This window comes from Thiocystis violacea (genome assembly GCF_016583575.1).
GTDB classification, from domain to species: domain Bacteria; phylum Pseudomonadota; class Gammaproteobacteria; order Chromatiales; family Chromatiaceae; genus Thiocystis; species Thiocystis violacea.
The window spans coordinates 1-57,671 of sequence record NZ_NRRG01000030.1 but is presented as its reverse complement, the minus strand read 5'-3'; the positions used below and the strand labels follow the sequence as shown (position 1 = coordinate 57,671).

The window sequence follows — 57,671 nt, the reverse complement described above, 5'->3', positions numbered from 1 at the left end:
AGCACTCCAGCGGGGTAAGTGCCTGAAAAATCGTGAGGGCAGAAAATTAGAGGCGGTCGGGAGGCCCGAAACGACGGAGTTGGACCCCTCGCTAATTTCTGAGCACATCACAAGCCGTTGATTTTAAATGACCTAATGTCCGCTAAAAGGCTCTTTGGGATCTCAGTAGGTCGACGTAGTTATGAATTACATCATGTTACGGCTGACAGAAGGGCGTCATAGCGTCGCATACCAAGCCACATTAGCAGGCTCTGGAGCGATTCCTTGCTCTGCCGAAACTTCAAATCAATGACTTACGCTACTTTCAAGCGCTGTTATAGAGCCGTTTTCTTTTTTCCAGAACGCTCTATCATGCTGTTTTTAAAGAAATACGCCACCTACTGAATTCCCAGAGAGCCCGCTAAAAATGGCCAAAGTCGAGTCAACTGTTCCTTAATTATTTTCTATAACTGACCATAATTGCTTCTATGAGCAAGACTTACCGCATCAACGTCACGCGCACCCTGCACGCTGATGTCCCGCCTGAACTCACGCCGATCTGTCAGGCGATGGGCTATCTGCGCGGGGACATCTGGCGACGCTACGGTGCGCTCGGTAACGTCGGACGCTCCGCCCTGGACATCCGCAAGGACATCGTTGCTCGGAATCTGTACGGGCCGCTGCCGGTCGACGGGACGATTCGCAACGAAACGACCAAGGATGTCGTCAACGATATTCTGACCTACAAGGCCGCCGCCAAGCTCAAGGTTCGGCAGGCCATCGCCGCCCGCACGACCGACCCGATCGAGCGTAAGCGGCTCTACACCCGGCTCAAAAACGATCAATGGCTGGACGATCCCTTTCTGCACCGCCAGATGCGCGCGCACTTTCGACATGGCGTCAGTCACACCGCCAATCAGTTCATCGTGCGCTCCGACAAGCACGCGTCGGCGATCGTGGACGGGCGGCTGGTCATCACGATCCGGATCGCCAAACAGTACGGCATGGACATTCGCTTGATCACGACCAGCAACGGAAAACACGTCGATCTCACCGGCTGCAATCTGCGCATTTGCGTGAAGGACGGCTTCACCGAGATCCACTATGCCACCGACAAGGGCGCCGGGCGTCCGCACGGTGAGCAGGCGCTCGGGGTCGATAAGGGTTACACCGAGGCGTTCACCGATTCCGACGGCGAGGCGCATGGCACAGCCTTCGGCGCCGTGCTCACCGACTACAGCGACGCAGCCGCCAAGACCGGCAGGCCGCGCAACCAACTCCATGCGCTGGAGAAGAAGCACCGCGCCGCCGGGCGCATCGCCAAGGCCGACCGGATCCGCCGCGGCAACCTGGGGCGCAAAAAGATCGACGCGCGCCGGTCGCGCGCGAAAAAGCGCCTGCGCACGATCGCCTATCAATCCGCGCACTCCATCGTGGACAAGGCGGCGCTGGTGGTCTCCGAAGATTTAACCTCGCCCATGGCCAGCCAGGTGCCATGGAAGCGATACAACCGACGCATGAGTGGATGGGCGAAAGGCGTGTTAGCCGAAGCCCTCGACTCGGTGTGCGAGCAGCGTGACGCCAAGCATGTCTTGGTGAATGGTGCCTATACGTCGCAAATGGACTCGACCACCGGGTTGCTGCAAGGCAAGCGCGTTGGCGATAAGTTTTACCGGGTGACCGGGGACGTTCTTCAGGCGGACCACAACGCGGCTCTGAACGTGCTGGCGCGCCTCGCCGATCCCGAGATCAAACGATTCACGCCGTATCGGGACGTGAAGCGGCGGCTACTGGCACGTTCTCCGGCGCCACTGAGCGTCAAGAGGCTTGAGTTGGGCGATCCGTCGCGTCAACCAAGTGCGGATAAGTCCATTGAGCAAGTTTGCTCAAGATAAATGGAACAGCATTAAATGCCAAACACCATTCGTTTTTCGCGCACATTGATCCCACGCGCATCGATCGCCCGCGCACTGATCGCCGCGGCGACGGGCGCGGTCGTCCTGGCCGGCTGTTCGAGCATGCAGGCCACGCCCATGATGCCGACCTATCCGGCACAGATCGGCGGCCGGGGCGGAGTCTCGGTGGAGGGGGACAGCATCTGCCGTCAACAGGCCTATCAGGCGGCGGAAAAGGCCAAGCAGGATAACGTGAACAAGGAGATCGCTTTCACCGCGATCGGCACCATCGCCGGGGCCGTGATCGGCAATCAGGTGAGCGTTCCCAGCGGTGGCCCAAGGGGGCCGAGAGGTCCGGGTGGTCCTGGTGGTCCAGGTGGCCATCGTGGACCAGGCGGTCCCGGTGGTCCAGGCGGCCGGCCAGGCAGTCACGACCTGGCGGAGGCTGGCGCGCTCGCGGGCGCCGCCACGGGCGCGGCCATGAGTCAGAGCACGTTGCAGGATACTCAGCAGACCTTCGACATCTATTACAACAACTGCATCGAGCGTTATCGTTCCAACGGTTACTGATCGGAGGTTCCTGGCCGATCGTCCCGCCCCTGGTATCCCCGTGGCACCGCGCCTATCCGACGCGCGGGCCACGGGGATTTCGCTTCCAAGGTGGCGTTCGAGGATCATCAAGCCCAGGATGATTGGCTACCGGTTCGCGATAGGTGACGGCGCGCACGATTGATTCCGACCGATGGGCGGCACCCCCGCGCATCCTCGGCAAACGACTCCAGGCTCACGGCCGCGGATCGGGCGAGCCGGGCAACAGCGGTGGAACCTCGCACCATGGATAAGATCGATTCATTTCAAACCCAATTCGCCGACCCGGACAGCCTCTTTCTGGAGGTCAATGGCTTTCGGATCCATTACAAGCGTCGCGGATCCGGCCCGACCTTGATCCTCTTGCTGCACGGCAGCTTTCTGAGCCTCAAATCCTGGAGCCAGGTCGTCGAGGCGCTGGCAGGGCAAGCGACGGTCGTGGCCTTCGATCGGCCGGTGTGCGGTCTGACCTCGCGCCCGCTGTCCAGCGGGCGCGGTCCCTCGCCCTACAGCGCCGAGTCGCAGAGCGATCTGGTCGCCACGCTGATTCCCGCCCTGGGTTTCGAGCGCGCCGTCCTGGTCGGCCACTCGACCGGCGGGACCGTCTCGCTCATGACCGCCCTGCGTCATCCGGAGCGGGTGCAAGGGCTGGTTCTGGTCGGGGCGATGATCTATAGCGGCTATGCGACCAGCCAGGTGCCCGCGCCCATGCTGGCGGTGATGAAGGCCCTGAAACCGGCCTTCACACGCTTGATGGGATTCATGATCAAGCGGCTCTACGAGCCGGCCATTCGGAAGTTCTGGTATCGCCAGGAATGCCTCTCCGACGCGAAGATCGCCGAACTCAAGCGCGATTTCATGCACGGTCCCTGGGACAAGGCCTTTTTTGAACTGTTTCTCGCGTCCCACAAACTGGATCTGGACGGCCGTCTGGGCGGATTGAGCCTGCCCACGCTGGTCGTGACGGGCGAGCACGACCGGGCCGTCAAGCCCGAGGAGAGCCGGCGGCTGGCGCAAGCCATCCCTGGCGCCGCGTTGCGGGTCATCCCCGATGCCGGCCATCTGCCGCACGAAGAGAGACCCGAGGCGTTCCTGGCGGAGACGCGCGACTTCCTGAACCAGTTCGGACGAGGGCTCTGAAATGTCCGCGCGCGGTCAACCCCGGCGACCGGATTCGCGATGAAGCTGAGCCGTCTATCGGCCGTCTTCTCGGTCACCCTGCTCTTGATGCTGGGGGCCAACGGGGTTTTCACGCTGCTGGTGTGGAATTCGCACGTACTGCTGAACGCGGCCCAGGACCATCGCCAGCGCGCCTTGGTGCTGGTGCAGGCGCTCAGACAGGAGACCGAACTGCTCGGGCGCCTAGTCGGACTCTACGCCAACTCCGGCGAGCCTCGGTTCCTGCTCTACTACTACGACATCCTGGGCATCCGCGAGGGTGAGAAGCCGGCGCTCGCGCACCCCCACCCCACCATCTACTGGGAGCAGGTCATCGCGGGCGATGTCGAACATCGACTCGCGGACACGGGCCAGCGCCAATCGCTCCAGGAGCGGATGCGTTCGCTCGGATTCAAGGATGCCGAACTGGCGGCGCTCGAACGGGTGCTGGAGGCGAACGAGGCCCTGAAGGAGGTCGACCAGATCGCCTTCGCCGCGACCCAGGGACTCTATGACCCGACCAGCCAGGAGTTCGTCTCCGATGGCCGGCCCAACCGGGTCTACGCCAGGGAGCTGATCGACAGCCGCGATTACAACCGTCTGCGGTTGCGGCTGTCCGAGGCGATCGAGGAACCGCTGACCCTGGTCGACCAGCGCACCGGCGCCGAGCTGATGTCCGCGCGCGGGAGGCTGCAAGCCTGGATCTGGGCCTCCGCGCTGGGATTCCTGCTCATGGTCCTGCTGGTGGGCGTCGGCATCCGCGCCCTCGCCCGCAACGTCCTGCGTCCGGTGGAACGGCTGCGCTCCGCCGCTGGACTGCTGGCCGAGGGACGGTACGACGCCCGCGCCGGACGTCTGGATGGGGTGGAGGAACTGGAGGTATTGGGAGCCATCCTGGACGACATGGCGAAGGCCGTCGCGGCGGACATCGAGCAGCGGGAAGCGGTCCAGCGGGAGCTGGAACAGGCCCGTCAGAGGGCCGAGGCCGCGACGCTCGCCAAGAGCCGCTTCCTGGCCAACATGAGCCATGAGATCCGCACCCCCATGAACGCCGTGATCGGGATGATCCACCTGGCGCTCGACACCCAGCTCGACCGAGCGCGACGGGATTATCTCTCCAAGGCCCAGTCCGCCGCCCAGTCACTGCTCGGCATCCTCAACGACATCCTCGATTTCTCCAAGGTCGAGGCTGGCCGGATGGAGCTTGAACGGGTTCCGTTTCACCTGGAGCATGTTCTCGGCGAGGCCCTGCTGATGGTCCAGCAGCGCGCCCAGGAACAAGGCATCGAGTTGCTGTTCGACGCGCGCGGACTCGGGATGGCGGGCGATGGCGGTGAACTGCTCGGCGATTCGCTGCGTCTGCGCCAGATCCTCGTCAACCTGCTCTCGAACGCCGTTAAATTCACCCACGCCGGCCATGTCCGGCTGACGCTGGAGGTGGTCGAGGACTATGATCGGGAAACGCGACTGCGGTTCGCCGTGGAGGACACAGGGATCGGTATGAGCCAGGAGCAACTCGCCAGGCTCTTCGAGGAATTCTCCCAGGCGGATGGTTCCACGACCCGTAAATATGGCGGCACCGGGCTCGGGCTGGTCATCTCCAAGCGCCTGGTGGAGATCATGGGCGGCCGGCTCGAGGTCGTCAGCACGCCCGGCCAGGGTTCGATCTTCGCGTTCACGGTCGGCTTCGCGCGCGTTTCGGAGTCGAGCGGATCGGCTCGAATTCCGCCCGAGGTCGCGGAGCTGCGGGCGCTCGTGGTGGACGACTACCCACAGGCACGGTCGGTCGCGACGACACTGCTGCGGCATTGCGGCGTGCGCCGCGTCGATGAGGCCGAGGGCGGCGACGAGGCGCTTGAGCGGATCGTCGCGGCTTGGTCGACGGGTGACCCCTACGAGCTGCTGATCCTGGATTGGGTGATGCCTGGCCTGGACGCGGAAGCCGTGCTGAAAGCGCTGGGCGAGCGCCGGATTCCGGCGCCCCGGCACACCCTCATCGTCTCGGCCTACGACCTCGCGGCGATCGGCGAGCCGGCCGCGCGACTCGGAGCGACCGGGTTCATCGGCAAACCACTCATGCCGTGCCTCCTGCGCGAGCGACTGAGACATCTCGGCGAGGCGCCGGCGCTGGAGGCCACGAGACCGCTCGACAGGCCGGTGGGATTGCTGCGCGGCATGCGAATCCTGCTGGTGGAAGACAACCCGCTGAATCGGCAGATCGCCGTCGAGCTGCTCAGGAAACAGGGCGCGCTCATCGATGTCGCCGTCAATGGCGAGGAAGCCCTCGCCCGGCTCTCGGAGCATCCGGCGAACCATTACGCGGCCGTCCTCATGGATCTTCAGATGCCCGTGCTCGACGGCTACGAGGCGACCACCCGACTGCGCTCGCAAAACCGTTACGCGGACCTGCCGATCATCGCCATGACCGCGCACGCCATGGCCGAGGAGCGTCAGCGCGGGCTGGATATGGGCATGCAGGGTTATCTGGCCAAACCCTTCGAGCCGAGCGAACTCTTCGCCATGCTCGCCGCCTATCGCCCAACCGTCGCGGACGATGAGATCCCAGCCCCGGAATCCGCGCCCATCACCCAGGAGCCGCCCGACACGCTGCCGGACATCCCCGGCCTGGACATCCAGGAGGGCCTGATGCGCACGGGTGACGACCCGGTCTTCTATCGAACGCTGCTGGGCCAGTTCCATCGTCAATACCGGGATATCACGACGACACTCCAGGCCGCCCTGGACAGTGGCGACTGGCCAGGGACGCTTCGCCAGGCCCACACCCTCAAGGGCCTGGCGGGCACCCTGGGAATGGTCGAGATCGCCATTGCCGCCTGCGCGCTTGAAAAGGCCGCGAAATCACGCGATCCCGGAACATTTGGACGACTCACGACATTGATCGAGCATCTGAATCCGGTGCTGGACCGGCTGCCTGGTCTCGCCACCGCGCCGGCCCGTTCCGAATCGACGGACGTCCCCTCCCAGTCCGGCTCGCCCCCCGCCGATGTAGCGACGGAGTTCAAGCGCTTGATGGAGCTACTGGCGGAGGGCGATATCGAGGCGACGGATCTCTGGAGACAGCATGCCGAAAGCTTCAGCCGGGTTCTGTCATTCTCCACCCGGCAACGGGTCAAGCACGCCCTGGACGGCTTCGACTTCGACAGCGCGCTCGCGATGCTCGAGAACGAGGCGGACATCACGGTGAAACTGGCCGACGATTGAGACAATAACGATGCGGACAGCTCCGACACAGATGCGGTTATCGACGGCGAACCCGCTGTTCCGGCGGATCTTCCTCGCCGCCTGGCTGGTCCTGGGTCCGCTCGCGGCCAGCGCCGAGGTAGAGGTCTCGGGGTTTGGAACCCTGGGCGGGGCGCGCTCCGATCAGGATTTCATCTACCAGCGCTACATCCACGACGGAGGAACGCTGAACCGCGATTCGCTGGCCGGTCTCCAGTTGGATGCCCGTCTAACCGACGCCTGGCGCCTCACCCTACAGGCCAAGGTCGCCCCCTCGACCCATGACGACAATGCCTGGGAACCCACCCTCAGTTGGGCCTTTCTCTCCTGGCGCCCCAGCAATGATCTGCTGCTGCGCGCGGGCAAGCTGAGACTGCCGCTGATGCTTTACTCGGCCAACAGCGACGTGGGGACCACCTTCGACTTCGCGCGCCTCCCGAGCGAGGTTTACTCCCTGTTGCCGACGACGGACCTCAAGGGATTGTCGTTCGCGAGAACCTGGCTCGATGGCGAGCGTGAATGGATGCTGGAAGGCTATCTCGGCCGGGCCCATACCGACTGGCGCTACCATCTGCGAGAGGATATCGAGCCCCTGTTTTCCGCCGGAACCCTGTACCTTGGATACGACGTGGAAATGGTCGGAGCCGTTCTGTCGCTGCGCGATGAAGAGAATACCTGGCGTCTTGGCCTGCACCACGCCGATTTCGAGTGGGATCTTGGGCCGGTGCCGAGCCGCTTTCCTTACGTCTCCATCGCGCCTGGGCTCGGTTACTATCAGGTGTCGGAGGCCCTCCCTGGGCCTGGCCTCCCTAGCATCGACAGCTACGACATCTATGTGCTGACGCTTGGCGCCGAGATCGCGCTGCCTCGCGATTTCCGGCTGGTGGGCGAATATGGGCGGCGCCGATTCACCAATGCCACCACCGGGCCGGATACCAGCGCCGCTTATCTGGCGCTGCTGAGGCGCGTGGGGCGCTGGACCCCCTACATCTACTGCGCGGGCATCCGTTCGCATGACGAATCGCTGGATATGATCGACGATCTCAACGACACCAGGGTTCCCGCAATGATCCCCGGAGCCGCCTCGATCAATGCCGCCCAGCGCGTGGGTAGCGATCTGCTAAGCCCCTACGACCAGTATTCCCTGGCCATCGGAACCTCCTACAGCCTCTCGCCCACCAGCAAGCTCAAGGCCGAATGGACGCACACGCGCACCGGGCGCCTCTCGACGTTCGTCGATGCTCCCGCGAGCGAGGATAGTGGGGGGCGGCAGGTCAATGTCTTTTCCCTTTCCTACAATTTCACGTTCTGATGTAGAGAGATGGCCGGCCGGTCCCGCCGGCCTTTCGCGATCCAGTCCACCATCTGGGCGGAGCCCATCATCGCCCCCCCAGGGACGCAACCGCTGGACCAGACAATGGATGGTTAAACGATGTTGACACTACGGAATGAACGCCCGACCGTGCTGGTGGTCGACGACACGCCGGCCAACCTGAGTTTGCTTGCCCAGATGCTCAAGACCGACTATCGGGTCAAGACCGCCACCAGTGGCCAGCGGGCGCTGGACCTGGCGATGGCCGCGCCGCCCGACATGGTGCTCTGTGACGTCATGATGCCGGGCCTGAGCGGCTTCGACGTCTGTCGCCAGCTCAAGGCCCATCCAGCCACGGCCAGGGTTCCGGTCATCTTCGTCACCGCGGCCATGGACCTGGACGACGAGCGGCTCGGCTTCGAGGTCGGCGCCGTCGACTACATCCACAAACCGCTGACGCCTCCCATTGTGCTGGCCCGTATCAGGACACATCTGCAAATCAAGCGCTGGCAGGATTTCATGGAAGACCAGAGCACCTGGCTACAACAGGAGGTCGCCCGGCAAGTCGACCAGGTGCTCCAGCTTCAGGCCGCTTCCATCCACGTCATGGTGTCGCTGGCCGAGTTTCGCGACGAAGAGACCGGCAATCACATCCGCCGCACCCAGGAGTACGTTCGCCGACTCGGCGGATGGATGCTGCGCCAGGGATACCATCCCGGGATCCTGACCCCGGTCACGGTCGATCAGATCGCCCAGGCGGCCCCGCTGCACGACGTGGGCAAGATCGCCATCCCCGACCACATCCTGCTCAAACCCGGCCGACTGACGCCGGAGGAATTCGCTATCATGAAAACCCACTCGACGCGGGGTCATGAGATTCTGGAGCAGGCGCGTAAATCGATGGGACACAACAATCCACTCTTGAGCTTCGCCTCCGAAATCACCCGCTACCATCATGAGCGTTGGGACGGCAGCGGCTATCCCGATGGACTCGCCGGCGAATCCATCCCCCTGTCCGCGCGGCTCATGGCCGTGGCCGATGTCTACGACGCGGCGCGCTCCTCGCGACCCTACAAGGAACCCTTCACGCACGAGGCCTCGGTGGCGCTCATCGCCGAGGGGCGCGGGAGCCATTTCGATCCAGGCGTCGTTGATGCCTTCATGGCCTTGCGCGACGAATGCGCCGAGATCGCCTCGCGGCTGGCGGACGCCTGATGATATCCCTATGTCCGTCCCGCCAACCCGAACCATAGGATTCCCGATGCATCGGCGAGCTCGGACGCCCGATGACGGACCCTGTCCCATCGCGTTCCTGCGGCCTCACCTGTCGAGAAGCTGAGATGCGCATCCCGCCGGCCCTCTTGCTCCTTCTCATCGCCCAGCCGCCGAGCGCGGATCCCGTGATCATCGGCCACCCCGGGATTCCCCAACTGGACATGACGACCCTTCAGCGCATCTACACGGGCAAGATCGTGGAGGTGAACGGCACGCGGGTCAGTCCAGTCAACCTTGAGCCGGGCCACGCGCTGCGACTGCGTTTCCTGGATCTTTACATGAAGCAGGACGACGAGAAGTACATCGGCTACTGGACGGTGCGCCGCTATGTCGGCAAGGGCACGCCGCCTCGCGAGCTGACCAGCGCCGAGGAGGTGCTCCACTATGTCTCCGAGACCTCGGGCGCGATCGGCTATATCGACGCCAGCCAGGTCGGCCCTGGGGTGATGGTCGTCTTCACCCGGCCCTGACCGGCGCCCATCGAGGGCGTGCCTCGACTCCGAACGATCATGGGCACTGTGCTATGCTTCGCGCCCTTCGCCCGGAGCGGCGAACGGCTTCGACCCTCACGTCTCGCGGCTCCTTGACGCTTTCCATCACCGCCTCGGCCAATAAGATCCAACGGAGGAGTTCGGTCGTCATGTCTCAACGCCTGTTTATCCCCGCCTCCGCGCTGATCGGCGCGTCGGCCCTTCTGTTCGGCCTCGTCCTCGCCGAGGAACCCGTCACGCCCGACCTCGGCGCGACGCCGCCCAGCCTGCCGGAAACCCTACAGCCGCCACCCGGCGAAACACCGCGCTGGGCGACGGTGGAACGTCGCAATCTCGGCGGCAATACCACGGTCGGCGGCACCATCGTCCCGGTCGAGGAAATCACCTTCACCGCCCAGATGCCCGGCGGCGTGGAACTGATCGCCGGCAGCGAGGGAGATTTCTTCCGCAAGGGAACGGTGCTGGCGGTGCTCGATGACGCCGCGCTGGTCGCGCAGCGTCAGGCGGCCCTGGCCGCGATCGCCAACGCCCAGGCGGCGGTGCGCAACGCGGAGGTCCAGTACCAGCGCGAGCGCGCGGATCCCACGCCCCAGCAGGGCAACATGATGAGCCAGATGATGCCCATGCCGTTCTTCGGGGACAATAAGGGGACCGGGGTCTCCCGTTCCGCCAACCTGCATCAGTACGGCACCCAGATCGAACAGGCGCAGGGCGCCCTGGTGACCGCCCAGGCGCAACTGCGCGAGGTCGACGCCAAACTCGGCGACATCAAGAGCGTCGCGCCCTTCGATGGCTATATCACCCACAAGCACGTCAACGTGGGCGACACGGTCCAGCCGGGGCAGCCGCTCCTGGGGTTCGCCGACATGCAGCGGCTACAACTCCAGGCCGATGTCCCGACGCGACTCTCCGCGCCCCTGCAACCCGGCTTCATGACCAGGGTCAAGCTCGACGATCCAAGCCAAACGGTGGTGCCGGCACGGGTCGCCCAGGTCTTCCCCATGGCCGATCCGACCCGTCATACGATCCGGGTCAAGCTGGACCTTCAGGAAGGCGCCCCGGCCAAGGCCGGCATGTATGCCGAGGTACTGATCCCACAGCGCGAGTCCGAACTGGGCGCGGTGCCCGTGATCCCGGTCTCTGCCCTGATCTATCGGGGCGGACTGCCCATGGTCTACGTGCTCGACGAGCAGGACCGGCCACGCCTCCACCTCTTGCGGCTGGGCGAGCAATACGGGGATCAGGTCAGCGTCCTGACCGGCCTCCAGGGCGGCGAGCGTCTGCTGATCGATCCGCCGAAGGGCCACTGAGACGATTTCCGGGAAAGTCCGTATCCGACCGAGAACTCCGGAATGTCCATCTCTTCATGAACGGTCGGCGTATGGCGGCCGTATTAGAGACTCATCCATGTCACAGAACACCACCAGCCTGACCACCGATCCGACGCATAAGCTTGGTCTGGCGGGCCTGACCGCCCGGACCTTCATCCACTCGCCGCTCTCACCGCTGCTTTTCATGGCGATGCTCGCCATGGGCATCCTGGGTCTGATGTCGACCCCACGCCAGGAAGATCCGCAGATCTCGGTCCCCATGATCGATGTCTTCGTCCAATATCCCGGCGCCTCGACCGAGCAGGTCGGCAGCCTGGCCGTCGAGCCGCTGGAGCGGCTCTTTTCCGAGATCCCTGGCGTCAAGCACGTCTATTCGGCGAGCGAGCGCGAACAGGGCCTCATCACGGTGCGCTTCGAGGTCGGCGAGCAGATGGGACCGTCGCTGGTCAAGGTCCACGACAAGCTCCAGGCCAATCAGCAGATCATGCCGCCGGGCGCCCTGCCCCCGGTCGTGAAACCCAAGGGCATCGACGACGTACCGGCGGTCACGCTCACCCTCTGGTCGGACCTGCTCGACGACGCCGCCCTGCGCACCCTGGGCTCCAAGCTGCTGCAAAGCCTCGCGCAGATCCCGGACGTCGGTCAGGGCTTCCTGGTCGGCGGGCGGCACGAGGAGATCCGCGTCGAGGTCGAACCCCAGCGACTCGCCGGCTACGGGGTGACACTCGATCACATCGCCAACACCATCAAGACCGCCAACGCCGAGCGGCGCACCGGCAATGCCGAGTCGGACGAACGCCACCTCACGGTCTACACCGGCTCCTTCCTTCAGAGCGCCTCCGATGTCGAGCGACTGATGCTCGGCACCTACAACGGCGCGCCCATCTATGTCCGCGACGTCGCGCGCGTGAGCCTGGTCCCGGAGGACTACCGCCAGCAGGTCAACTATTACACCGGCCCCAGCTACCCCGAGGACGGCCAGGCCGATGGCCTGCCAGCCGTGACGGTCGCGCTGGCCAAGAAGGAAGGCAGCAATGGGGTCACGGTCGCCAACGCCATTCTGGACAAGGTCGAACAACTCAAGGGCCAGTTGATCCCGGACAACGTCCAGATCGAGGTCACGCGCAATTACGGCCAGACCGCCAACGACAAGGTCAACGAGCTGATCTTCAAGCTGTTCGTCGCCACCGGCGCCGTGACCCTGCTGGTGCTGGTGGCGCTCGGCGTCAAACCCGCCATCGTCGTGACCCTGGTGATTCCGGTCGTACTGCTGATGACGGTGTTCTCGGCCTGGATCCTGGGTTATACCATCGATCGGGTCAGTCTATTCGCGCTCATCTTCTCGATCGGCATCCTGGTGGACGACGCCATCGTGGTGGTCGAGAACATCTACCGCCGCTGGCTGATCAAGGGCGAGACCGACACCGAGACCGCCGTGGCGGCGGTGGCCGAGGTCGGCAATCCGACCATCATCGCCACCCTAACCGTGGTCGCGGCGCTGTTGCCGATGGGCTTCGTCTCCGGGCTGATGGGGCCTTACATGGAGCCGATTCCGGCCCTGGGCTCGGTCGCCATGCTCTTCTCGCTGTTCGCCGCCTTCGCCTTCACGCCCTGGCTGGCAATGCGCATCAAGCCCGGAATCGCCGCGCTGAAAAAGGCCGAGGAGCGCGAACACAAGACCGCCGCCGGCCTGGAGCGCTTCTTCCGCGGCCTGCTGGTTCCCCTGATCGAACGCAAGACGCTGGGCTATCTCTTTCTCATCGCGCTGATCGCGGCCTTCTTTCTCTCCTGCTGGCTGTTCTACGCCAAGGCCGTCGCCTTCAAGATGCTGCCCTACGACAACAAGCCCGAGTTCAGCGTGGTGCTCGACATGCCGGAGGGCACGGCGCTCGGCAAGACCGTCAACACCGCCCGAGAGTTCGCCGAGCGGGTGCGCGAGATCCCCGAGGTGGTCGCCATCCAGACCTATGCCGGCACCGCCAAGCCGTTCGACTTCAACGGCATGGTACGGCACTACTATCTGCGCCAGAAACCCTGGCAGGGCGAGATCCAGGTCCAGCTCACCGACAAGCACGCGCGCGATCGCAGCAGTCACGCGATCGCGCTCCAGGCCCGCGAGATGCTGACCCCATTGGCCCGCGAGTCGGGCGCGCGGATCACCGTGGTCGAGATGCCGCCCGGACCGCCGGTGCTGCAATCCGTGGTCGCCGAGATCCATGGCCCAGACGCCCAGACCCGGCGCCAGGTCGCCACCGACATGACGCGACTCTTCGAGGGCGTCGACAGCCTGGCCGACGTCGACAACTACATGCAGGAACCCTATGAGATCCTGCGCTTCGAGGTCGACGCCGAGAAGGCGGTGCGGCTCGGCATCTCGGTGGACACCGTGATCCGCAACCTCGACATGGCGCTCGGCGGCTTCAAGACCGGGGACGTGAAGCGCGGCAGCCAACTGGAACCGACCTTCATCACCATCGAGGTTCCGCTCGCGCTGCGTGCCAACCTGACGCGCCTCTCGGACCTGCCGATCCCGACCGGCAACGGCCAGTCGGTGCCCTTGGCGGAGCTGGGGAGCTTCGTCAAGAGCCCGCAGGATCCCATCGTCTATCACAAGGATCTGCGACCGCTGGAATACGTCGTCGGCGACGCGGTCGGCAAGCTGGGCGCCCCGCTCTATCCGATGCTGGAGGTCGAGAAACGGCTCGCGGACTACAAGACGCCGGACGGCGTGACCCTATCCGGCACGCTCTTCAGCGGCGCCCCGCCCGACAATGGAAAGTCGGGCTTCGAATGGGGCGGCGAATGGACCGTCACCTATGAAACCTTCCGCGACATGGGTCTCGCCTTCGGCGTGGCGCTGGTGTTGATCTACATGCTGGTGGTCGCCGAATTCGGCAATTTCGTCACCCCAGGCGTCATCATGGCCCCGATCCCACTGACCCTGCTCGGTATCATTCCGGGCCACTGGCTGATGGGCGCCGACTTCACCGCCACCTCCATGATCGGCTTCATCGCGCTCGCCGGCATCATCGTGCGTAACTCCATCCTGCTGGTCGACTGCTCGATCCAGGAAGTGGCCCAGGGCCGCTCCGTCACCGACGCCGTCATTAACGCCTGCAAGGCCCGCACCCGCCCCATCCTCATCACCGCGCTCGCCCTGGTCGCCGGCTCCAGCGTCATCCTCACCGACCCTATCTTCCAGGGCATGGCGATCTCGCTGCTGTTCGGCGTGCTGGTCTCGACGCTGCTGACGCTGGTGGTGATTCCGCTCGGCTGCGTTAGCGCGGGCCAGCATCTGGTTCGACGCTAAGGCGATTTCCGGGATTCAGGATCATGAGGAAGCCGGCGCACGCGCACCCTATCGGTGCCGAATGATCCCGCCGATCAGCTGGCCGGGCTATGCTTGGTGGATTGCCGAGAAACCCAATCGCGAGCCCTTCGCCTCACGGGCAAGGTCTCGCGCGGGCGCGGCGCCAAAGCCTCATCGCGATATGCTCAAACCCGACTATCAGGGCGGCGGTATCCTCAACCTCATGAGCAGCCTCATCCAGGCGCGCGGCGGTCGCGGCGATCATCCGCCGCTGGATGGACTGCCGATCGATGATCTGGCCCGGGCGACCAACCTGATCCTGCTGGTCATTGACGGGTTGGGGGCCGATTGGCTGGCTCGCCAGGCGCCCGACGGACTACTCGGCCGGGCGAATCGGGGCGCCATCAGCTCGGTGTTTCCGCCGACGACGGCCGCCGCTATCCCCACCTTCCTGACCGGTGTCGCGCCGCTCCAGCACGGCTTGACCGGCTGGTTCACCTACATGGGCGAGTTGGGCTGCGTGATGACGGTCCTTCCAGGCACGCCTCGCTATGGCGGCGTTTCCTACCGGGCCGCGGGGATCGACACGGGCCGGCTGTTCGGTAACACCTCGGTCTTCGACCGGATCGCGACGCGTGGAATCGCGGTCTCGCCCGCGTTCATCGCCTATTCCGACTTCAATCGAGCGCACATCGGACGAGGCGAGATTCTCACGTTCGAAACGCTCACCGGGATGTTTAAGCGGACATTGCAGGCTATTCGACCCAGTGCGCGATGGGGGCGACCCCCACGTCCGGTGGAGTCCAAATACCTCTATCTCTACTGGCCAGGGCTGGATTCGATCGGGCATGCGTTCGGGATGGAAAGCCAGGCGGCCATCCAGCATCTGGCCGAGATCGAGAAGGCCCTGGAGGCTTTTCTAAAAGCGGCGGCGGGCACGGATACGCAACTTCTGGTCTGCGCCGATCATGGTCAGATCGATATTCAACCGGCCGACATCATCGACATGGAGGATCATCCGGAGCTGACCGAATGCCTGATTCTGCCATTGTGCGGCGAGCCGCGAGCGGCCTATGCCTATGTTCGGCCAGAGCGCGCCAGCCGCTTCGAGTCCTACTGCCGGCGGGCGCTCGACGCGGAGGTCGAGCTGATCGCGAGTCGGCGACTGATCGAGGAAGGCTATTTCGGGCTTGGCGAGGCGCACCCTCGGATCCTGGAGCGCGTGGGCGACTACTGTCTCCTGCCACGCGATCGTCGGATCATTCGCCAGTTCCTGCCCTTCGAGCAGCCCCACCCCCAGATCGGCGTCCATGGGGGGCTGAGCGCGTCGGAGCTGATGGTGCCGCTGTGCCTCTTTCAGGTCTAGGCGGCGGGCGAGCCATCACATCAATCCAAGTTGCAATCGGGCCTCGTCGCTCATGGTGTCGGCGCTCCAGGGCGGATCCCAGACCAGTCGCACGTTGACCTCGCCCACGCCTTCCACCCGCGCGACAGCGCTCTTGACCATCAGCGGCATGATGCCCGCGACCGGACAGCCGGGCGCGGTCAGGGTCATGTCCACCGCCACGTCTCCGTTGGTGGCGATGTCGATTTGGTAGATGAGTCCCAGGTCGTAGATGTTGACGGGTATCTCCGGGTCATGGACGGTACGCAGCGACGCGATGATGGGCTCGCGCAGCTCCTCCGGATCCATGTGCTCGACGACGACATCGTGCAGGACGGCCGTCTCTTCCGCCTGCTCTTTATTGCGCTTACCGAAACCGGCGAAGCGGGCCAGTCTGTTCATGATCGACCTCTCGACAACACATCAATGGCCAGAGCGAAGCGCTCGCTGACGCGGCCAACCCCGAGACTCAAAGGCTCGATGACTCAACTCAATGACGTGGCTTCCAGCCGCCGACCGACCTGCTCCGAGATATGCTCGCGCAGCGCCTCGGAGCCCAGGGTCTCGATGATCTCGCCGGCGAACCCGAGGCAAACCATCCGCCGGGCGAGCGGCTCCGAGATCCCGCGTGAACGCAGATAGAAGAGCATTTCCGGATCGATCTGGCCGACCGTGGTCCCATGACTGCACTTGACATCATCGGCCTTGATCTCGAGCCGGGGCTTGGTGTCGACCTCCGCCTGCTCCGAGAGCATCAGGTTGCGGTTGGACATGGCCGCGTCGGTTTTCTGGGCATCCTTGGCGACCAGGACGCGCCCATCGAACACCGCCCGGCCCTTGCCATGGAGAATGCCCTTGAAGTTTTCCTGGCTGCGGCAATCCGGGACCGCGTGATCGACATCCAGGTGGTAGTCCAGGAGTTGGCCGTCCCCCGCCAGATAGAGGCCCCGCAGGACACATTCGGCATGCCGGCCGCGGAAGCGGGCATTGAGGTCGGTCCTCGCCCAACGGGCGCCCAATCCGATGTTCACGCCCATGTAGTGGCTATTCTCGTCCTGGACGAGATAGAGCCCGGTGAGATGGAAGGCGTTAGGACTCTCCATCTGCACGCGCTCGTGCCGCAGGATCGCGTCGCGCCCCAGCGACACCTCCACAACGCTGTTGGTGCAATAGACCGAGTTTCCGAGACTCACGTAGCGCTCCACCAGGGTGGCCTGGGCGGCCGCGTCGAGCCTGACGATATGACGCGGCTGGGCCACCCGCGGCTCGTCCAGGCCGACCGAGAGATGGATCAGCTCGATCGGTCGCTCGACGATGGCCCCAGGCCCCAGGAGCACGACCAGTCCGTCATCGAGTCCGGCCGTGTTGAGCGCTGAAAAGAAGGGCTGCGGCTCGTCCACCGTCGCGTTGATCCGCTCGCGCAGGGCGTCGGGATCGCTCTCCAGCAAGGCCCGGAGCCCGCCGACTCGAACACCCTCGGGCCAGTCGCCCGGCGCGGACAGTTCGGGTACGTAGCGACCGTTCACCAGCACCAGCCGATGCGTCTCGAAGCCGGGAACCAGAATCTCCTCCAGATCATCCGGTTGGAGCGCGGTCATGGTCTCGTCGGACTGGGCGAATCCCTGCTCCAGGAGACTCTTCACGCTGGTATAGCGCCAGGCCTCCTCCTTGGAATGGGGCAGGAGCCGCGCCCGAACGTCCTCCCTGGCGCCGCTCCGGAACGACTCCAGCCAGTCGGGCGCCGCCCCGGCGGACGGCTCGGCAAGCCAGCGCTCGAAACCGATCTGGGGGTCGCCGTTCATGCCGCCTCGACCTCCGCGTCGATCCAGCCGTAGCCCTTTTCCTCAAGCTCCAGCGCCAACTCCTTGCCGCCGGAGCGGATGATCCGACCCTTGGCCAGGACATGCACATAGTCCGGCTCGATGTAATCGAGCAGGCGCTGATAATGGGTGACCACGATCATGGATCGTTCGGGACCGCGCAGCGCATTGACGCCATCGGCGACGACCCGCAGGGCGTCGATGTCGAGACCCGAGTCGGTCTCGTCGAGGATGGCGAGCCTAGGCTCCAGGAGAGCCATCTGAAAGATCTCGTTGCGCTTCTTCTCACCGCCCGAAAAGCCGGCGTTGACGGCGCGCTTCAACAGTGAATCATCGAGATGCAGGATCTTCAGCCGCTCCTTGATGAGCCGCAGGAAGGAAACCGCGTCCAACTCCGACTCGCCGCGCGCCTTGCGGATGCTGTTGAGCGCCGCCTTGAGAAAATAGGTGTTGTTCACGCCCGGCAGTTCGACCGGGTACTGAAAGGCCAGAAAGAGCCCCAGCCGGGCACGCTCCTCCGGCTCCAGATCGAACAGATCCCGACCTTCGAAAATCGCGGAACCGGCGGTCACGCCGTAGCCCGCGCGGCCGGAGAGCACATGGGCGAAGGTGCTCTTGCCGGAGCCGTTCGGCCCCATGATGGCATGGACTTCACCGGGACCGACCTCCAGGTCCAATCCCCTCAAGATCTCTTTATCACCGACGTTGGCCCGCAGGCCCTTGACAGACAACATCATCTTCTCCAAATAGATTCAGACCGGCCGAGCGTCTCCCGCACTCAGTCCTCAGCCCCCGATCAGAAAAAACCGGTGAAACGCCGGCAACTGACAACCGACTAACCGACCGCCCCCTCCAGGCTGATGCTCAAAAGCTTCTGTGCCTCCACCGCGAACTCCATCGGGAGTTCGTTGAACACCTCCTTACAGAAGCCGTTGACGATCATGGAGACCGCGTCTTCCTCGTTGAGACCGCGGGAACGACAGTAGAAAAGCTGGTCGTCGCTGATCTTCGAGGTCGTCGCCTCGTGCTCCATCTGGGCCGAGGGGTGCTTGACCTCGATATAGGGGAAGGTGTTGGCGGTGCAGCGATCCCCGATCAGGAGCGAGTCGCACTGGGTGTGATTGCGCGCCCCCTCCGCCCGCGGGCCGATCCGCACCAGACCGCGATAGGTCTGCTGGCCCTCCCCCGCCGAAATGCCCTTGGAGACGATGGTCGAGCTGGTGTTCTTGCCGATGTGGATCATCTTGGTGCCGGTATCGGCCTGCTGACGACCCTTGGTGACGGCCACCGAGTAAAACTCCCCGACCGATCCCTCGCCACGCAGGATGCAGCTCGGGTACTTCCAGGTGATCGCCGAGCCGGTCTCGACCTGGGTCCAGGAGATCTTGGAGCGCGCGCCGCGACAGTCGCCGCGCTTGGTCACGAAGTTGTAGATGCCGCCCCGGCCCTGGGCGTCGCCCGGATACCAGTTCTGGACGGTCGAGTATTTGATCTCGGCGTCCTCCATCGCGATCAGTTCCACCACGGCGGCATGCAACTGGTTCTCGTCGCGCTGGGGGGCGGTGCAGCCTTCCAGATAGCTGACGTAGCTACCCGCCTCCGCGATGATGAGGGTCCGCTCGAACTGACCGGTGTTGCGCGCGTTGATACGGAAATAGGTGCTCAGCTCCATGGGACAGCGCACACCCTTGGGGACATAGACGAAGGTGCCGTCGCTGAAGACGGCGGCGTTGAGCCCCGCGTAATAGTTGTCCGTATGGGGCACGACCGAGCCCATGTACTGCTTCACCAGCTCCGGGTAGTCATGCAGCGCCTCGGAGATGGAGCAGAAGATGACGCCCGCCTCGGCCAGGGTCGCGCGGAAGGTCGTCGCCACCGAGACGCTGTCGAATACCGCGTCCACCGCGATCCCGGCCAGGGCCTTCTGCTCCTCGATCGGGATGCCGAGCTTGTTGTAGGTCTCCAGCAGCGCCGGGTCGATCTCGTCCAGGCTCTTGGGCATATCCTCGGGCCGCTTGGGCGCCGAGTAATAGGAGATCGACTGGAAATCGATCCTCGGATAGTGCACCGACGCCCACTCGGGCTCGCGCATCGTCAGCCAGTGCCGATACGCCTTGAGCCGCTGCTCGACCATGAATTCCGGTTCGCCCTTGCGCCTGGAGATGGCGCGCACGACGTCCTCGTCCAGACCGGGCGGCAAGGTATCGGACTCGATCTCGGTCGTGAAACCGTGCTCGTATTCCGACCTGACGATGTCTTCGACGGCTGGGGCTCCAGTCATGATGGCTCCTGGCTCCGCTTTCTTGAGTATTTCACTAGGTTTTTAATATACGCTCGCCAGGGTTCGAATCAACACCCTGGCAGGCAGAAAATTCTCGGGCGAACCGCCCGGAATCAATATCCGCATCTGGAAGCCTGGTTTCAAGGATATCCGGCTCAAGGCACCTGGATGAACATGTGATTATATTCCGACTCTTTCACTTTACTCAAAAACCGGCGCATGGCCTTCGCGATCTTCCGCTCTCCCGATGGCCGGAAGCCCTCCAGGCCACGGGATCGGGAGGAGCGCTCAACCGCGCTATGGTAGAGTGCGGGCATCGATTCATGGAGAATTCGCCAATGCTCAACACCTTCAACTGGCTCCTCGTCGCCCTGCTCTCCTCGGTCCTGCTGGTCGGTTGCGAATCCAACCCGTTCAAGCAACCGGCACCCACGCCCCTCGTCGAGCCGGGAAACGCCTGTGTCTCCAACTGCGAGCTGATGAAAACCCAGTGCGATCAGCGCCAGCAACTGCGCGAGCGGCTCTGCCAGGAATACGCCGCCCAACTCCAGACCGAGCAACGGGAGTGTCGCGACGGGACCGGCCCGCTGTGCGTCCAGCCCATCGAATGCCTGGGCGCCGACATGAAACTCTGCTCCGTGCAATATGACCAGTGCCTGATGGAATGCGGAAGCGAACGCGCGAGACCGGCCGACCCCGCCCCGGCGGAACCGGAGTCGCGCCCCGAGCCGGGCAAGGACTAGCCTTGGTCCACCCTGGCGAGGACAGGCACTTGGCTCACCGACATTAGTGGCGCACTGGATCGCGCTCGCAATCCCTATCCATGGCCTGGATCTATCTCCTCATCGCCGGAGTCTTCGAATGGGGCTGGCCGGTCGGACTCAAGCTCGGACTGACCGAGACGGGGTTTCGCTGGGGCTGGCTCCTGTTCGCCGGCGTCTGCATGGGCGCGAGCGGCGCCCTGCTGCTGCTGGCCCTGAAAAGCATCCCGATCGGGACCGCTTACGCCGTCTGGACCGGCATCGGCGCCACCGGAACTTTCGTGCTGGGGATCTTCCTCTTCGGCGAACCGGCCACGCTGGCCAGGTTCTTCTTCGTCGGACTCATCGTCGTCGGCATCCTGGGTCTCAAGCTGGTGTCGGTCCACTGACCGGGATGTCCCGACGGCTAGAGGCCCGATGGCGCGATGGCCGGAAGGCTCAGACGGCCTCCTCCGGGTTCTTCCTTCGCCTCGGCAGCACACGCTTCTCGCCAACATCGGCCTCGATCACCTGAAAGGCCCGATCCTCCGCCGCGAGCCGTCGCGCGGCGATGGTCTTCTCCTGGCGCACCCTGACGGTATAGCCAAGCGCGACCCCGCCAGCCGCGGTCAGGGTCACCAGACCCAGGGTCAGGAACTGGGCAAGCATCATCGCCACGCCGACCCCGACCGTTCCGCCAACCACCACGCCGGTCTTGAGACTGAGGCCAGCCGAGGCGCGTCGATTGGCCTTGGCCGCCAGCCGCTCGGTTTCGCGGGTCGACTTGAGGCGCTGCTGCTCGGCGCGCGCGCGGATCTTCTCCCGCTCCTTGGAATGACGCTCGCTGACCCGCGAGACCACGCGATGGCGATCCGCCGAAATGATGGTGTTGAACCAGAGGGCCACGACCAGCCCGATGGCGCCGGCCAACAGGACGAACAGTGGCCAGGTGACCGCCCAATCCGTATTGAGGGCGGTATAGACCAGGAGGCCCGTCACCCCCTGCAGGAGAAAGATCCCGATCAGGAAACGGATGAGACTGCCGACACTGTAAGGAATGATATTCATGGATGAAACCAATCGCCTCCTTCGGGCGGTGTATCGCTCGGCCCAGCCGAGCGAACGGCTCAGGACAGGGATGAACGGTCGGCGACCGGACGCGCGGCCATGGGGCCGAGCATGAAGACCCAGCTCTTGCCATCGGGGCTGGCGCCCCGCCGATCGGATGGGCTCACCGGAAGGCCCAGCAAACGCTTGCGGATCAGGGACAGACTCTCCGGCCGACCACTCGTCTCCGGCGGAATCGCGCGATCGAAGGCATCCACGACCCCGTAGATGTGCTCGGGACCGATACCGGACAGATCGGTCACCAGCCTGGGGGAGTCCGAACTCGACGGCAGCAGACGTGGCTCAAGGGCCGCCACCAGGAATGGGCCGGCACCCTTGTCGAGCCTGGCCGCCAGACGTTGATGGCCCTCGTGACGAAGGGCCCGACTGAAATGCCGCCGCATCAGATCCGACAGATCCGACGCCGACTGATCGATCAGGGGCGCCCCCGCGTCCCCCGGTTTGACCGGAACCAGGAAGACATGCGTCTCCGGATTCGGGACATCGGACGCTCCGTCGCCCGCCGAGACATAGGTCTCGATCGTCCTGAAGAGTTCGCCGTAGCTCGCCAGGTCATGACCGCTCGGGTTCTCGGAGGCCGAGCCCATGAGCACGAAGGTGTAGATTCCATAGCCAGGCAGGGCTTCCTCGTACAGCCGATTCAGCGCCACCGAGGTCACCAACTGACTGCTCGCGCCGACCGAGGGGAAGTAGAGCATCCCGTAGCCGGTCGGCTCATCGGGCCTGGCGTCGGACGTCACCTCGGACAGGTCGGCATGACGGGCGAGACCGGCGGCCACGGCGGAATCGAGCTGACGCGCCTGGCCGCCTTCCGGCCCCCGGCGCGACTGGCTCAGCACGGCCTCGAGACTGTCATCGCCACCCCGCGCCACCATTTCCTCGACGATCCCGGCGGGACTCCCGCAATCGCCATCCAACAGGGCCTTCGTCGCCATGCCAGGGGGGACTTCGGAGAAATAGAGATCGGCCACGAGCGTTCGCAGAAAACGCTCCGGCCCGCGCCCCTCCGCTCGGGCGCGGGCGCAGACCAGCGCCACCTCGCGCGCCAGCGGCTCCGGCTGCCGGCTATAGAGCGGCGAGCCCAAACCCGCAGGCGAGGCCACGCCCCCCGCTCGCTCCGATTCCTCGCGCCCCCTGGAGTCTCGCCATTCGGGCGTCGGTGGTTTCCCGACCAGGCCGCCCGCGCCGCGCTCGACCGCGCGCTCGGAGGCCGGCGGCATGGCGCCGCAGCCGATCAGCCCGAACGCGAGCGTCAGCGCGAGCCAAGGACGCGCACCCCGGATGATCGAGCTTGAATCGGCTGGCGAGTCAGTAGGCAAGGGTTTGTCCGGATGTGGTCGGTCAGTGAAGACCTGGAGGTGATTGTCGAGCCATGTGGAGACGCATGATAACGGATCGAACCCCTCCGCCCGATCCTCATTTTCGAGCGACCGGGGACCAGCCAAGGGTAGCGGCCTCGGCCGTTCGTCGATCCAGGATATCTACAGGTTCGGCGACTCCGCCACCACCTGGACAACCGCCTCGCACAAGACGCCAAGCTCCCGGTCGGAAACGATATAGGGTGGCATCAGATAGATGAGTCGGCCGAACGGACGGACCCAGACACCGCGCTCGACGAGACGACGCTGGGTCTCGCGCATCGGGACCGGGCGCTCCATCTCAACGACACCGATCCCGCCCAGCACCCGCACGTCCGCCACGCCGGGCCGGCCCCGGCAGGGTGCCAGTCCGCTCGACAGACCCGTCTCGATCCGACGGATATTGGCCGACCAGTCTCCAGACAGCAGCCGCTCGATACTGGCATTGGCGACGGCGCAGGCAAGCGGATTGCCCATGAAGGTCGGACCATGCATGAAGACGCCCGGTTCGCCCGAGGAGATCCCCTGGGCGACACGCCGACTGGACAGGACCGCCGCCAGGGTCAGGTAGCCGCCGGTCAGCGCCTTGCCGAGCGTCAGGATGTCCGGCGAGATCCCGGCATGTTCGCAGGCGAAGAGACGGCCGGTGCGACCGAAACCGGTGGCGATCTCGTCGGCGATCAGGAGGACATCGAAACGATCGCAGAGGGCGCGTACCTGTCCAAGATAGTCGGCACCGTAGAAACGCATGCCGCCGGCGCCTTGCACGATCGGCTCCAGGATCACGGCCGCCAGCTCGCCCCGGTGGCGCTCGATCAGCTCGGCGAAGGGGGCGATGTCCTCGGGCGAACAGGGCTCGCCGAAGCGACCGAGCGGAGCCGGGGCGAAGATCTGGCTGGGCAGAACCCGGCTGAACAGATGGTGCATCCCGGTCAGGGGATCGCACACCGACATGGCGTTGAAGGTGTCCCCGTGATAACCGGAGCGAATGGTCATGAGCCGATGCTTCTCCGGCCGCCCCCCGGAGATCCAGAACTGGAGGGCCATCTTGATCGCCACCTCCACCGCGACCGAGCCCGAGTCGCACAAAAAGACGTGCTGGAGCGGTTCCGGGGTCAGATCCACCAGCGAGCGCACCAGACGCATGGCCGGCTCGTGCGTCAGTCCGCCGAACATCACATGGGACATGCGATCGAGCTGATCGCGCGCGGCCTGATTGAGAACCGGATGGTTGTAGCCGTGGATCGCGCACCACCAGGAGGCCATGCCATCGATCAACTCCCGACCGTCCATCAGTTCCAAACGACAGCCATGCGCCGAGCGCACCGGATAGACCGGATCCCGATCGATGGTCGAGGTATAGGGATGCCAGGCATGGGCCTGGTCGATGGCGAGGATCTCGGCGCTATCCATCCGTTCGCTACTCCGACCTGGGATCCGCGTTTGGAACGTCTTGGAAATTCCAGGGACGGACGGCCCGCGGCCGGGTCCGGCGGCATGGATGGGAGGGATGGATAATTCCCATCGTCACGGTCTCGCCGAAGGTCTGGAGACCAATGGGGGTTTCTTGAGCGGGTCGCTCATCGCATCAGAGATCGCTGCGACTATCAATCTCGCTGAGCGAGACGCCGCGCAGGATCCCCTTGACGATCTCCCGACACTCCGCCTCGTGATCCGATTCCTTGCCCCGCCGGGCGGCGCTGAAGAAGCGGCCCAGCTCGCGCTGCCGAGCGGCGGTCAGCTCCTCGGTGAAGCCCTGTCGACGAACCTCCCGGTCGGGAACCTTGTCCGGATCCTGCTCGTCGGCGGCCTGACGGCCGTGCGCCCAGTTCATGGCGCGGGCGCTGTAGAGCACGAGGCGGTCGAGCAGCACGAAGGGAAAACGCGGATTGGAGACCGGGCCGATGGTGAAGACGTGGGTGTTGGGCGCCCGTTCGATATTGAGCTTCGCCAGCGCCTTGCCGCCAACCATCCCCAGGAAGCCGCCCGCCGCCGCGCCGAGCAGCGCGCCGGTTCCGAGCGAATGGCCAGCGGTCGCGAGATCGATGGTGACCCCCGACGCGGCGCCCGCGGCCATCCCGGCCATGGCGAGCTGACGTCTGGATAGCCCAAGCGCCTGGCCGACATCCTCCGACAGCAGATCCTGACCCAGGACGGAATCGGACGGGACGTTCCAGACGTTGTGACGGAAGTGAGAGCGGATCTGCTCCTGGGCGTCCACCTCCATCTTGCGCAAGCCATCCTCGAACTCGGCGATGATCTCGGTCTTGACCCGATCGCGACCGCTCTGGAAGACGATCCTGTTGTTCTTGACCGTTCGTGAGACCTTGTAGGTCAAGACCTGCCTGAGCAGATCGACGATGGTGGCCACGGCCTGGTCGGTCCGCCGCTCCCAATCGCGCGCGAAGGCGTCGATGGCCTCCTCGACCTGTGGCTCCCAGCGCTGGTCGATGCTCTTGAGCGCGCTCAAGAGCTTGATGCGCTCGGAGTAGGTGGCGCGATGGGCGTTGAATTCCCGAACCGAGTTGAACGCCTTGCTCAGGGCATCCTGCCACTGATTCATATAACGATTCTGCTTGGTCAGATTGTTCAGAATCGCCATGCGCGGACGCGCCGTGAGCCGCAGCAGCTCGATCTCGACGCGATCCTTTTCCTTGATCCGCTTGGATCCATCGACGACCAGGATGATGCCGGCCCCCTCGGCGACCGGCTCCAGCAGCGCGATATCATGAGCATAGAGCGGGTCGGATTTATGCGCGTTGACGAAGGCGCGCGCCAGATCCGGCTTGTCCTCGTTGGCCTGGAACCACTCCAGAATGGCGTTGGGATTCTGGAAGCCGGGCGTGTCGATGAACTCGATGATCTTGCGGCCATCAATGACCACGGGATAGAAATCGGACTTGGTGGTGGTGCCGGCCCGCTTATCGATCGCGATCCGGTCGTTCTCGGTCAGGGTCGCCACCACGGAGGATTTCCCCGCGTTGGGGTGTCCCATGATCGCCAGGCGAGGAATCTTTGCCGCCATCAGTCTTCTCCATCCTCGGTGGGCGGGGCCAGCATATCAAGGCGCAGATAGGGATCGGCCATCTGGTCGATCTTGCGCTGCCAATCGGTATGGTCGAACGCGCGTAACGGCGGCAGCCGGTCGTCGTCCTCGGGATCGCCCACCAGGGCCAGGAGCATCTGTGCCTGGGTTCCAGCGGCGGCCCGCAGTTCGCGCAGAAAGACGAGGTTCTCGGTGATCGGCGGTTGGGAGCCGTCCTGGATCACGGCGATCCTTGGCGGCGGTGCCCGCCAGTCACCCTCCTCCAGCAGGGCCAGGGCGCGCGCCGTCATGCTGCTGCCGGCACCGAAGGTCGCCTGGACGCCCACCTGCCAACCGCTGAGATCGCGCAGCAGTTGCTCCAGGCGCGGGCGGTCCTCGGGTTCGAGGACGTCATCGATGTCGACGTGGATGAGCAACAGACAGGCATCCGGCGCGTATCGCGGCGCTCCCGCGCGCGGCTCGGCGGGTGCCTGGGGCGCCGGCTCGACCGCGAGCCTCTCGCCGCCGGACTCCGTCGGCTCGGTCTCGAATGCCGTGGTTGGCGCGAAACCAGGAGGAACCAACTCCCGCGCGGTATTCGCCTCGGGTGGCTCCTCCTCGGGTTCGGGTTCAAACTCCTGGCGGTCTGTTTCCCTGGACTCAAGGATCGGCTCGGGCCACTCGGGCTCGGCCGCTTCAGGGATCGCCGCCGGGGGCTCGTCCGTTTCGGCACCCAGCGCGCTTTCCGACTGGAACTGTTCTGGTTCTGGCTCTGGCTCGACCGGTTCTACGGAAACCTCGGCCATCTGGACTGGCTCGGACAGCGACTCGGGCGAAGACGCCTCGGTCGGTTCCTCGGCCTCGACCAGCGTCTCGATCGCGGCCGGCACCTCCGGCTCCGGCTCCGGCTCCGGCTCGGGCTCGGGCTCGGGGATTGTCGGGATCGGCGCGATATCTTCCAACCGGATTTCGGCGGACGGAATATCCGTCGGTGTCGACTCCTGGGTGTTCTCCTCGACGGGCTCCGGGGCGGGCTCGGCTGTCGGCTCCGCGAGCGGAGTCGTGACTGGTTCCGGCTGGCGATCCGCCTCGGGCGCCTCGGGCTCGCGTGTCGCGGGGCCAACCGAAGGCACCTCGGCCTGGAAATCCGCGCGATCGACTTGAGGCGTGTCACGCCAGGGCCTTTTACCAACGATCGGGTGTTCAGCCTTCAAGGGTCCAACCAAACCCGAGCGGGGCGCCTTAGGCCGGATCTCGCCGGGGATGTGCATCTCGGAACCCTGGCCAGCCCCCGAGCCCTGGGTGTCCAGACGGGGTGTCAGCAGACGGGCATACAGGGCCTGAATCCGCCCGTGCGTGAATGGCAGCCTGGCCAGCGCGAGGCGCTGGGCCAGGATGGAGCCACCCAGTAGAATCAGGCGGGGCAAGAGCCCATAGGTGACGACCGCGAGCACCAGGAACCAGCGCCATGACCTGAGGTGCTCCGGATCCGGCTTGAAACCGGCTGCGGAAGAGGCCCACTGCTCCAGGTAGACGCGCGAGCCCTCGACCTGCTCGAGCGTCGGATAACCCACCCCCTCGCCGAACAGCCAGCTCCAGGGCGCGGCGATGAAGCGCACCAGATCATGAATCGTTTGCGGATGGGCCGTCAGCGAGGTTCCCCAACCAAAGGCAATATCCGTGAACCACTCGAGCACGATGGTGGTCAGGATGATGCCGAGATTGAAGGCGACCCCGGACACCTGGGCCGGGATCAGCAGGGTCAGAATGGAGAGTGGACCGTAAATGGCGAACTGGGAGCGCACCAGCCCCTGGGTCGCGAGCGCACGCTCCCGAACCTCGGCGGTGGCCTGTGCCAGATGCTGCTCCTGCAACCAGTGCGCCGCGCGCGCGAACAGGGGCTGGATCACATGGCTCAGGAGCCATGACTCCTCGATCGCCGCCCGCTCGCGCCGCGCGCCGCGACGCGCCCAGGTCAAGAGGGCTCCGACGACGAGCAGGAACTGAACCACGACCAGCAGAAAGACGAACCAGGGGACGCTGACCGGAAGATGGCCATCGTAGTTGAGCAGGGTCGAGGCCGCGCCAATGCCGAGCAGGAACCCCAGACCAGCCAGCAGCCAGGTACCCAGCCCATGCGCATGTGCAAAGGTGATACCGGGGAGAAGCGGGCGGAGACTCGGATCCTCGGCCTCGCGCCGGGCCTTCAGCCAGTGGCGGAGGCTGACGCGGCGATGCGTGGGCGTATGCGGCTTTTCACCACCAAGCTCCCCCTCGATGCGCTCCAGATAGAGCGCCCGATCACGCTCGGCGAGCGCCTTGCGGGAGGACGGTTTTTCACGCAACTCCCGCTCATCGGCATCGAGGTAATACTCGAAATCGATGAGGTCGGCGGCGGTCCAGTCCGCGACCTTGGCGGGCGCGCCCTCGGCAAGGCTCCAGTCGTCTGCTTGGTGTCGTGGATCCATGGCCAATGCTTGTTCTTCTAGGCGTCGGAATGCCGCGCGCCAGGAAGCGCGCGGTCGGGGATCGAATAATCCCACAGACGAGGTTTCAATTCACTCGGCATGACCGCCTGGAGCAGGGCTCGGCTCCCGACCTCGATGAGAGCGAGCGCCAGACGTCCGCGCCGCGCGATGGGGCGCGAACGAAGCAAGGAATGGGGCTGGATCGCGCGCGAGGATTCGCGCCGTCATAGACAGGATCAACAGGATTTCGCAGGATTGACAGGATTGACAGGATTGACAGGATTGACAGGATTTATAAAGCGCTGTTTTTGATCCTGTGAATCTTGAAGAATCCTGTTAATCCTGTCCATTTCCGGAGCTTGCAACCGGGTATGAACCGTCCTGGAAATCGCCTTAGACGTCGAACGGATGACGCCGGGTCAGGGTTTCGAGACGGTCCGGTCCGGTCGAGATCAGGTCGATCGGCAGACCGCTAAGTTGCTCGATGGTGTCGAGATAGCGGCGGGCATTGGCGGGGAGCTCGTCGAACGAGGCAACGCCCGCCGTGGACTGCGTCCAGCCGGGACAGTCGATGTATCTGGGCTCGCATCGGGCGAAGGCATCCGCCCCAACCGGTGGAACATCGAGTTCCTCGCCATCCATCAGGTAGCTGGTGCAGATCCGGACCGTCTCCATCCCGTCGAGAACATCCAGCTTGGTGATACAGATACCGGTCACGCTGTTGATGGCGAAAGAGCGCTTGAGCGCCACCATGTCGAGCCAGCCGCAGCGACGCTTGCGGCCCGTGGTGGCGCCGAACTCGTTGCCGCGACGGCCTAGCCAATCGCCGTCGGCGTCATGCAGCTCGGTCGGAAATGGACCCGCCCCAACGCGCGTCGTGTAAGCCTTGACGATACCCAGGATGTAATCCAGATCACGGGGTCCGACCCCACTGCCGCTGGCGGCTCCACCCGCCGTGGTGGTCGAGGAGGTGACGTAGGGATAGGTTCCATGATCGATATCGAGCAAGGCGCCCTGCGCGCCCTCGAACAGCAGGTCGCGGCCTTGCGCGCGCAGCCCATGCAGCAAACCCGGAACGTCCACCACCAGCGCACGCAGGGCCTCGGCCTGCCCCAGCGCCTCGTCGAGCACCATGGCCTGGTCGACCGCGTCGGCCTTGAAATAATGCACCAGCGTGAAGTTGTGATAGTCGAGCACCTCGCGCAGGCGCTCCTCGAAATGACGGGCGTCGAGCAACTCGCCGAGCCGGATGCCGCGCCGCGAGGTCTTGTCCTCGTAGGCCGGTCCGATGCCGCGTCCGGTGGTACCGATCGCCTTCGCGCCCCTCGCCCGCTCGCGCGCCTGGTCCAGGGCGATGTGATAAGGCAGGATCAGGGGGCAGGCGGCGCTGATGCCCAGTCGCTCGCGCGCCGGAACGCCGGCCTGCTCCAGCATGGCCAACTCCTCGAACAGGGCGCTGGGCGAGAGGACCACGCCGTTGCCGATCAGGCAACGGACGCCCTCGCGCAGAATCCCGGAGGGAACCAGGTGCAGAACGGTCTTGACGCCATCGATGACCAGGGTATGCCCGGCATTATGGCCACCCTGGAAGCGCACCACGGCGGCCGCGCGATCGGTCAGCAGGTCGACGACCTTGCCCTTGCCCTCATCGCCCCACTGGGCGCCAATTACAACGACGCTATTACCCATCTGTCAGGTTTCCCAGGAAATTATCGGAAGTATCGACGGCCTCTAGATCCCATCGCCCGTCGCGCGAAACCAGCCGCTGCCGGCAGCCGAGCTGACAAGGATCCTGTTCGAGTCCAGGCAGCGCGTGGATCACGCGTCGACCGGACATCCGCAATCCCTCGACGGCCTCCCGCAAGGCCGGATCGGCGGACCAGGGGGCATGGATCGGGGCCTCCAAGCGATGGCGTTCCTCAAGTCCGCGACCATGCCGCAAGAGGCCCTTGAGATCCGTGCTGAATCCAACCGCCGGACGTGCTCGGCCGAAGACCCGGCCGATGTCGTCATAACGCCCGCCGCGCGCGATCTCCAGCCCCCAGCCGGGAACGAAGGCCGCGAAGACGACGCCCGTCTTATAGCGATAGCCGCGCAGTTCGGCGAGATCGTAATGAATCGAGACCTCGGGAAGCCAGCGGTTGAGTTCCTCGGCCAGACGGCGCAGATAGTCGAGCGCCTCGCGCACCGGACGGTCGGCGGCGGCCAGAATGGCGTCGGCCCGAGACAGGGCGTCACCGCCGTTCAGTTCCGCCAGGGCCGCCAGCATGTCCGCCGGAGCGCCCGAGATCCCGAAGCCGCCGATCAGGGATTCGATCTCGGGGATGGCCTTGCGCTGCAAGGCGTCGAAGAGCGCATGCTCCTGCGCCGCGTCGAGACCGGCCTGACGGGCCAACCCACGATAGATACCCACATGACCGAGGTCCAGATAGCTCTCGGCGATCCCGGCGGTACGCAGCGTCAAGAGAACGAGCCGCAGGATTTCCGTGTCGCTCTCGATCCCGGAATGCCCATAGATCTCGGCGCCGAGTTGCAAGGGGCTGCGCGTACCGGCGAACCCATCGGGCAAGGTATGCAGGACCGTGCCCAGATAACAGAGGCGCGTGGGCGTATCGCGACGCAAATGATGGGCGTCCATGCGCGCGACCTGGGGTGTCATGTCGGCGCGCACACCCAGCAGGCGACCGCTGAGCTGGTCGGTAAGCTTGAAGGTTTGGAGATCGAGATCCTGGCCGGTTCCAGTCAGGAGCGAGTCCAGATAATCGATGAATGGGGGGATGACAAGCTCATAGCCCCAGGTCGCGTAGAGATCCAGCAGATCGCGCCGCAGGGACTCGATGACCTGGGCCTGGGGCGGGAGCACCTCTTCGATGCCGGCTGGTAGAAGCCACCGTTCCTCGTTCATAGGGCAATGATCGATTCGCTAGATTGGGATCAATTCACTAGATAGAGCAGACCAAGACCCGACAGCATGCTGACGAACCCCGCGATCCGCAACGGCTTATCACCCTCAAGGGCAAGCATCGCCAGAATCCGGCGAAAAGTGGCGGGGCTGAGAAACGGCCAGATGCCCTCGATGATCAGGACGAGGGACAGGGCGACCAGGATGTCATGCACGATGTGAAAGGATCCAGCGAGGTGAATGAATCGTCGCCAGGGAAACGATCCATGAGGCGACCAAGGGTCGCTATCTTTTCAAACGACCCGCGGTTTGTCCAACGCCGAAAGACCGCTCGCGGCGGTCTTTCGGTCGATCGGCGGCCCGATGGCCAGGATCGGCTTCAGGGTTGACCGCTCGCCTCGCGGAAAAAACGGAAGAACTCCGAGTCCGGCTCCAGAACCAACATGCTGCCGCCTTGCCCGAAGCTCTCGCGGTAAGCCGAGAGACTGCGATAGAAGGCGTAGAAATCAGGATCCTGGCCGAAGGCATTGGCATAGATCTCGGACGATTTCGCATCGCCCTCGCCACGGATCTCCTCGGATTCCTTATAGGCCTCGGCGATGGTCACGGTGCGCTGACGATCCGCGTCCGCGCGAATCCGCTCGGCGGCCTCGGCGCCCTTGGCCCTGAGATCCCGCGCCACCCGCTCGCGCTCGGCGCGCATCCGCTGGTAGACGGATTCGCTCACCTCGGGCGGCAGGTCGATCTTCTTGACCCGGATATCCACGACCTCGACGCCGAGGTCGGCCGCGTTCTCGTTCACATCACGCGTGAGGATATCCATCAGGGCGAGACGATCATCGGAGACCACTTCCTGGATGGTGCGCTTGCCGAATTCATCACGCAGACTGGTGTTGATCCGCTCCGAGAGCAGCCGACTGGTGCGCGCGCTGATACCGCCGGTCGACCGCAGGAATTGAGCTGGACGCGAGATACGCCACTTGGTGTAGGAATCGACGATCACGTCCTTCTTTTCAACGGTCAGAAAGCGCTCCGGCTGCGAATCGAGGGTCTGAATCCGCCGATCGAACTTCCGGATCTGATTGAGGATCGGAATCTTGAAATGGAGACCGGGCGCGTAATCGTCCGAAACGATCTCGCCCAGACGCAGCTTGAGCGCGACCTCGTACTCCCGCACCACGAAGGTGAAGGCGGAAAAGAACACCACCACGACCGCCAGGGCCGCCGGGAGCCAGGTTTTCATGGGAACGGATCGACTCATCAACGCACCCTCCGTTCGCGATCAACCACGCGCTGCGGTGGATCGGACTTTTCCGGCATGGCCATGGGGTTGCTGGACTCCTGGCTCGAGGCCGCGGGCGGCGTCTGGTTCTGTTGTTTCATGATCTGGTCGAGCGGCAGGTAAATGAGGCTGTTACCACCTTCGCGCACGTCCAGCATGACCTTGCCGTTCTTGCTCAACACGTCTTCCATGGTTTCCAGATAGAGTCGTTGACGAGTCACTTCCGGGGCCTTGCGGTACTCGTTGAGGACGGACGTGAAGCGCGAGCTTTCACCCTCGGAGGAGGCGACGACGCGATCCCGATAGGCCTTGGCGTCCGCGACCAGGCGCGCGGCGTTACCACGCGCGCTGGGCAGCACCTCGTTGGAGTAGGCCTCGGCCTGATTCTCCAGCCGCTCCTTATCCTCTCGTGCCTTGATGGCATCGTCGAAGGCGGCCTTGACCTGTTCCGGCGGCTTGGCCGGCTGCATGTTGACCGAGGTAACGACCAGCCCCGTCTTGTAGCGGTCCAGCAGTTGCTGAATCCGCTCCTTGATGGTGACAGCGACGGCTCCGCGGCCCTCGGTCATCACGAAGTCAAGCTTGCTCTGGCCAATCACCACCCGGACCACGGTCACGGTAGCGTCGTTCAGCGTTCGCTCGGGATCCTGATCCTGGAACAGGTAGTCCGCCGCGTCCTGGATGCGCGACTGGACGGTCAGCTCGACCTCGACGATATTCTCGTCCTGGGTCAGCATCGCGGCCTTGTGGGTGAGGGTCGAAACCTCGTCCACGTTGACCTTGACGACGGTTTCGATCGGCATGGGAATGTGCCAGTGCGGACCCGGACCGGTCGTATCGACGTAATGCCCGAACCGCATCACCACGCCTCGCTCGGCGGGCTCGATGATATAGATGCCGGTCGCGAGCCAGATGACGACCAGGACACCGGCGATGATGCCGATGACCTTGGTGCTGAGCTGACCGCCCGAACCGCCCAGGCGGCCACCACCCGATGAGCCGTCCCCCGGCGGCCGATTGCCTCCGAACAGACCGCCGAGACGCTCCTGGAGTTTGCGAACGACCTCGTCGAGGTCCGGTGGACCCTGATCGCCACCGCTCTTGCCGCTCCAGGGGTCCTTGTTACCGCCACCTGGCTCATTCCAGGCCATAACTTCTCCGTCTTTCTATAAGAATGTGCATCGATCGATGTCCTCGATTGTAAGGGACCGCCTGGATGACGGCAAACCAGGAGACGAAATCAAGCCATCCAGGCACTTGGCTCAGGGCCGGCTTTCGGTCACCAAACGGCGTCCGAGATCGGGATCGCGAATCAGGCGTCGCTCGAGATCGCTACGCGAGATACTGAACCGAACCTCCCAGCCTCCGGTTTCGATCGCCTCCTCCGCTAGAATCCGGGTGTGCTCGAAAAGCCAGGCGCGCAAGCGTCCATCGCCCGGACCCAGCCGAACCGAGCGGCTCAGGCGCTCCCCACCCGTCAGTTCGCTCAGGGCCTGGAGCAGCAGATCGATCCCGAGGCCGCTTTGCGCCGACAGCCAGACCCGGATCGGTCGACCATCCCCGTCACGCTCCAGACGCGGCGTCTCGGACTCCAGGCGGTCGATCTTGTTGAAGACCTCCAGACGAGGCAGATCGGCGCTGCCGATCTCCGTCAGCACCGCCTCCACATCCGCGATCAATCGGGAATGATTGAGAGCCGCCGCGTCCACCACATGGATCAACAGGGCCGCGCTCCGGGTCTCCTCAAGGGTCGAGCGGAAGGCCGCCACCAACTCATGGGGCAAATGACTGATGAAACCAACCGTGTCGGCCAGCAATACCCGATCGCCACTCGGCAGACCCAGACGCCGCAAGGTCGGGTCCAGGGTGGCGAACAACTGATCCGCCTCCAGGACGCCGGCCTCGGTCAAGGCATTGAAGAGCGTCGACTTACCAGCATTGGTGTAACCGACCAGCGAGACGACCGACAACTCCGCCCTGGCCCGCGCCTTGCGCCCCTGGGCGCGCTGACCCTCGATCCGCTGGAGCCGTCGCTCGAGCATGGCGACCCGCTTGGCCAGCAGGCGGCGATCGGTTTCCAGTTGGGTCTCGCCCGGACCGCGCAGGCCGATGCCGCCCTTCTGGCGCTCCAGATGGGTCCAGCCCCGCACCAGACGGGTCGACAGGTGCTTGAGTTGCGCGAGCTCGACTTGCAGCTTGCCCTCGAACGAGCGCGCCCGCTGCGCGAAGATGTCCAGGATCAGACCCGAGCGATCGACCACGCGGCATTGCAGCAGGCGCTCCAGGTTGCGCTCCTGGGCCGGGCTCAGCGGATGATTGAAGATGACCAGATCGGCCCCGGTCGTCTCCACCAGCGCCTTGAGATCCTCGGCCTTGCCGGTTCCAATGAAGAGTCGCCGGTCCGGCGTGGCGCGCGAGCCACCGATCGCGCCCACGACCTCGGCGCCCGCCGCCGCCGCCAGCAAGGCGAACTCCTCGCGCTCGTCGGCCTCGGTGGCATAACGCCCGATATCCAGGTCGACCAACAGAGCCCGTTCGCCCGCCTTAGGGCGCTCGAAGACCAGCGAGGGACCGACCGCGGTCGCCGACGATTCGGGCGGCGCCTGATTTCGTTCGTCGTTCAAATATTCCCCGGCTCGGGCGGCATGGCGTCGCTCGCGGGCAATTTGACGTTACGTGCCGGCACGACGGTCGAGATCGCGTGCTTGTAGATCATCTGGCTGACATTGTTCTTCAGAAGGACCACGAACTGATCGAATGACTCGATCTGGCCCTGCAACTTGATTCCGTTGACCAGAAAGATGGACACCGGGACGCGTTCCTTCCGCAGGGCATTGAGGAAAGGGTCTTGCAGGCTCTGCCCCTTTGACATGGGATTGGCTCCTTATTGTTTTGATAAAGCGTAATTTGCCCGACTCGAAACTACCGTGATTTTCCAGAAAACCACGCCGAAATCGGATGGGCCGCAGCCGGGACGGACTGACCCACCGAAAGAAATACCGCGCGACGAAAATCGACTGGCGCGGCTGATGCGCATAGGGCACCGGACCTCATGCCTCCGCCCTGGCCCGGCTGGTCGAGCGATTGGCCGCAGCGCTGGATGCTCGCCCCCAGGGAGAACGGCGGCTCGGACTTGGCCGTGCGCCCTGAGTTGAAAACAGCAAAAGCGGAAAACCGGGATTTTCCGCTTCCAAAGTCATGCATCCAATAGTCATCGCCGCGCGCGTCCTTATAGTGTCGTTCAATCCCTCGCGTTTCACCACAGCGATTTCACGCGATCCGCGTCTAGCCGTCCAAACGCCCCAAGCCACCCTCCATGACGACCTCAAGAAGCGCGAGCACCTCGGACAGAGGCCCCGGCTCGTCCGCCAGCCAGTGGCATTCGGGCTCCGACCTCAACCAGGTCATCTGGCGTTTCGCCAGTTGTCGCGTCGCCACGAGGCCGCGATAGCGCATGTCATCCCAATTGCATTCGCCCAGGAGATATTTCAAGACCTGGCGATATCCCACGCATCGCATCGAGGGCAGGTCCGGATGGAGATCGCCCCGACTCCAGAGAGCTGAGACCTCGTCCACCAGGCCCAGTTCCAGCATGGAGCCAAATCGTCGCTCGATGCGCTCATGAAGGCTGGAGCGCTCGCTCGGCGCCCGCGCCAGCTTCAACAGCCGAAAGGGGAAGCGCTCGCTCTCGGCGGCCTCGATCAAATCGCTCATCGCCCGCCCGGTCAGCGCGTGAACCTCCAGCGCCCGCTGAATGCGCTGCGGATCATTAGGATGGATCCGCGCCCCACCCTGCGGGTCGACAGCAACGAGCCGAGCATGCATGGCCACCCAGCCGATGCGTTCGGCCTCCTCCAGCAAGGCGACGCGAACATCGGGGTCGGCGCTCGGCAGCTTGGCCAAACCCTGTTGCAGGGCGCGGAAATAGAGCATGGTCCCGCCGACCAGCAAGGGGATGCGGCCGCGCCGACGAATCTCCGTCATGGCCGCGAGGGCCTCCTCGCGAAAGCGTGCCGTCGAATAGGACTCCGTCGGGTCCAGGATATCGACCAGTCGATGTGGCGCCCGCGCCAGGATCTCCGGCTCCGGCTTGGCGGTGCCGATGTCCATACCCCGATAGATCATGGCCGAATCAACGCTGATGATCTCGCAGGGCAGCCGCTCCACGAGTTGGACCGCCAGAGCCGTCTTGCCGGAGGCGGTCGGCCCCATGAGCAGGATAGCCCAGGGTCGTCGATCGGTCTGCGGATCCAGCGTCGCCATGGGCCGGCTCAACGTCCGCGCGAGAACAGCCGATCGAGTTCGGCGTGAGAGAGCTTGATCCAGGTCGGTCGGCCATGATTGCACTGATCGATGCGCTCGACCGACTCCATCTCGCGCAGCAGGGCGTTCATCTCATCCAGGGTCAGGCGTCGATTGGCACGCACCGCGCCATGGCAGGCCATGGTCGCCAGGACGGCGTCGACCGCCTCCTCGACCCTGGAACTGCCGCCCTGTTCCACGAGATCGGCCAGCAGATCGCGAACCAGCGACTCCATGTCGGCCTGCCTGAGAAGCGCCGGCACCTCGCGCACGACCAGACAGCCCGTATCGATACGATCCAACACCAGGCCGAGCCGGGCCAGGGTCTCCTCCCGTCCATCCAGTAACTCCGCCTCGCGCGGGCTCACCTGGAGACTCAGGGGGACCAGCAGGGGTTGACGCACCACCCGCCCCTCGCGCCAGGCCGATTTGAGCCGCTCGTAACCGATGCGCTCATGCGCGGCATGAATATCCACCAGGATGAGTCCATCCGGCGCCTGGGCGAGCAGATAGATGCCGTTGAGCTGGGCCAGGGCGAAACCGAGCGGCGGGATCTCGCCTGGGTTCTCGTCCGGAGACCGAGCGGCCGGTGCCGACGGAACCGCCGCTGGTTGCTGAAGCGCCAGCCCGGCCTGATAAACCCGACGCCCCTCGTTCACGCCGAAGGCTGTTGGCCGGAAGGGCCGAATCGCCGCGCCGGGGACTTCCTGGGCGGAGGTGTCCGAGGGTCGGGAGGCACTCCCGGACAAGGCGGGATCGGGATCGGCCGCCACCGGCACGACACCGAGCGTCCCCTCGGCCAGTCGACGTTGCAGGGAGCGAAGGATGAAGTCGTGAACCTGCCGCGACTCGCGGAACCGGACCTCATGCTTGGCCGGATGGACGTTCACGTCGACCAGTCGGGGCGGAAGCTCCAGAAAGAGCACATAGGCTGGATGGCGGCCATGATGCAGCACGTCGCTGAACGCCTGACGGACGGCGTGCGTGATCAGCTTGTCGCGAATCATGCGGCCATTCACATAAAAGAACTGCTGATCCGGCTGGCTGCGCGAAAAGGCCGGGCGCATCACCCAGCCGTGGAGACGCAACTCCACCGCTGCGGCCTCGACCTCCAGCGACTGCCCGGAGAAGCCCTTGCCGAGCAGCCGGTCCAGCCGGGCCTGGACGATCTCCGGGCGACCGCCGGACCCGGCCAACCGATAGAGAAGACGCCCATTGTGGCTGAGATCGAAGCCGATATCGGGACGCGCCAGGGCGATGCGGCGCACCACCTGCTCGACATGATCCAGCTCGGTCTTCTCGCTGCGCAGAAATTTTCGACGCGCCGGCGTATTGAAGAAGAGATCGCGCACGTCCAGGGTCGTCCCGGCCGGATGCGCGGCCGGACGCGGTCCTTCCAGGACCCCATCGATGGAGACCGACACCTCCCAGGCCCCTTCCCGGTCCTCGACCTCGGACGACTCCGGACGCGCCCGCGAGGTCAGGGTCAGGCGGCTCACCGAGGCGATGCTCGGCAGCGCCTCGCCACGAAACCCCAGGGTCGCGACGGCCTCCAGATCCGCCAGCTCGACCAGCTTGCTGGTCGCGTGCCGCGAGAGCGCCAAGGCGAGCTGGTCGCGCGGAATGCCGCGACCGTCGTCGCGCACCCGCAGGCGCTTGACCCCGCCCTGCTCGACCTCGATCTCGATGCGCGAGCAGCCGGCGTCCAGGCTGTTCTCGATCAGCTCCTTGATCACGGAGGCCGGGCGCTCCACCACCTCGCCGGCGGCGATCTGGTTGACGAGATGACTGGAGAGGATACGGATGGGATTCGGCATGGCGGCGATGGGAACAGAAGCGCCGGCCAGGGGCAAGCCGACCAGGCGGAGCGCGACTCGTCCGACGGGCGAAGACCCGGCGGCGTGATCGATCGAGTCGACCGCGATGGCGGATCGCCGTCGCGTCCCTTGGCCACGCGAACGACCTTCAGCGTTTTCCCGCCGCCCGGTCCAGGTTTCTCAAATGCTCCAGCTTCTCGCGAATGCGGATCTCCAGTCCGCGATCGACCGGCTCGTAATAACGCCGTTCACCCAGATCCTCGGGGAAATAGACCTCGCCGGCCGCGTAGGCCTGGGGCTCGTCGTGCGCATAGCGATAGGCGCGGCCATGACCCAGCTCCTTGAGCAGCTTGGTGGGCGCATTGCGCAGGTGGACCGGGACATCGAGCGAACCGGACGAACGGACCTCCGCGAGCGCGGCCTTCCAGGCGGTATAAACGGCGTTGCTCTTGGCGGCGCAGGCCAGATAAACGGCGGTCTGGGCCAGGGCGAGCTCGCCCTCGGGCGAACCCAGACGCTCCTGGGCCTGCCAGGCGTTGAGCGCCAGATCCAGTGCCCTGGGATCCGCGTTGCCGATATCCTCGCTCGCCATGCGCACCAGACGGCGGGCGATATAGAGCGGGTCGCAGCCGGCGTCGATCAGGCGGGCCAGCCAATAGAGCGCGGCATCGGGATTGGAACCACGCACGGATTTATGCAGGGCCGAGATCTGGTCGTAAAAGATGTCCCCGCCCTTGTCGAAGCGCCGCGTCGGACCAGTCACGACCTCGGCCACCACCGCCGTCGCGATCTCGCCGCCCGCCGCGAGCTGGGCGGCGAGTTCCAGCAGATTCAGGGCGCGGCGGGCATCGCCGTCGGCGGTTCGCGCCAGCAGGCGCGCGGCCTCCTCGGACAGGGCCAGATGGCCGCCTCCGAGCCCTCGGGCCGGATCGTCCAGGGCCGCCCGCAACACCCGCGCGAGGTCGTCCTCGTCCAGGGATTTGAGCACATAGACCCTGGCGCGCGACAGCAAGGCGTTGTTGAGCGAGAAGGAAGGATTCTCGGTCGTGGCCCCGATGAAGGTCAGGGTGCCGTTCTCGACATGCGGCAGGAAGGCATCCTGCTGGCCCTTGTTGAAACGATGGACCTCGTCGATGAAGAGGACGGTTCCGCGCTGCTCGGTCTGGCGGATGACCTTGGCCTCGGCGACCGCCTCGCGGATCTCCTTGACGCCGGCCAGCACCGCCGAGAGGGTCAGAAAATGGGCGCCCGATTGACTGGACACCAGCCGCGCCAGGGTCGTCTTACCGGTTCCAGGCGGCCCCCAGAAGATCATGGAGTGGAGTCGCCCGGTCTCGATCGCCCGACGCAGCGGCTTGCCGGGGGCGAGCAGATGAGACTGACCCACGAAGGCATCCAGGGTCGTCGGACGCATCCGGTCGGCGAGCGGCGCCTCCTCCAGGATGGCGGTCACGGCGACTCAGTCGAAGGGAAGAAAGTCGTCGACCGTGCGCTGGTCGATCTTGAACAGCTCGGGCTTGAGCGCGACGTTGCGCCGCGCGCCGGTGAAATTCAGCCGGGTCTCCTGACCGAAGCCGTCCTCCATGATGAGGCTGTCGAGCGTGTCCTTGCCGAAACCGATCTCGATGCGCACCACATCCGTGTCCGGATCCTTCGGAATCAGCTCCACCCAGTCGCGACCGTCCGTGCTCTCGATCGAACGCGCCGAGAAATGCTTTTCGATCGGCTCGGCGTTGGCCAGCAGGAGCGCCGGCGTTCCGCGCAACGCCTGGCCCTGACTCTGGTGCGAGACCTGCTTCAGTTCCAGGTCATGCAGATAGACCCGCTTGCCGTCGGCGATGATGATCTGCCTGTTCGGGCCAGCGTACTCCCAGCGGAAACGACCGGGGCGTTGCAGATAGAGCGTGCCGCGCGCCTCACGCATCTGGGTACGATCGGCATTGAAGGTGTACTGCTCGAAATCCGCCTGGAGGCTGTCGAGATCCTTCAGATAATCGTCGACGCGTTGCGCGCCCTCGGCGGCGATCGCGCCACCGGCGGTGGCCAGGACGAGGACGGCGATCAGGGCCGAACGACCTGGGAACAGGCGTGGCCGACCGGCCGATGCCTTGGTGATGAAGTCGAGGATAGAGCGAACAAACATGATGTGCGGTTCCTGAGATCGATGGACCGGAGAGACACCCGGATCCAGGGAAAGTGCCCCGAGCGTCTGGGCTCGGCGGCCAAACGGCCTCGCCGCCGCTCAATCCTCCAGGGGCGGCGGTGCCAGCACCTCGCGATTGCCGTTGGTTTCGGCCGGACCCACGATGCCGATGCGCTCCATCTCCTCGATCATGCGCGCGGCGCGGTTGTAGCCGATCTTGAGCCGGCGCTGCACGCCGGAGATGGAGGCGCGACGGCTTTCAACCACGATCTGGACCGCCTCGTCGAACAAGGGATCCGTGTCCTCCGTGTCGCCTCCGCGTGGCTCCGGATCGATTCCCGGCAGCGACTCGGTCGGCTCGCGCAGCACGTCGTGGATATAGTCCGCCTCGCCGTACTGCTCCTTGAGGAACTCCACCACATGGTGGACCTCATGATCATCGACGAAGGCCCCGTGGATGCGATGCGGGATATTGCCGCCGGGCGGCAGATAAAGCATGTCGCCATGCCCCAGCAGTTGCTCCGCCCCCATCTGATCCAGGATGGTCCGCGAGTCGATGCGCGAGGACACCTGGAAGGCGATGCGGGTTGGGATATTCGCCTTGATCAGACCCGTGAGCACGTCCACCGAGGGTCGCTGAGTGGCCAGCAGCAGATGGATGCCGGAGGCGCGGGCCTTCTGCGCCAGGCGCGCGATCAACTCCTCCACCTTCTTGCCCACCACCATCATCATGTCGGCCAGCTCGTCGATGATGACCACGATGTAGGGCAGATGCTGGAGATCGGGGGCCGCGCCGCCCATGGCCACCAGATCCTCCGGCCGGATCGTCGGATCCGGAATCGGCGTCCCCGCCTCCTCGGCCTCGGCGATCCGGCGGTTGTAGCCGCCGATGTTGCGTACGCCCAGCTTAGCCATCAGGCGATAGCGCCGTTCCATCTCGCCCACGCACCAGCGCAGGGCGTTGGACGCCTCCTTCATGTCCGTGACCACCGGGGTCAAGAGGTGCGGAATACCCTCGTAGACAGAGAGTTCCAGCATCTTTGGATCGACCATGATGAGCCGCACGTCCTCCGGACCCGCCTTGTAGAGCAGGCTCAGGATCATGGCGTTGATGGCGACCGATTTGCCCGAGCCGGTCGTGCCGGCGATCAGGGCATGCGGCATGCGCGCCAGATCGGCGACCACCGGCAGGCCGGAGATGTTGGTGCCAAGCCCGATGGTCAGCGGCGAGCTGGCGTCCTGATAGGGGGGCGAATCGAAGATCTCGCGCAGAAACACGGTTTCGCGATGCTGGTTGGGGATCTCGATCCCGATCACCGATTTGCCCGGGATGATCTCGACCACACGCACGCTGATGGTCGTCAGTGCGCGGGCCAGATCCCTGGCCAGACCCGTGATCTTGCTGGCCTTGATGCCAGGCGCGAGTTGCAGTTCGAAGAGCGTGACCACAGGGCCTGGATAGACCGCCACCACCCGCACATCGACCCCGAAGTCGGCCAGATTGCTCTCCACCTGGCGCGAGAGTTCCTCGATCTGATCCTCCGAATAACCCCGACCGCTCTTGCGTGGCGCATCCAGCAGACCCAGTGGAGGCCGCGGCTTGGCGCCCGAGGACGGCGACGAGGCGACCCCGTCGCGCGCGGATTTCTGGAAAAAGCCACGCTTTTCTTCCGGCTTCGGTTTTGGCTCCGGGCGTTCGGCGGGTGGCGCCTTCACGACCGCCCTGGGGATACTCCTCTGTACAGGCACCTCGGGAGCCGTTGGCTTCGCGAGGCAAGGCTCCTGTTCGGGCATGAAGGCCACCTGTTCGCTCATGGCGGCCTGAACCTCCGGGGGCAGCTTTTTCGGCGGGCGGCGCGCTCGCGGCGCCCCCGCTGGTGGACGCTCACCCAGGGACGAGGCGGCGGACGGATCCATCAGTTTGAGCTCCTTGGGAAGACCGCCTGGATAGATCTCATGGCCGGATTGGGCCTGGCGCCGCGCCACCGAGAAACCCGTCAACAGCCCGGCCAATCCATGCCAAACCGCGCTCGCGCCCTGCAGCGCTGCGGCGCCGATCGTATCCATCAGCTTGAGCCAGGAGATGCCGAAAAAAAGCGTCAGACTGACGACGAGCGCGCCACTGAGCAGCAGATTGGTCCCGGTCGGATTGAAGGCGTCGAGCATGCGCCCACTGACTAGGAGCCCGATTCCTCCGCCGGCACCATTGGGTAGATAGCCCCCCTGGGTCTGGAGATGAACCGAGGCGAAACCACAACCCGCCGCCATGGTCACGAGGAATCCGACCCACCTCAGCGACAACATCCAGGTTCTCCGCGCGGCATCCTCGCCACGGCCGCGAAAAACCAGCCAGGCGCTCCAAGCGACCATGAAGGGCAGCAGATAGGCGAAATAACCGAAGAGATAGAGGGCCGCGTCCGCGAACCAGGCACCGGTCCGACCGCCCGCGTTGGTCGCTTGCGTATTGTCACCGACATAGGACCAGCCCGGATCCTGCGGCGAATAGCTCACCAGCGAGAGCGCAAGATAAAGGGCCACGCACATGAGGGTCCACATGGCGCCCTCGCGCAATGCGCGCTCGACATAATCGCTGAATGTCAACTGCCCGTAGCGTGTTGCTTGTGCCATGCGCTTCTCCAAATGTTCCAGCGCATTATAGCCTTACGGGATATTTTTCGCGCGATTTCCCCTGCGGATGGGGAGTGACGACCAGGAGCGAAAGGCAAACGAACATCCGCCAAGGTCAGGAAGGCGAGCCACGATCGCCCAGGCTTATCGGATAGCTGCGAGGACGGAATCCGGCTTGATCGGTGACTTAGGAACGAATCCCCCGACCTTCTCCCCCGGCCGGGGGAGAGTCGGCGGAATGGTGTCTCGGTGTTTCCGCGCGGAGAAACAGGTCGAGACGGCCCTCAGTTAGGCGTCACGTTCTCCGCCTGGGGACCCTTGGGGCCTTGCGTGACTTCCATGGTCACCCGCTGTCCCTCGGCCAGGGTCTTGCGACCGCCGCCATTGATCGCGCTGTAATGGACGAAGACGTCCTTGCCCCCCTCGCGTTCAATGAATCCATACCCCTTTTCGTCATTGAACCACTTGACCGTTCCAGAAACCAATTCGCCTGCCATAACAACCTCATCACTAAAGACGCACCAACCTGGGTTGGTATTGAGATGACCCGACCTCGACTCGAGGCCGGTGCCATGACCACTCGCGCTGGAGCGGAATTTCCGATCGGCATACCCTGCCCATGCGGCACTTCTATCCGGAGCCTAACCTGGGCCACGGACAGGGCGATGACATCCGATCGATCGTTCAGCGTCGGCCACGGCGACGGGTTTTCCCCGCCACCGATCGGCGCGCCACCCATCCGGGGCTTCCAGCCCCTTTCAGCCAGAGGAAGAGAACGCCGCGTCCTGCCCGGCGACCCCAGTCCAATCGTCGTCGAACCCCAAGCCTTGAGCCAGAATCGGCTCCGATTCGTCGCCAGCTCGACCCGTCGGCCAAGCCATCACCGACGCCCCGTCGCGGACCAGGCCGAACCCACGCAAGCAAGGCGCTCCATCGTGGATGGAGCCTCCTGGACATATGACGCGATGGGGCCATTCATGGCATTCGATGAGGGCGGCGCGGTAATAACGGGGATAACGAGATCGGATAGTGACAAGTGGCGCTTGGCCATCACGCGGAGTTAAGCGGAAACGAACGCCAACATCTGGTTCGGGGATCCATTTCCTGGCGTTCGGCGCATTGATCGCTTGTTGCTCTTATCAAGTGATTATAACTCAGAATCAGCGCGTGAAAACGTCGATCATCAAGCACCAGTTGGACCCCTGACGAGGGAGCCTAGGGAAGAAGGGTTCCCGACTCGAACAGCGTAACACTCGGATACATCAATTCCTGATTGGGCATGCTCATGAAGTTACCCTGAATCGCATCCACCCCGGCGGAGTGGAGCATGGGCATGAGATCCGTGCTGTCGACCGCCAGGGCGATGACTCGCAGTCCCTCGTTGTGCGCGCAGCGCACGAATCCATTGAGGGCGGCCTGCGAGGCACGACCCTCGACCAGCCCCTGCATCGTGTCGCGCGAGAGCTTCACATGCGTGATCACTCCGCGGTTCGCCTCCAGAAAGGCCCGATCGTCGAGCTTGGGATCCTCGACCAGCAAGCCATGCTGCTTGAGCTGGAGCATCGCCACCAAGCGCTTGATTCCGTCCGGCGCCTCATCGAAGGCCGACTTGCGCACCTCCACCACGATGGATCCCGGAGCCAGATGCGCGGCGGTGACGAAGGCCCCGATCGCCTTGACCGTTGACTCGGAAAGCAGGGTTTGATTCGCCATGTTGACGAACAGGGTAGCGTCCGGGGCGCCACCGGACTGCATCTGTTCGAGCACGGCAAGCGCCTGTCGAAAGATCCAGAGATCGATCTTGCCCATCCAGCCGGCCTCCGCCACCAGCGGAAGAAAGGCATCGGGAAACAGCATCCCGCCGCGCTCGTCCTTGAGTCTCACCAGGGTTTCGAACATGTTGCGATGGGTTTCGTCGGCCTTGAAGGAGACGATCGGCTGGTACTCAAGCGTCAGACCTCCCGCGTCGATCAAGGAGCGAACGCGGGCCGGATCGAGCATCTCGGACGGATCGGCGCCGGACTCCCTCGCATACCTGGCCAGGGCGTTCTTGCTCAGGTCGTTGATCGTCGCCAGCACCACGGGCCCCTTGACGTCGGAGTCCAACGCCAGGACCGAGTGCCGCAATTGTCTCAACTGCTTACGATCGTTGCCGTTACCGATCTCGCGCTCGCAGACCAGCAGCAGGTGATCAAGGCTATCGCGACAGACGACATCCGCCGCGCCACGGGCGAGACCATCGGCCGGAGTCAGTTGGCTAGTGGACGACTTAAGCAGCACGAGCGAGGCATCGAGTCGATCCTTCACGGCATCGAATTCGGCGGAGAGGTCGAGATTGAAATAGGCACCCTCGTCGCAAAGAACGAGATCCCACCACTGCGGCTGGGCGATGCCCGCCTTGATCGCGTCGGGAGTCGAGGCGTCCACCAAATCCACCGCGAGACCCCGTCGGTTCAGCAAGGCGCTGATTCGAAGCTCTTCGGGTTCGGGATGGATGCAGAGAATTTTCTTGACTTTTGTCATCCTTCGACTTGTTTCCAGCCCGATCCTGTCGGAGCCTGAGGCATCCCATGGATGCCGGGAGTGCGTCGAAACATACGTCGAGGGCCGTAAAAGCGCAAGCATCGAATCCAGCAAGGTTAGGTCGAACCGCTGGCTCCGTATGCGCGTCGGCGCCCTCGCGGGCACCGACGCCGGACTCAGGAACCCAGGAGGCTGCGCAGCATCCAGGCGTTCTTCTCATGGACCTGCATGCGTTGCGTCAGCAGATCCGCGCTCGGCTCGTCGTGAGCCTCGTCGACCAGCGGGAACACCGAGCGCGCGGTCCTGACCACGGTTTCCTGCCCGGCCACGAGGCGGCGAATCATCTCCTCGGCATTCGGCGCGTCCGCCTCTTCCGGGATCTCGGTCAGCTCCGCGTAAGCCTTGTAGGAACCCGGCGCGGGGTGACCCAGGGCGCGGATGCGCTCGGCGATCAGGTCGACCGCGAGGGCGAGCTCGTTGTACTGCGCCTCGAACATCAGATGCAGGGTGTTGAACATCGGACCCGTCACGTTCCAGTGATAGTTGTGGGTCTTGAGATAGAGGGTGTAGCTGTCGGCGAGGAGCTTGGACAGCCCTCCGGCGATGGCCTCGCGGCTGGCGTCCGAGATCCCGATATCGATCGGCATGCTGTTGCTCATTGGCATTCTCCTTTCAGTGCGATGGGTTGGCTAGGCCACGACAGGCAGGGCGGATTCTGGCCGGTGGCGTCCAGCGCGCACCCAGTCCCAGGTCTTTTCATGGAAAAAATAGGCGACGGTGTTGACCGCCGGCTCCACCAGGGCGATGGCGCCGCCGACGACGACGCTGCCGGTCATGAGGTAGGCGACGGTGAAGGCCACGGTCATATGGACGACACCGAAGGTCAAGGTCTTGGTCATGGCTGATTCCTCCGCTGGCTGTCGAGGAGAAGTCTAGCCGCGACCCGGAAAGAAGAAAAATCGATTGATACAGGAACGACGATCGTCGTTGACGATAAACGACGACCTTCGCCCGATTCTAGCCTCCGGTGACGCGGTGGCAATGAACCTGCCGCGTCTCGCCGAGTCGCGTCTCTTGCGGGTAGGCGTGTCGACAGACCTCGATGACATCGGGACAGCGCGGGTGAAAGTGACAGCCCGCCGGCGGATGACTCGGCGAGGGCATGTCACCCTCCAGCCGAATCACCCGACGCCGCTGGTCGATATCCACTACCGGCACGGCCGAGAGCAGCGCCCGGGTGTAGGGATGACGCGGGTCGTCCAGCACCTCGTCGACCCGACCCCGCTCGACCACACGCCCCAGATACATCACGGCCACCTCGTGCGCCAAATAGGCGACGACCGAGATGTCGTGGGTGATGAAGAGATAGGCGAGACCCAGTCGCTCCTGGAGATCCTTCAACAGGTTCAGGATCTGGGCCTGGACCGAGACATCCAGGGCGCTCGTGGGCTCGTCGCAAACGATGATCCGCGGCTCGACCGCCAGCGCCCTGGCGATGCACAGACGTTGACGCTGTCCGCCGGAGAACTCGTGCGGATAGCGGTCGGCGGCCTCGGGATCCATGCCGACCAGCTCCAGCAGATCGGCCACCCGACGCATCCGAGGCGCGTGCCTGGGCTCGATCCGCAATGCCTGGAGTCCCTCGCCGATGACATCGCCCACCAGCATGCGCGGATTCATGGAGGCGAAGGGATCCTGGAAGATGATCTGCAGATCCTTGCGGAACGGGCGCATCCGCCGATGGCTCAGGCCCATCAGTTCCTCGCCCAGATAGCGCACCGAACCATCCGTCGGCGCGATCAACTGGAGGAGACCCTTGCCGGCGGTGGTCTTACCGCAGCCGGATTCCCCGACCAGCGCCAGGGTCCGACCGGCCCGCAGATCCAGGGAAACGCCATCCACGGCTCGCACATGACCGACGACGCGGCGCAGCAGGCCGCGCTGGATCGGAAAATGGACCTTGAGATCCTGGGCGCGCAACAGGAGGCTGTCCGCGTCCTCGCGGATCCGGGGCGACGGCGCGGCGGACGCCGGCTTCTCGCCCAGCGGCTTGGTGGACTCCCCGGCCAGGCCCAGTGCCGGATCCCAGAGATGGCAGCGCACGCCCCGCTCGCCCTCGACCGGCCACCAGAGGGGCTCGGTGTCGCGACAGACGTCCATCACGGATTGACAGCGATCGGCGAAACGACAGCCCTGGAACACGCGATCCAAGGGCGGCACCCGCCCCGGAATCACCGCCAATCGGCCCGCGCGTTTCTCGGCGCTCGGCAGACTCTCCATGAGCTTGCGACTGTAGGGATGCGCCGGGCGGGCGAAGAAATCCGCGACCGCCGCGGTCTCGACGATCTGGCCCGCGTACATGACGGCCAGCCGGTCGGCGCTCTCCGCCACCACCCCGAGATCATGGGTGATCAGCAGGACGGCCATGCCGGTCTCGCGCTGCAAATCCTTCAACAATCGCAGCACCTGGGCCTGGATGGTGACGTCCAGCGCCGTGGTGGGCTCGTCGGCGATCAGCAGTCGCGGATCGCCGGCCAGGGCCATGGCGATCATGACGCGCTGCTTCATGCCGCCGGAGAGTTGATGGGGATACTCCCCGACCCGTTGCACGGGATCGGGAATGCCGACGGCGCGCAGCAGCTCCACCACCCGGGCGGTGACCTGATCGCGCGAGCGGCCCTGATGGATACGCACCGCCTCGGCGATCTGTTCGCCGATCGTCAGCACCGGATTGAGCGAGGTCTGCGGCTCCTGGAAGATCATGGCCAGGCGACCGCCGCGCACCCGACGCATCCGGGCCTCGGTCAGGCTCAGCAGTTCCGTGTCGCCAAGACGCACCGAGCCGGCCGTGATGCGTCCGGACGGTGGCAGCAGCCGCATCAGGGTCAGGGCGGTCATGGATTTGCCGCAACCCGACTCCCCGAGCAGCGCGAAGGTCTCGCCCGAATGAAGACTCAGATCCAGATCATCGACCACGCGCACCGGCTGGGCTCCGTTACCGATCAGCGTGGTGAGTCCTTCGACTTGAAGCAGGGGTTCGGTCATGTTCTCGATCGTCGGCTGTGGATGGGCCAGGCCCGCGCAAGCAGGCCGAGTCTGGCGGCGAGGCTGGCCGGGCGCGCCGAGCCACCCATGCTAACGACCGCCGCCGCGCAGACGCGGGTCGAAGGCGTCGCGGACGACGTCCGCGAAGAGATTGGCGGCGAGCACCAGGGTGAACATGAAGAGGAAGGCGGCGGCCAGCGACCACCAGACGACCGGCTCGCGCGCCAGTTCCAGCCGGGCGCTGTTGATCATGTTGCCCCAACTGTTCATGGTCGGGTCCACCCCGATGTTGACGTAACTCAAGACCGCCTCGGCCAGGACGAGTCCGCTGAAATCCAACGCCAGGGTGATGAGGACGATGTGCATGACGTTCGGCAGGATGTGGCGGGCGATCACCGTGAAGTGACCCACACCGAGCGCTTGGGCCGCCTGGACATAGTCGATCTCGCGCAGCTTCAACGCCTCGCCGCGCAGCAGTCGGCAGAGCCCGGTCCAACTGGTCACGCCCAGGATTAGACAGAGGAACAGCAGGCGCAGATCGGCGCGCTCCACCAGGCTCGCGAAGGCGTCGGCGTGGTTGCTCATGTAGACCTGGAGCATGAGGATGGCGGCGGCGATCAGCAGCACTCCCGGTATGGAATTGAGCGTGGTGTAGAGGTACTGGATGACGTCATCCACCCAGCCTCTGAAATAGCCCGCCGCGATGCCTAGCAGGACGGCGGCGGGAAGCATCACGAGCGTCGTCAGGGTGCCGATCAGCAGGCCGGTGCGGATGCTCTTGAGGGTCTGGAAAAAGACATCCTCGCCCACCTTGTCGGTGCCCAGGATGTGGTATTTGAACGCCAGCTCGCCCGCGACGAATCCGAGTGCAAGCAGGACGCCGAGCGTCCCGAGCGCCGTGCGCCAGGGTATTGGGGTGCGACCGGCCAGGATCGCGTCCCGGACCTCGGACAGCGCCCGACCCTGGCGACGCGCCATCAGCCAGAGGATTCCGGCGGTCAGCAACGACCAGGCGATCAGGCCCTTGACGAGTCCCAGCAGCGAACGCCAGGCGATATCCCAGGCGCGCTGACGCGCCGGATCCTCGAGATGCGCCCCGCCATGCTCCAATCGCGGATAGTCGCGCAGGACGCGGCCATCGGGCTGATTCATCGACTCCTTGACGAAGAGATGCGTGGCGAACGGCGCTGAGTAGGTCTTCTCCTGGCGCTCGCGCAAACCGCTCAGCGCCAGGTCGAGCAGGCTCAGCACCTCGGGCGAATAACGAACCTCGCCAGTCGCCGACGGCGGATCCTGCTTGAGTCGGACATGCAGCGTATCCAGCAGGCCGACCAGGCCGAAGGCGACGAGAACCACCAGGGTCGCGACGCCGACGCGCGAGCGCAGGACACGCCGCCAGGGATCGCGAAGATGTTCATGACGCGCGGCATGGGCGGCGAATCCCGCCACCAGCGCGATCAGGATGAAGACCAGGGCATCGGTCCAGAGAACGACGGGGATCAGCGGCATGATGGCGACATCCTCATTGCAGCCGGACCCGCGGATCGACCAGGGTGTAGGAGATGTCGGTCAGGATCAGTCCCAGGATGTAGAGCACCGCCCCCAGGAAGACCATGGAGCGCACGATGGCGAAGTCCTGATTGCTGATGGCGTCGATGGTGTAGCTGCCGAGACCGGGAATCCCGAAGAAGGACTCGGTGATGAGGCTGCCCATGAACAGCAGCGGCAGCACCACCACCACGCCTGTCAGGATCGGGATGAGCGCGTTGCCCAGCACATGCCGAAACAGCACCAGTCGCTCGCTGAGTCCCTTGGCGCGCGCTGTGCGCACATAGTCCTTGGCGATCTCCTCCAGGAAGAGCGTGCGATACCAGCGCGTCCCGGAGCCGATGCCGCCGATCACCCCGACGATCACCGGAAGCGTCAGGAATTTCCAGGCGTTCAAGCCCTGGTCGTAACCCGAGATGGGGGCCAGGTGAAACAGCTTACTCAAAATGAACTGGCCGCCGATGATGTAGAAGAGACCGGAGATGGACATCATGGCGACCAGCAGCACGACGCTACCGATATCGACATAGGTCGCGCGGAAGAAGACGATGAAGAGCGCGTAGCTGATGTTGAAGGCCAGGCCGACCAGCAGCACGGGGATGGCGATGGCCAGACTCGGCCACATGCGTTGCGAGATGTCGTAGCCGATATCGCGCCCATCGTCGGAAGGGCCGAACTGGAAGGCGAACAGCTTGACGGACTTCTCGAAGAAAATGGTGTCGGTCAGGCTCGCCAATCCCCGCGCCTCTTCGTTGTAGAGCAAGGGTCTGTCGTACCCATGCTCCCGCTTCCAGCCGAGAATCGCCTCCTCGGTGACGCGCTTCTCGCCCAGATGCATCCGCGCCATGTCATCGGGCGAATTCACCACGAAGAAAAGCGCGAAGGTGATGAGATTGACCCCGATCAGGATCGGGATGGCATAAAGCATCCGTCGCAGGATATAGGCCGTCATAGCGCCGTGCTCCGCTCGCGGCGACGCACCATCCAGACCACCGGCAGCACCAGCGCCGCCACCAGGGCGGCGATGGCCCACAGCGGCCAGAGCACCGGCTGGTTCCAATCGCGCCGCGCCTCCTGGCGGGATTCCGGGTCGAGACGTCGGTACTTGAGGCTGTTGTTCGCCATCTGATTGGGGTGGGCGTTATGCAGCCAGCGATGATGCAGGCTGAACGCCTTGGGATGGAAGCCCCAGATCCAGGGCGCGTCGGTGCGGGCGATCTCGATCATGCGATCGAGCATGGCCTGGCGCTCCGGCCCATCGTCCATGAACTTCATCGCCTCGAACAGTCGATCGAACTCCGCATTGGCGTAGTTGGAGGCGTTCTCGCCCTGGTGCTCGACCTTTCCATTGGGGCCATACAGCAGGAAGAGGAAATTCTCGGGATCCGGATAGTCCGCGTTCCAGCCCCACATGAACACCTGCCCCGTCCCGTTACGGATCTTTTCCTGGAAGCGGTTGTAGTCGGTCGAGCGGATCACCAGGTCGATCCCCAGCTTGGCGAACTGCTTGCGGATCCAGGCCAGGCGGGCGCGGTCGTCCGGGCCGGTGGCCACCGCCTCATAGTTGATGGCCAGCGACCGACCAGTGTCCCGATCGACGCCGCCCGGATAACCGGCCTGCTCCATCAGGACGCGCGCCTCCTTCAGGTCGCGGCGCTCGGGGCGGCCATCGCGCCATTCATAGACGAAGGGGTTGATCCCGGCCTCGCCTTCGCGATGGCCGAAGATACCCGGCGGGATGGGACTCTGAGCCACCAGACCGCGCCCGTTCATGAAGATGGAAATGAACTCCTCGTAGTCCACGGCGATCGATATCGCCCGCCGCAACAAGCGCGAGCGCTGGGAATCCCCGCCCACCACGGGGTCGAGCATGTTGAATCCCAGATAGAAGATGGACGGCTCCACCGAGGTCAGGAGCGCGATGCCCCGCTCCCGCATCGTCTCGGTCAAGATCGGCTCGCCCTCGGCGTCCATCTGGATCGCCTGATCGAAGGCGTCGGAGGAAATGCCCGAGCTGTCATAGAAGCCCTGGAGGAATTTGGTCCAGCGCGGGATATCCTCCTTCTCCAGGCTGTAGACGGCGCGATCGATGAAGGGCAGCGGCTTGCCGGCATCGGCCAGGATGCCGGATGTCCGATCCTCCGGCATCCCCTCGCTGGGATAGGACTCGCCATGGAAGTTGGGGTTGCGCTCCAGCACCATGCGGAGATTGGGGTTGTTCTCGCTCAGCATGTAAGGCCCCGTCCCGACCGGATACCAATCCAGGAGGATATTGCGCTCCGCCATGCCCGGCTGGGCCTGGAAGACATCCGCCTCCCAGGCCATGGGCGCGAAAAAGGGCATCGCGAGCCAATAGTGGAACTGGGGATATTTTCCCTCGATGCTGATCTTGAACTGGTAGCGATCCAGCACCTCCACACCGGCGAGAGACGCCTGGCGCAGGGTCTCGATCCGCTCCAGCTCGCCCTGCCGGGCCGTCTGGGCCAACCCATCCGCCAGTTCCGCGAAGCCTCGAATATGCTGGCGCATGACGCCCGCGATGGGCGAATGCAGCCAGGGAGCGGCAAGCCGCTTGATCTGATAGACGAAATCCTCCGCCGTCAGCTCACGCGCGCCGACCTCGGAAAAATCCGCCAGACGATTGATCCCCGAGAGGTCCGCCGCGCTCAAGTCGTGATAGCGATAGCGCCCATCGGACGTCTGGGCGAAGGCCGGATGCGGCTGAAAACGGATCCCTGGCCGGATGCGAATCAGATAGTCGCTGCGGTCGATCTCGCTCGCGGGCGCGTCGTCCGGAAGGAGATTCCCCATGGCATCGAAATAGCGCGGTGTGGGAACCTCGGCGGCGGAGAGCGGAACCAACCGATAGGGCTTGAGCAAAAAGTGATATTGCAACGGCGGCTCGTAGATCTGAGCCAGAAAGGCGTATTCGTTGGAACTGTAGGACCGCGCCGGATCCAGGTGCTTGGGCCGCTCATCGAAAGAGCTGTAATAGATATTCGAGCCCGCGTCCGACGCCGGATAGGGATCGTTCCAGGTCGACTCGCCGCAGCCGGCCAAGAGGAGCGCCGACAGACCAAGCACCCAGATCCGAATCTCGTTACTCAACCGCATCCTCCTGGTCCACCCTTTCGCCTGATAACAAGTTTCGGTACTGTTGCAGCCCACATTAGGGGTGTCAGCGGCGAATTCTATCCCGCGCGACCACAGAAGGCGCGTCCCCCGCGCCGATCAACGAACGCGAGAGACGATCAACCATGGGTTTTCTAGAAGGCAAGAAGGTACTGGTCACCGGCGTCGCAAGCAACCGCTCCATCGCCTGGGGCTGCGCCGAGGCGATGCACCGCCAGGGCGCTCAAATCGCCCTGACCTACCAGAACGACAAACTCAAGCCCAGGGTGACGGACTTCGCCGCCCAGTTGGGCTCGGACATCGCCCTCCCGCTCGACGTGAGCAGCGACCGGCAGATCGCCCAGCTTTTCGCGACCCTGGGGGAGCACTGGGACGGGCTGGACGCCATCGTCCACTCCATCGCCTTCGCGCCCAAGTACGAACTGGAAGGGGACTATGTGGACGCGCTGACCCGTGAAGGCTTCAACACCGCCCACGAGATCTCCTCCTACAGCTTCTCCGCCCTAGCCAAGGCCAGCCGGCACATGATGGAAGGACGCCATGGCGCGCTGCTCACCATGACCTTCCTCGGAGCCGTGCGGGCGGTGCCCAACTACAACGTGATGGGGCTCGCCAAGGCGAGCCTGGAAGCCAACGTCCGCTATCTCGCGGCCTCCCTCGGCCCCACCGGCACCAGGGTCAACGCCATATCGGCGGGACCGGTCTACACCCTGGCCGCGGCCGGAATCGCGCACTTCCGCGCCATGCTCAATCAAGTCGAAAGACACACCCCCCTGAGACGCACCGTAACCACCGAGGAAGTAGGCAACGCCGCCGCCTTCCTCTGCTCGGATCTGGCCAGCGGCATCACCGGGGATATCCTCTACGTGGACACCGGGTTCAATATTCTGGGATTGGGCTGAGCGACGTCAGTCGATCACCTCAGGCCGGACGGGGCATTCGCCCCGTCCGTAACGTTTGATGAGCAACCAAGGGGTTCGGCGGTGGCCGATCCGTTCGGAAAACGTTCAGGACGGGATGTATACCCCGTCCCGCCCTAGGATGAGTCGCTGCGCTCGTTCGAGCGGGAATTTCCGGATCTCTTCCTGCGCATCCACCGCAATGCCCTGGTCGCGCGCGCGCGATTGAGCGGGCTCGAAAGACAGCCGGATGGTTCGACCCAGGTTCAGGTCCGCGATTGCGGCGACAGGCTGTTGGTGAGCCGTCGGCATCTGAGCGAGGTCCGCCGCTGGTTGCGCGAGACCGATCGGGTCGCGAGACCCGTCCGGGATCAGCCCGAGCCCCGCCGCCTGCCGGACCAGATCCAATAGACCCCGGTCAGGGCCGCGATCCAAATCGCGGCCAGCCAGCCGATGGTGCCGTCATAGGCGCCCGCCAGAAACGCCAGGCTGGCCTCATCGTTCCCATCCGTCACCTTCCTCGTGACCTGAATCACCAGCACCCAGCCCGCGTGCAGACCGACGCACCAGCCGATGTGCCCGGTGCGCTCGCGCACCAGCGCCAGAAAGACGCCGACCACGAACAGGGCCACCATGGAATCCAGGTGTTTCCATTGAAAGAGGTCGATGAAGACATGGGCGAACATCCAGAGCGAACCCGACCAATCCAGGACCATCGTCTCGGGTAGCGCGCCGGGCTTCATGAAATGCAGCACGGCATAGAGCGCGGCGCTCCAGACCACGGCCGAGGCCAGGCCGTTGCGCCGACGGATCCCCGAATAGAGCGCGCCACGAAAGAAGGTCTCCTCCAGCCCCCCGATCAGCAGACCGCCGATCAGGGCCTGAACGCTCTTGGCGACGAGACTGGTCCATGGGTCGGGGCGCGCCTCCGGCAACCGGATCTCGAGCGCGAGCAAGGCCATGACCAACGCCAGCAGGATCAGCACCCCGAGCACCCAGCCCCCGACCACCGCCCGCCTCCAATCCGGCCAAGACGGGCCATAACCGAGCGCGGCGCGATTGGTCAGCCCTTGCCAGGACAGAAAGGGCCAGATTCCAACCAGCATCAGAAGTTGCGCGAGCCGTCCCATGAGACGCTGAGGCTCGACCTCGATCCAGCCGCTGGCCATCAAGGGCGGGGTCAGCACGGCCGCCAAGACGAGACAGACCAGCAGATAGGCGAAGAATTGCAAAGTGGGACGCATGAGAGACTTCCAGCGACGGCGGCGTCAGGCTCGGGCTCGCTCCTTACCCCAGCGCCATGATGGCTAATACAGTGGCGCCGAAGTATGGCTAATAACGTAGGGTGGATTAAGCGGAGCGAATCCACCAGCAAGCCGCTACAGAGACTTGAGCGCCGTTGTACTAGGCCGTTTTCGGTTTCACAATCGAGCTCGGCCTCTTTACTGTTCTCTTTAATGCTACTTTGCTACCTTTCCGCAAGCCTTTGAATATATTCGCATCTTTCGATCACCTACATCCTAGGTATTTCCAATAGAATTTGGAAAGTTATCAGGGTCATTAATTGCAATTATATGATAAAAAAGATTTTTTATTTCGCCGCCAAGCTAATTGGATTGCTCCGTCGTGCCAGCCGAATTAATCTAACAAAGTAGTATTAAACAGATGTCAGGCAGATCAGGCCACTAAGCTTGTATCGCATACTTTTTTGCTTGCAAATTCTTTAGTGTTAAAATCATAAAAATTGCATATGTTTTTATCGGTCGCTCTGCCGAGCATTCTCTTGACAGCAAGCGGGGAAAATAAATCGGCCCCCCTTTTCCCTTGAATTGTTATGTTTTAGAACCAACCGTAGAAGGAATTCAGTGCAGTAGCAATTAGGCTACTGGCTACTCCAACGTTCATGTTCCAGGTCGCACTGGCTGCTTTTTCCATCATTGATGCAAACCATTTGCTGACATGCTGGCCGAATTTTTTTTCCGAAAGCTCAGGAGCGTCCTTATCGGCTTCAACTGCTGCGCCGAGGGCGTCTATATCTTCTCCCGGTACACCACTATCTTTTAGAAATTTGGCAAGTGACTGAAAATCGCTTTCAATAACCTTGTTTTTGGCGCTTTGTACATTATTGTCGCCGACGATAATTGTGGCGTTGTGACCGAATACGGAATTCTTGAACATGGCCGACACGTCCATATCTGTTGCTTTTTCTTTGATCTCGTTTAGGGTAAGACTGTCTGGTAATTCCTCAGATAGTTCCAAAACAAAATCGAGCAACCTGGTTCGCACTTCATTGACCACTTGAAGCATTATGCCAGAGGATGGTTGACCCCAAGCGCGCTCCACATTGTAACCGCCGGAAAATACCTTCGACAGGTGCGGGAATATCTCCGGAGCAATTGTGATAGCCAAATTTGATTCGTCGACTGCGTATTTCTGTAAGACGGCTATGCTCTGCCGCAGATTCGCCGTTTCGAGATTTTTGCGAAGTGTTTCTTGTAAGTGACTCAGGGGTAACGGCTGCGCTGAGTAGCGCCAGGCCCGAATGGCACTAAGATAAGTCTCTCGATTTTTAAAAACAAACAGTTACAACCGCTGATGCGGTTTGCGGAATCGGTGTCCTCAGCGCTGTTTCTTCGGGTGGCCATGGTTACGGACCTCTTCCTGTGC

The 57,671-nt window shown here is 64.1% G+C and carries 45 protein-coding genes; 14 read left to right on the top strand and 31 right to left on the bottom strand.

Annotated elements, in window-relative coordinates; genetic code table 11:
- Window positions 1–467 precede the first annotated feature (467 nt).
- The 10 genes from CKO27_RS14650 (at window position 468) to CKO27_RS14605 (ending at window position 15,945) form a co-directional block, all read left to right on the top strand.
- Window positions 468–1,874, top strand: coding sequence for a transposase (locus tag CKO27_RS14650; protein ID WP_207280829.1), 1,407 nt, complete (start codon window positions 468–470; stop codon window positions 1,872–1,874).
- 15 nt (window positions 1,875–1,889) lie between these two features.
- Complete coding sequence (locus CKO27_RS14645; RefSeq protein ID WP_200375644.1) at window positions 1,890–2,444, top strand: hypothetical protein; 555 nt, start codon at window positions 1,890–1,892, stop codon at window positions 2,442–2,444.
- 264 nt (window positions 2,445–2,708) lie between these two features.
- Window positions 2,709–3,602: an alpha/beta fold hydrolase gene (locus CKO27_RS14640; protein ID WP_200375643.1), complete on the top strand. Its 894-nt coding sequence runs from the start codon at window positions 2,709–2,711 to the stop codon at window positions 3,600–3,602.
- A gap of 39 nt (window positions 3,603–3,641) precedes the next feature.
- Window positions 3,642–6,842 (top strand): hybrid sensor histidine kinase/response regulator, encoded by a 3,201-nt coding sequence (locus CKO27_RS14635; protein ID WP_200375642.1) that lies wholly within the window; start codon window positions 3,642–3,644, stop codon window positions 6,840–6,842.
- Window positions 6,843–6,873: 31 nt separating this feature from the next.
- Entirely contained in the window at window positions 6,874–8,172 is a 1,299-nt protein-coding gene (locus tag CKO27_RS14630; RefSeq protein WP_200375641.1) for a hypothetical protein, read from the top strand.
- A gap of 120 nt (window positions 8,173–8,292) precedes the next feature.
- A complete protein-coding gene (locus CKO27_RS14625) occupies window positions 8,293–9,387 on the top strand; it encodes a response regulator (RefSeq protein WP_200375640.1) in 1,095 nt (364 codons plus the stop codon).
- A gap of 125 nt (window positions 9,388–9,512) precedes the next feature.
- Window positions 9,513–9,917 (top strand): type 2 periplasmic-binding domain-containing protein, encoded by a 405-nt coding sequence (locus CKO27_RS14620; RefSeq protein WP_200375639.1) that lies wholly within the window; start codon window positions 9,513–9,515, stop codon window positions 9,915–9,917.
- Window positions 9,918–10,087: 170 nt separating this feature from the next.
- Window positions 10,088–11,248, top strand: coding sequence for an efflux RND transporter periplasmic adaptor subunit (locus CKO27_RS14615; RefSeq protein WP_200375638.1), 1,161 nt, complete (start codon window positions 10,088–10,090; stop codon window positions 11,246–11,248).
- 97 nt (window positions 11,249–11,345) lie between these two features.
- Window positions 11,346–14,579 carry an efflux RND transporter permease subunit gene (locus CKO27_RS14610; RefSeq protein ID WP_200375637.1) on the top strand — a complete coding sequence of 1,078 codons (3,234 nt, stop codon included), beginning with the start codon at window positions 11,346–11,348 and terminating at the stop codon, window positions 14,577–14,579.
- 181 nt (window positions 14,580–14,760) lie between these two features.
- Entirely contained in the window at window positions 14,761–15,945 is a 1,185-nt protein-coding gene (locus tag CKO27_RS14605; RefSeq protein ID WP_200375636.1) for an alkaline phosphatase family protein, read from the top strand.
- 15 nt (window positions 15,946–15,960) lie between these two features.
- On the opposite strand, the gene CKO27_RS14600 is transcribed toward CKO27_RS14605, so the two are convergent.
- The 4 genes from CKO27_RS14600 to sufB all read right to left on the bottom strand — a co-directional run bounded on the left by CKO27_RS14600 (window position 15,961) and on the right by sufB (window position 20,064).
- Window positions 15,961–16,365, bottom strand: a complete 405-nt coding sequence (locus tag CKO27_RS14600) for an SUF system Fe-S cluster assembly protein (protein WP_200375635.1) — start codon at window positions 16,363–16,365, stop codon at window positions 15,961–15,963.
- An 83-nt stretch (window positions 16,366–16,448) separates the two neighbouring features.
- The gene (gene sufD / locus CKO27_RS14595; RefSeq protein WP_200375634.1) at window positions 16,449–17,765 is read right to left on the bottom strand and encodes a Fe-S cluster assembly protein SufD; all 1,317 of its coding nucleotides are present in this window, start codon (window positions 17,763–17,765) and stop codon (window positions 16,449–16,451) included.
- Window positions 17,762–18,517, bottom strand: a complete 756-nt coding sequence (gene sufC, locus CKO27_RS14590; protein ID WP_200375657.1) for a Fe-S cluster assembly ATPase SufC — start codon at window positions 18,515–18,517, stop codon at window positions 17,762–17,764. Before sufC ends, sufD begins: the two co-directional genes overlap by 4 nt.
- A 101-nt stretch (window positions 18,518–18,618) precedes the next feature.
- Window positions 18,619–20,064 carry a Fe-S cluster assembly protein SufB gene (gene sufB / locus CKO27_RS14585; protein WP_200375633.1) on the bottom strand — a complete coding sequence of 482 codons (1,446 nt, stop codon included), beginning with the start codon at window positions 20,062–20,064 and terminating at the stop codon, window positions 18,619–18,621.
- 338 nt (window positions 20,065–20,402) lie between these two features.
- On the opposite strand from sufB, the gene CKO27_RS14580 reads away from it, so the two are divergent.
- Window positions 20,403–20,807, top strand: coding sequence for a hypothetical protein (locus tag CKO27_RS14580; RefSeq protein WP_200375632.1), 405 nt, complete (start codon window positions 20,403–20,405; stop codon window positions 20,805–20,807).
- A gap of 80 nt (window positions 20,808–20,887) precedes the next feature.
- On the top strand, window positions 20,888–21,214 hold the full coding sequence (locus CKO27_RS14575; RefSeq protein ID WP_200375631.1) for a DMT family transporter: 327 nt from the start codon (window positions 20,888–20,890) through the stop codon (window positions 21,212–21,214).
- Window positions 21,215–21,263: 49 nt separating this feature from the next.
- Here the strand turns inward: CKO27_RS14575 and CKO27_RS14570 are convergent, their stop codons facing one another.
- The 25 genes from CKO27_RS14570 to CKO27_RS14450 form a co-directional block, all read right to left on the bottom strand.
- On the bottom strand, window positions 21,264–21,872 hold the full coding sequence (locus tag CKO27_RS14570; RefSeq protein ID WP_200375630.1) for a hypothetical protein: 609 nt from the start codon (window positions 21,870–21,872) through the stop codon (window positions 21,264–21,266).
- Window positions 21,873–21,931: 59 nt separating this feature from the next.
- Window positions 21,932–23,251 (bottom strand): hypothetical protein, encoded by a 1,320-nt coding sequence (locus CKO27_RS14565; RefSeq protein WP_200375629.1) that lies wholly within the window; start codon window positions 23,249–23,251, stop codon window positions 21,932–21,934.
- A gap of 162 nt (window positions 23,252–23,413) precedes the next feature.
- Window positions 23,414–24,703: an adenosylmethionine--8-amino-7-oxononanoate transaminase gene (bioA, locus tag CKO27_RS14560; protein WP_200375628.1), complete on the bottom strand. Its 1,290-nt coding sequence runs from the start codon at window positions 24,701–24,703 to the stop codon at window positions 23,414–23,416.
- Between the two features lie 175 nt (window positions 24,704–24,878).
- Complete coding sequence (locus CKO27_RS14555; protein WP_200375627.1) at window positions 24,879–26,315, bottom strand: GTPase/DUF3482 domain-containing protein; 1,437 nt, start codon at window positions 26,313–26,315, stop codon at window positions 24,879–24,881.
- Window positions 26,315–28,783 (bottom strand): DUF2868 domain-containing protein, encoded by a 2,469-nt coding sequence (locus tag CKO27_RS14550; protein ID WP_200375626.1) that lies wholly within the window; start codon window positions 28,781–28,783, stop codon window positions 26,315–26,317. Before CKO27_RS14550 ends, CKO27_RS14555 begins: the two co-directional genes overlap by 1 nt.
- Before the next feature lie 393 nt (window positions 28,784–29,176).
- The gene (locus CKO27_RS14545) at window positions 29,177–30,472 is read right to left on the bottom strand and encodes an adenylosuccinate synthase (protein ID WP_200375625.1); all 1,296 of its coding nucleotides are present in this window, start codon (window positions 30,470–30,472) and stop codon (window positions 29,177–29,179) included.
- Window positions 30,465–31,688, bottom strand: a complete 1,224-nt coding sequence (locus CKO27_RS14540) for an ATP phosphoribosyltransferase regulatory subunit (RefSeq protein ID WP_200375624.1) — start codon at window positions 31,686–31,688, stop codon at window positions 30,465–30,467. Before CKO27_RS14540 ends, CKO27_RS14545 begins: the two co-directional genes overlap by 8 nt.
- Before the next feature lie 29 nt (window positions 31,689–31,717).
- A complete protein-coding gene (locus tag CKO27_RS14535) occupies window positions 31,718–31,900 on the bottom strand; it encodes a DUF2065 family protein (RefSeq protein WP_200375623.1) in 183 nt (60 codons plus the stop codon).
- Window positions 31,901–32,064: 164 nt separating this feature from the next.
- Window positions 32,065–32,928, bottom strand: a complete 864-nt coding sequence (hflC, locus tag CKO27_RS14530; RefSeq protein ID WP_420825834.1) for a protease modulator HflC — start codon at window positions 32,926–32,928, stop codon at window positions 32,065–32,067.
- A gap of 17 nt (window positions 32,929–32,945) precedes the next feature.
- Window positions 32,946–34,118: an FtsH protease activity modulator HflK gene (hflK, locus tag CKO27_RS14525; protein ID WP_200375621.1), complete on the bottom strand. Its 1,173-nt coding sequence runs from the start codon at window positions 34,116–34,118 to the stop codon at window positions 32,946–32,948.
- 111 nt (window positions 34,119–34,229) lie between these two features.
- Window positions 34,230–35,531: a ribosome rescue GTPase HflX gene (gene hflX / locus CKO27_RS14520; protein WP_242470929.1), complete on the bottom strand. Its 1,302-nt coding sequence runs from the start codon at window positions 35,529–35,531 to the stop codon at window positions 34,230–34,232.
- A gap of 56 nt (window positions 35,532–35,587) precedes the next feature.
- Window positions 35,588–35,839, bottom strand: a complete 252-nt coding sequence (gene hfq, locus CKO27_RS14515; RefSeq protein ID WP_200375619.1) for an RNA chaperone Hfq — start codon at window positions 35,837–35,839, stop codon at window positions 35,588–35,590.
- Window positions 35,840–36,252: 413 nt separating this feature from the next.
- Complete coding sequence (gene miaA, locus CKO27_RS14510) at window positions 36,253–37,230, bottom strand: tRNA (adenosine(37)-N6)-dimethylallyltransferase MiaA (RefSeq protein ID WP_200375618.1); 978 nt, start codon at window positions 37,228–37,230, stop codon at window positions 36,253–36,255.
- 8 nt (window positions 37,231–37,238) lie between these two features.
- Complete coding sequence (mutL, locus tag CKO27_RS14505) at window positions 37,239–39,086, bottom strand: DNA mismatch repair endonuclease MutL (protein ID WP_200375617.1); 1,848 nt, start codon at window positions 39,084–39,086, stop codon at window positions 37,239–37,241.
- Between the two features lie 148 nt (window positions 39,087–39,234).
- Window positions 39,235–40,500 (bottom strand): replication-associated recombination protein A, encoded by a 1,266-nt coding sequence (locus tag CKO27_RS14500; RefSeq protein ID WP_200375656.1) that lies wholly within the window; start codon window positions 40,498–40,500, stop codon window positions 39,235–39,237.
- 45 nt (window positions 40,501–40,545) lie between these two features.
- Window positions 40,546–41,229, bottom strand: coding sequence for an outer membrane lipoprotein periplasmic chaperone LolA (gene lolA / locus CKO27_RS14495; protein ID WP_200375616.1), 684 nt, complete (start codon window positions 41,227–41,229; stop codon window positions 40,546–40,548).
- A 99-nt stretch (window positions 41,230–41,328) separates the two neighbouring features.
- Entirely contained in the window at window positions 41,329–43,857 is a 2,529-nt protein-coding gene (locus CKO27_RS14490; protein WP_200375615.1) for a DNA translocase FtsK, read from the bottom strand.
- 284 nt (window positions 43,858–44,141) lie between these two features.
- A complete protein-coding gene (locus CKO27_RS14485) occupies window positions 44,142–44,354 on the bottom strand; it encodes a cold-shock protein (protein ID WP_476718505.1) in 213 nt (70 codons plus the stop codon).
- Window positions 44,355–45,072: 718 nt separating this feature from the next.
- On the bottom strand, window positions 45,073–46,380 hold the full coding sequence (locus CKO27_RS14480) for an EAL domain-containing protein (RefSeq protein WP_200375614.1): 1,308 nt from the start codon (window positions 46,378–46,380) through the stop codon (window positions 45,073–45,075).
- Window positions 46,381–46,556: 176 nt separating this feature from the next.
- Window positions 46,557–47,039: a Dps family protein gene (locus CKO27_RS14475; protein WP_242470924.1), complete on the bottom strand. Its 483-nt coding sequence runs from the start codon at window positions 47,037–47,039 to the stop codon at window positions 46,557–46,559.
- A gap of 30 nt (window positions 47,040–47,069) precedes the next feature.
- Window positions 47,070–47,279 carry a DUF2061 domain-containing protein gene (locus CKO27_RS14470; RefSeq protein WP_200375613.1) on the bottom strand — a complete coding sequence of 70 codons (210 nt, stop codon included), beginning with the start codon at window positions 47,277–47,279 and terminating at the stop codon, window positions 47,070–47,072.
- A gap of 118 nt (window positions 47,280–47,397) precedes the next feature.
- A complete protein-coding gene (locus tag CKO27_RS14465) occupies window positions 47,398–49,425 on the bottom strand; it encodes an ABC transporter ATP-binding protein (protein WP_200375612.1) in 2,028 nt (675 codons plus the stop codon).
- 90 nt (window positions 49,426–49,515) lie between these two features.
- Window positions 49,516–50,934, bottom strand: a complete 1,419-nt coding sequence (locus CKO27_RS14460) for an ABC transporter permease (protein WP_200375611.1) — start codon at window positions 50,932–50,934, stop codon at window positions 49,516–49,518.
- Window positions 50,935–50,947: 13 nt separating this feature from the next.
- The gene (locus CKO27_RS14455) at window positions 50,948–51,925 is read right to left on the bottom strand and encodes an ABC transporter permease (protein WP_200375610.1); all 978 of its coding nucleotides are present in this window, start codon (window positions 51,923–51,925) and stop codon (window positions 50,948–50,950) included.
- Window positions 51,922–54,087 carry an ABC transporter substrate-binding protein gene (locus tag CKO27_RS14450; RefSeq protein WP_200375609.1) on the bottom strand — a complete coding sequence of 722 codons (2,166 nt, stop codon included), beginning with the start codon at window positions 54,085–54,087 and terminating at the stop codon, window positions 51,922–51,924. The genes CKO27_RS14455 and CKO27_RS14450 overlap by 4 nt, the downstream gene beginning before the upstream one ends.
- Before the next feature lie 143 nt (window positions 54,088–54,230).
- Here CKO27_RS14450 and CKO27_RS14445 point away from each other — a divergent pair, with 143 nt between their 5' ends.
- Both CKO27_RS14445 and CKO27_RS14440 read left to right on the top strand, forming a co-directional pair.
- Window positions 54,231–55,007, top strand: a complete 777-nt coding sequence (locus CKO27_RS14445; protein ID WP_200375608.1) for an enoyl-ACP reductase FabI — start codon at window positions 54,231–54,233, stop codon at window positions 55,005–55,007.
- A 147-nt stretch (window positions 55,008–55,154) separates the two neighbouring features.
- Window positions 55,155–55,415 (top strand): LytTR family DNA-binding domain-containing protein, encoded by a 261-nt coding sequence (locus CKO27_RS14440; protein ID WP_200375653.1) that lies wholly within the window; start codon window positions 55,155–55,157, stop codon window positions 55,413–55,415.
- Here CKO27_RS14440 and CKO27_RS14435 read toward each other — a convergent pair.
- Together CKO27_RS14435 and CKO27_RS14430 are read right to left on the bottom strand one after the other, a co-directional pair.
- Entirely contained in the window at window positions 55,376–56,248 is an 873-nt protein-coding gene (locus CKO27_RS14435; protein WP_200375607.1) for a CPBP family intramembrane glutamic endopeptidase, read from the bottom strand. The two genes, CKO27_RS14440 and CKO27_RS14435, sit on opposite strands and share 40 nt — an antisense overlap.
- Window positions 56,249–56,843: 595 nt before the next feature.
- Complete coding sequence (locus CKO27_RS14430) at window positions 56,844–57,548, bottom strand: AbiTii domain-containing protein (RefSeq protein ID WP_420825835.1); 705 nt, start codon at window positions 57,546–57,548, stop codon at window positions 56,844–56,846.
- Window positions 57,549–57,671: the final 123 nt, after the last annotated feature.

Coding starts and splice junctions, on each gene's coding strand:
- CKO27_RS14470 (WP_200375613.1), bottom strand. CDS start 47,279: ATGACCAAGACCTTGACCTTCGGTGTCGTCCATATGACCGTGGCCTTC.
- sufC (WP_200375657.1), bottom strand. CDS start 18,517: ATGTTGTCTGTCAAGGGCCTGCGGGCCAACGTCGGTGATAAAGAGATC.
- CKO27_RS14485 (WP_476718505.1), bottom strand. CDS start 44,354: ATGGCAGGCGAATTGGTTTCTGGAACGGTCAAGTGGTTCAATGACGAA.
- CKO27_RS14615 (WP_200375638.1), top strand. CDS start 10,088: ATGTCTCAACGCCTGTTTATCCCCGCCTCCGCGCTGATCGGCGCGTCG.
- hfq (WP_200375619.1), bottom strand. CDS start 35,839: ATGTCAAAGGGGCAGAGCCTGCAAGACCCTTTCCTCAATGCCCTGCGG.
- bioA (WP_200375628.1), bottom strand. CDS start 24,703: ATGGATAGCGCCGAGATCCTCGCCATCGACCAGGCCCATGCCTGGCAT.
- CKO27_RS14625 (WP_200375640.1), top strand. CDS start 8,293: ATGTTGACACTACGGAATGAACGCCCGACCGTGCTGGTGGTCGACGAC.
- CKO27_RS14580 (WP_200375632.1), top strand. CDS start 20,403: ATGCTCAACACCTTCAACTGGCTCCTCGTCGCCCTGCTCTCCTCGGTC.
- CKO27_RS14640 (WP_200375643.1), top strand. CDS start 2,709: ATGGATAAGATCGATTCATTTCAAACCCAATTCGCCGACCCGGACAGC.
- CKO27_RS14650 (WP_207280829.1), top strand. CDS start 468: ATGAGCAAGACTTACCGCATCAACGTCACGCGCACCCTGCACGCTGAT.
- sufD (WP_200375634.1), bottom strand. CDS start 17,765: ATGAACGGCGACCCCCAGATCGGTTTCGAGCGCTGGCTTGCCGAGCCG.
- CKO27_RS14450 (WP_200375609.1), bottom strand. CDS start 54,087: ATGCGGTTGAGTAACGAGATTCGGATCTGGGTGCTTGGTCTGTCGGCG.
- CKO27_RS14620 (WP_200375639.1), top strand. CDS start 9,513: ATGCGCATCCCGCCGGCCCTCTTGCTCCTTCTCATCGCCCAGCCGCCG.
- CKO27_RS14545 (WP_200375625.1), bottom strand. CDS start 30,472: ATGGGTAATAGCGTCGTTGTAATTGGCGCCCAGTGGGGCGATGAGGGC.
- CKO27_RS14605 (WP_200375636.1), top strand. CDS start 14,761: ATGCTCAAACCCGACTATCAGGGCGGCGGTATCCTCAACCTCATGAGC.
- miaA (WP_200375618.1), bottom strand. CDS start 37,230: ATGGCGACGCTGGATCCGCAGACCGATCGACGACCCTGGGCTATCCTG.
- CKO27_RS14570 (WP_200375630.1), bottom strand. CDS start 21,872: ATGAATATCATTCCTTACAGTGTCGGCAGTCTCATCCGTTTCCTGATC.
- CKO27_RS14630 (WP_200375641.1), top strand. CDS start 6,874: ATGCGGTTATCGACGGCGAACCCGCTGTTCCGGCGGATCTTCCTCGCC.
- sufB (WP_200375633.1), bottom strand. CDS start 20,064: ATGACTGGAGCCCCAGCCGTCGAAGACATCGTCAGGTCGGAATACGAG.
- CKO27_RS14490 (WP_200375615.1), bottom strand. CDS start 43,857: ATGGCACAAGCAACACGCTACGGGCAGTTGACATTCAGCGATTATGTC.
- hflC (WP_420825834.1), bottom strand. CDS start 32,928: ATGAAAACCTGGCTCCCGGCGGCCCTGGCGGTCGTGGTGGTGTTCTTT.
- mutL (WP_200375617.1), bottom strand. CDS start 39,086: ATGCCGAATCCCATCCGTATCCTCTCCAGTCATCTCGTCAACCAGATC.
- CKO27_RS14540 (WP_200375624.1), bottom strand. CDS start 31,688: ATGAACGAGGAACGGTGGCTTCTACCAGCCGGCATCGAAGAGGTGCTC.
- CKO27_RS14555 (WP_200375627.1), bottom strand. CDS start 26,315: ATGGCGGCAAAGATTCCTCGCCTGGCGATCATGGGACACCCCAACGCG.
- CKO27_RS14455 (WP_200375610.1), bottom strand. CDS start 51,925: ATGACGGCCTATATCCTGCGACGGATGCTTTATGCCATCCCGATCCTG.
- CKO27_RS14435 (WP_200375607.1), bottom strand. CDS start 56,248: ATGCGTCCCACTTTGCAATTCTTCGCCTATCTGCTGGTCTGTCTCGTC.
- hflK (WP_200375621.1), bottom strand. CDS start 34,118: ATGGCCTGGAATGAGCCAGGTGGCGGTAACAAGGACCCCTGGAGCGGC.
- CKO27_RS14600 (WP_200375635.1), bottom strand. CDS start 16,365: ATGAACAGACTGGCCCGCTTCGCCGGTTTCGGTAAGCGCAATAAAGAG.
- CKO27_RS14550 (WP_200375626.1), bottom strand. CDS start 28,783: ATGGATCCACGACACCAAGCAGACGACTGGAGCCTTGCCGAGGGCGCG.
- CKO27_RS14480 (WP_200375614.1), bottom strand. CDS start 46,380: ATGACAAAAGTCAAGAAAATTCTCTGCATCCATCCCGAACCCGAAGAG.
- CKO27_RS14610 (WP_200375637.1), top strand. CDS start 11,346: ATGTCACAGAACACCACCAGCCTGACCACCGATCCGACGCATAAGCTT.
- CKO27_RS14460 (WP_200375611.1), bottom strand. CDS start 50,934: ATGCCGCTGATCCCCGTCGTTCTCTGGACCGATGCCCTGGTCTTCATC.
- CKO27_RS14475 (WP_242470924.1), bottom strand. CDS start 47,039: ATGAGCAACAGCATGCCGATCGATATCGGGATCTCGGACGCCAGCCGC.
- lolA (WP_200375616.1), bottom strand. CDS start 41,229: ATGTTTGTTCGCTCTATCCTCGACTTCATCACCAAGGCATCGGCCGGT.
- CKO27_RS14575 (WP_200375631.1), top strand. CDS start 20,888: ATGGCCTGGATCTATCTCCTCATCGCCGGAGTCTTCGAATGGGGCTGG.
- CKO27_RS14500 (WP_200375656.1), bottom strand. CDS start 40,500: ATGCGTCCGACGACCCTGGATGCCTTCGTGGGTCAGTCTCATCTGCTC.
- CKO27_RS14645 (WP_200375644.1), top strand. CDS start 1,890: ATGCCAAACACCATTCGTTTTTCGCGCACATTGATCCCACGCGCATCG.
- CKO27_RS14445 (WP_200375608.1), top strand. CDS start 54,231: ATGGGTTTTCTAGAAGGCAAGAAGGTACTGGTCACCGGCGTCGCAAGC.
- CKO27_RS14635 (WP_200375642.1), top strand. CDS start 3,642: ATGAAGCTGAGCCGTCTATCGGCCGTCTTCTCGGTCACCCTGCTCTTG.
- CKO27_RS14465 (WP_200375612.1), bottom strand. CDS start 49,425: ATGACCGAACCCCTGCTTCAAGTCGAAGGACTCACCACGCTGATCGGT.